The sequence below is a fragment of the Flintibacter muris genome, assembly GCF_943192995.1.
Classification (GTDB): Bacteria; Bacillota; Clostridia; order Oscillospirales; family Oscillospiraceae; genus Lawsonibacter; species Lawsonibacter muris.
This window is the reverse complement of record NZ_CALPCP010000024.1, coordinates 1-55,497: the sequence shown is the minus strand read 5'-3', so window position 1 is coordinate 55,497 and position 55,497 is coordinate 1. Positions and strand designations below refer to the sequence as shown.

At 56.9% G+C, this 55,497-nt stretch carries 61 protein-coding genes (1 of these 61 only partly in view); 21 read left to right on the top strand and 40 right to left on the bottom strand.

The window, feature by feature from the left end; all coding sequences use genetic code 11:
• Positions 1-709, bottom strand: the 5' portion of a protein-coding gene (locus NFS22_RS16120) for a vWA domain-containing protein (RefSeq protein ID WP_251318727.1). Its footprint begins 491 nt before the window's first position; the window shows 709 of its 1,200 coding nt (coding positions 1-709); it begins with the start codon at positions 707-709; the stop codon falls past the left edge of the window.
• 144 nt (positions 710-853) lie between these two features.
• Between NFS22_RS16120 and NFS22_RS16115 the strand changes: the two genes are divergently transcribed.
• Positions 854-1,027 (top strand): hypothetical protein, encoded by a 174-nt coding sequence (locus NFS22_RS16115; RefSeq protein WP_251318726.1) that lies wholly within the window; start codon positions 854-856, stop codon positions 1,025-1,027.
• 15 nt (positions 1,028-1,042) lie between these two features.
• Here NFS22_RS16115 and rnhA read toward each other — a convergent pair whose 3' ends face one another.
• The 16 genes from rnhA to dnaA all read right to left on the bottom strand — a co-directional run bounded on the left by rnhA (position 1,043) and on the right by dnaA (position 15,020).
• Positions 1,043-1,480 (bottom strand): ribonuclease HI, encoded by a 438-nt coding sequence (rnhA, locus tag NFS22_RS16110; RefSeq protein WP_251318725.1) that lies wholly within the window; start codon positions 1,478-1,480, stop codon positions 1,043-1,045.
• 85 nt (positions 1,481-1,565) lie between these two features.
• Positions 1,566-1,919, bottom strand: coding sequence for an endonuclease domain-containing protein (locus tag NFS22_RS16105; RefSeq protein ID WP_251318724.1), 354 nt, complete (start codon positions 1,917-1,919; stop codon positions 1,566-1,568).
• Positions 1,920-2,345: 426 nt separating this feature from the next.
• Entirely contained in the window at positions 2,346-2,801 is a 456-nt protein-coding gene (locus NFS22_RS16100) for a DIP1984 family protein (protein WP_251318723.1), read from the bottom strand.
• Positions 2,802-2,803: 2 nt separating this feature from the next.
• Positions 2,804-3,223 carry an SHOCT domain-containing protein gene (locus NFS22_RS16095; RefSeq protein WP_251318722.1) on the bottom strand — a complete coding sequence of 140 codons (420 nt, stop codon included), beginning with the start codon at positions 3,221-3,223 and terminating at the stop codon, positions 2,804-2,806.
• A gap of 45 nt (positions 3,224-3,268) precedes the next feature.
• The gene (gene gyrA, locus NFS22_RS16090) at positions 3,269-5,803 is read right to left on the bottom strand and encodes a DNA gyrase subunit A (RefSeq protein ID WP_277614834.1); all 2,535 of its coding nucleotides are present in this window, start codon (positions 5,801-5,803) and stop codon (positions 3,269-3,271) included.
• A gap of 24 nt (positions 5,804-5,827) precedes the next feature.
• Positions 5,828-6,283, bottom strand: a complete 456-nt coding sequence (locus tag NFS22_RS16085; protein WP_251318721.1) for a hypothetical protein — start codon at positions 6,281-6,283, stop codon at positions 5,828-5,830.
• Positions 6,284-6,295: 12 nt separating this feature from the next.
• Positions 6,296-7,183 (bottom strand): hypothetical protein, encoded by an 888-nt coding sequence (locus NFS22_RS16080; RefSeq protein WP_251318720.1) that lies wholly within the window; start codon positions 7,181-7,183, stop codon positions 6,296-6,298.
• 12 nt (positions 7,184-7,195) lie between these two features.
• Positions 7,196-9,145, bottom strand: a complete 1,950-nt coding sequence (gene gyrB, locus NFS22_RS16075; RefSeq protein ID WP_251318719.1) for a DNA topoisomerase (ATP-hydrolyzing) subunit B — start codon at positions 9,143-9,145, stop codon at positions 7,196-7,198.
• 42 nt (positions 9,146-9,187) lie between these two features.
• Positions 9,188-9,595 (bottom strand): PH domain-containing protein, encoded by a 408-nt coding sequence (locus NFS22_RS16070; RefSeq protein WP_251318718.1) that lies wholly within the window; start codon positions 9,593-9,595, stop codon positions 9,188-9,190.
• Positions 9,596-9,664: 69 nt separating this feature from the next.
• Positions 9,665-9,928, bottom strand: a complete 264-nt coding sequence (gene remB / locus NFS22_RS16065; protein ID WP_251318717.1) for an extracellular matrix regulator RemB — start codon at positions 9,926-9,928, stop codon at positions 9,665-9,667.
• An 8-nt stretch (positions 9,929-9,936) separates the two neighbouring features.
• Complete coding sequence (locus NFS22_RS16060) at positions 9,937-10,263, bottom strand: hypothetical protein (protein WP_251318716.1); 327 nt, start codon at positions 10,261-10,263, stop codon at positions 9,937-9,939.
• A gap of 1 nt (position 10,264) precedes the next feature.
• Entirely contained in the window at positions 10,265-11,368 is a 1,104-nt protein-coding gene (recF, locus tag NFS22_RS16055; RefSeq protein ID WP_251318715.1) for a DNA replication/repair protein RecF, read from the bottom strand.
• Complete coding sequence (locus NFS22_RS16050; RefSeq protein WP_251318714.1) at positions 11,365-11,580, bottom strand: RNA-binding S4 domain-containing protein; 216 nt, start codon at positions 11,578-11,580, stop codon at positions 11,365-11,367. The genes recF and NFS22_RS16050 overlap by 4 nt, the downstream gene beginning before the upstream one ends.
• Positions 11,581-11,599: 19 nt before the next feature.
• Entirely contained in the window at positions 11,600-12,349 is a 750-nt protein-coding gene (locus tag NFS22_RS16045) for an SUKH-4 family immunity protein (protein WP_251318713.1), read from the bottom strand.
• 12 nt (positions 12,350-12,361) lie between these two features.
• Entirely contained in the window at positions 12,362-13,468 is a 1,107-nt protein-coding gene (dnaN, locus tag NFS22_RS16040; protein WP_251318712.1) for a DNA polymerase III subunit beta, read from the bottom strand.
• Between the two features lie 232 nt (positions 13,469-13,700).
• Positions 13,701-15,020, bottom strand: coding sequence for a chromosomal replication initiator protein DnaA (gene dnaA, locus NFS22_RS16035; protein WP_251318711.1), 1,320 nt, complete (start codon positions 15,018-15,020; stop codon positions 13,701-13,703).
• A 441-nt stretch (positions 15,021-15,461) separates the two neighbouring features.
• On the opposite strand from dnaA, the gene rpmH reads away from it, so the two are divergent.
• The 9 genes from rpmH to NFS22_RS15990 all read left to right on the top strand — a co-directional run bounded on the left by rpmH (position 15,462) and on the right by NFS22_RS15990 (position 23,197).
• Positions 15,462-15,596 (top strand): 50S ribosomal protein L34, encoded by a 135-nt coding sequence (rpmH, locus tag NFS22_RS16030; RefSeq protein WP_251318710.1) that lies wholly within the window; start codon positions 15,462-15,464, stop codon positions 15,594-15,596.
• Between the two features lie 134 nt (positions 15,597-15,730).
• Positions 15,731-16,087, top strand: coding sequence for a ribonuclease P protein component (rnpA, locus tag NFS22_RS16025; protein ID WP_251318709.1), 357 nt, complete (start codon positions 15,731-15,733; stop codon positions 16,085-16,087).
• Complete coding sequence (gene yidD, locus NFS22_RS16020; RefSeq protein WP_251318708.1) at positions 16,084-16,302, top strand: membrane protein insertion efficiency factor YidD; 219 nt, start codon at positions 16,084-16,086, stop codon at positions 16,300-16,302. Before rnpA ends, yidD begins: the two co-directional genes overlap by 4 nt.
• A 36-nt stretch (positions 16,303-16,338) precedes the next feature.
• Positions 16,339-17,772: a YidC/Oxa1 family membrane protein insertase gene (locus NFS22_RS16015; protein ID WP_251318707.1), complete on the top strand. Its 1,434-nt coding sequence runs from the start codon at positions 16,339-16,341 to the stop codon at positions 17,770-17,772.
• Between the two features lie 3 nt (positions 17,773-17,775).
• On the top strand, positions 17,776-18,789 hold the full coding sequence (jag, locus tag NFS22_RS16010) for an RNA-binding cell elongation regulator Jag/EloR (RefSeq protein ID WP_251318706.1): 1,014 nt from the start codon (positions 17,776-17,778) through the stop codon (positions 18,787-18,789).
• A gap of 48 nt (positions 18,790-18,837) precedes the next feature.
• The gene (locus NFS22_RS16005; protein WP_251318705.1) at positions 18,838-20,166 is read left to right on the top strand and encodes an aminotransferase class I/II-fold pyridoxal phosphate-dependent enzyme; all 1,329 of its coding nucleotides are present in this window, start codon (positions 18,838-18,840) and stop codon (positions 20,164-20,166) included.
• The gene (locus NFS22_RS16000) at positions 20,163-20,987 is read left to right on the top strand and encodes a DNA polymerase III subunit (RefSeq protein WP_251318704.1); all 825 of its coding nucleotides are present in this window, start codon (positions 20,163-20,165) and stop codon (positions 20,985-20,987) included. The genes NFS22_RS16005 and NFS22_RS16000 overlap by 4 nt, the downstream gene beginning before the upstream one ends.
• 34 nt (positions 20,988-21,021) lie before the next feature.
• The gene (locus tag NFS22_RS23760) at positions 21,022-22,185 is read left to right on the top strand and encodes a PSP1 domain-containing protein (protein WP_277614828.1); all 1,164 of its coding nucleotides are present in this window, start codon (positions 21,022-21,024) and stop codon (positions 22,183-22,185) included.
• A gap of 67 nt (positions 22,186-22,252) precedes the next feature.
• Positions 22,253-23,197 (top strand): AEC family transporter, encoded by a 945-nt coding sequence (locus NFS22_RS15990; RefSeq protein WP_251318703.1) that lies wholly within the window; start codon positions 22,253-22,255, stop codon positions 23,195-23,197.
• Positions 23,198-23,469: 272 nt separating this feature from the next.
• Here NFS22_RS15990 and NFS22_RS15985 read toward each other — a convergent pair whose 3' ends face one another.
• The gene (locus NFS22_RS15985; protein ID WP_251318702.1) at positions 23,470-23,688 is read right to left on the bottom strand and encodes a helix-turn-helix domain-containing protein; all 219 of its coding nucleotides are present in this window, start codon (positions 23,686-23,688) and stop codon (positions 23,470-23,472) included.
• A 114-nt stretch (positions 23,689-23,802) separates the two neighbouring features.
• Here NFS22_RS15985 and NFS22_RS15980 point away from each other — a divergent pair, with 114 nt between their 5' ends.
• On the top strand, positions 23,803-24,054 hold the full coding sequence (locus NFS22_RS15980) for a hypothetical protein (RefSeq protein WP_251318701.1): 252 nt from the start codon (positions 23,803-23,805) through the stop codon (positions 24,052-24,054).
• Positions 24,055-24,074: 20 nt separating this feature from the next.
• On the opposite strand, the gene NFS22_RS15975 is transcribed toward NFS22_RS15980, so the two are convergent.
• The 15 genes from NFS22_RS15975 to NFS22_RS15905 all read right to left on the bottom strand — a co-directional run bounded on the left by NFS22_RS15975 (position 24,075) and on the right by NFS22_RS15905 (position 37,521).
• The gene (locus NFS22_RS15975) at positions 24,075-25,286 is read right to left on the bottom strand and encodes a glycoside hydrolase family 3 protein (RefSeq protein ID WP_251318700.1); all 1,212 of its coding nucleotides are present in this window, start codon (positions 25,284-25,286) and stop codon (positions 24,075-24,077) included.
• A gap of 48 nt (positions 25,287-25,334) precedes the next feature.
• Positions 25,335-27,125: an aspartate--tRNA ligase gene (gene aspS, locus NFS22_RS15970; protein WP_251318699.1), complete on the bottom strand. Its 1,791-nt coding sequence runs from the start codon at positions 27,123-27,125 to the stop codon at positions 25,335-25,337.
• Between the two features lie 39 nt (positions 27,126-27,164).
• Positions 27,165-27,488, bottom strand: coding sequence for a hypothetical protein (locus NFS22_RS15965; RefSeq protein ID WP_251318698.1), 324 nt, complete (start codon positions 27,486-27,488; stop codon positions 27,165-27,167).
• Between the two features lie 140 nt (positions 27,489-27,628).
• On the bottom strand, positions 27,629-28,990 hold the full coding sequence (hisS, locus tag NFS22_RS15960; protein WP_251318697.1) for a histidine--tRNA ligase: 1,362 nt from the start codon (positions 28,988-28,990) through the stop codon (positions 27,629-27,631).
• Between the two features lie 133 nt (positions 28,991-29,123).
• Positions 29,124-29,540 carry a methylglyoxal synthase gene (locus tag NFS22_RS15955; RefSeq protein WP_251318696.1) on the bottom strand — a complete coding sequence of 139 codons (417 nt, stop codon included), beginning with the start codon at positions 29,538-29,540 and terminating at the stop codon, positions 29,124-29,126.
• Positions 29,541-29,584: 44 nt separating this feature from the next.
• Complete coding sequence (locus NFS22_RS15950) at positions 29,585-30,316, bottom strand: nucleotide-binding protein (protein ID WP_251318695.1); 732 nt, start codon at positions 30,314-30,316, stop codon at positions 29,585-29,587.
• 121 nt (positions 30,317-30,437) lie between these two features.
• Positions 30,438-31,151, bottom strand: a complete 714-nt coding sequence (gene rsmG, locus NFS22_RS15945; RefSeq protein WP_251318694.1) for a 16S rRNA (guanine(527)-N(7))-methyltransferase RsmG — start codon at positions 31,149-31,151, stop codon at positions 30,438-30,440.
• A gap of 3 nt (positions 31,152-31,154) precedes the next feature.
• Positions 31,155-31,526: a hypothetical protein gene (locus tag NFS22_RS15940; RefSeq protein WP_251318693.1), complete on the bottom strand. Its 372-nt coding sequence runs from the start codon at positions 31,524-31,526 to the stop codon at positions 31,155-31,157.
• Positions 31,527-31,922 (bottom strand): large-conductance mechanosensitive channel protein MscL, encoded by a 396-nt coding sequence (gene mscL / locus NFS22_RS15935; protein WP_251318692.1) that lies wholly within the window; start codon positions 31,920-31,922, stop codon positions 31,527-31,529.
• A gap of 33 nt (positions 31,923-31,955) precedes the next feature.
• Positions 31,956-32,702: a PilZ domain-containing protein gene (locus tag NFS22_RS15930; protein WP_251318691.1), complete on the bottom strand. Its 747-nt coding sequence runs from the start codon at positions 32,700-32,702 to the stop codon at positions 31,956-31,958.
• A gap of 19 nt (positions 32,703-32,721) precedes the next feature.
• Entirely contained in the window at positions 32,722-34,023 is a 1,302-nt protein-coding gene (gene serS, locus NFS22_RS15925; RefSeq protein ID WP_251318690.1) for a serine--tRNA ligase, read from the bottom strand.
• A gap of 50 nt (positions 34,024-34,073) precedes the next feature.
• Positions 34,074-34,694 (bottom strand): hypothetical protein, encoded by a 621-nt coding sequence (locus NFS22_RS15920; RefSeq protein WP_251318689.1) that lies wholly within the window; start codon positions 34,692-34,694, stop codon positions 34,074-34,076.
• The gene (locus NFS22_RS15915) at positions 34,687-35,580 is read right to left on the bottom strand and encodes a ParB/RepB/Spo0J family partition protein (protein ID WP_251318688.1); all 894 of its coding nucleotides are present in this window, start codon (positions 35,578-35,580) and stop codon (positions 34,687-34,689) included. The genes NFS22_RS15920 and NFS22_RS15915 overlap by 8 nt, the downstream gene beginning before the upstream one ends.
• A 23-nt stretch (positions 35,581-35,603) precedes the next feature.
• Entirely contained in the window at positions 35,604-36,368 is a 765-nt protein-coding gene (locus NFS22_RS15910; RefSeq protein ID WP_251318687.1) for a ParA family protein, read from the bottom strand.
• 343 nt (positions 36,369-36,711) lie between these two features.
• A complete protein-coding gene (locus NFS22_RS15905; protein ID WP_251318686.1) occupies positions 36,712-37,521 on the bottom strand; it encodes a ParB/RepB/Spo0J family partition protein in 810 nt (269 codons plus the stop codon).
• A gap of 433 nt (positions 37,522-37,954) precedes the next feature.
• Between NFS22_RS15905 and NFS22_RS15900 the strand changes: the two genes are divergently transcribed.
• The 5 genes from NFS22_RS15900 to NFS22_RS15880 all read left to right on the top strand — a co-directional run bounded on the left by NFS22_RS15900 (position 37,955) and on the right by NFS22_RS15880 (position 44,033).
• Positions 37,955-38,530: a xanthine phosphoribosyltransferase gene (locus NFS22_RS15900; RefSeq protein ID WP_251318685.1), complete on the top strand. Its 576-nt coding sequence runs from the start codon at positions 37,955-37,957 to the stop codon at positions 38,528-38,530.
• A gap of 61 nt (positions 38,531-38,591) precedes the next feature.
• A complete protein-coding gene (locus tag NFS22_RS15895) occupies positions 38,592-39,866 on the top strand; it encodes a BMP family ABC transporter substrate-binding protein (RefSeq protein ID WP_251318684.1) in 1,275 nt (424 codons plus the stop codon).
• 476 nt (positions 39,867-40,342) lie between these two features.
• Complete coding sequence (locus NFS22_RS15890; RefSeq protein ID WP_251318683.1) at positions 40,343-41,926, top strand: ABC transporter ATP-binding protein; 1,584 nt, start codon at positions 40,343-40,345, stop codon at positions 41,924-41,926.
• Positions 41,923-43,041 carry an ABC transporter permease gene (locus NFS22_RS15885; protein WP_251318682.1) on the top strand — a complete coding sequence of 373 codons (1,119 nt, stop codon included), beginning with the start codon at positions 41,923-41,925 and terminating at the stop codon, positions 43,039-43,041. The genes NFS22_RS15890 and NFS22_RS15885 overlap by 4 nt, the downstream gene beginning before the upstream one ends.
• The gene (locus NFS22_RS15880) at positions 43,038-44,033 is read left to right on the top strand and encodes an ABC transporter permease (RefSeq protein ID WP_251318681.1); all 996 of its coding nucleotides are present in this window, start codon (positions 43,038-43,040) and stop codon (positions 44,031-44,033) included. Before NFS22_RS15885 ends, NFS22_RS15880 begins: the two co-directional genes overlap by 4 nt.
• A 106-nt stretch (positions 44,034-44,139) precedes the next feature.
• Here NFS22_RS15880 and NFS22_RS15875 read toward each other — a convergent pair whose 3' ends face one another.
• From NFS22_RS15875 to NFS22_RS15860, 4 genes are all read right to left on the bottom strand, one after another.
• On the bottom strand, positions 44,140-44,883 hold the full coding sequence (locus NFS22_RS15875) for a helix-turn-helix domain-containing protein (protein ID WP_251318680.1): 744 nt from the start codon (positions 44,881-44,883) through the stop codon (positions 44,140-44,142).
• 142 nt (positions 44,884-45,025) lie between these two features.
• Complete coding sequence (locus NFS22_RS15870) at positions 45,026-46,228, bottom strand: peptidylprolyl isomerase (RefSeq protein WP_251318679.1); 1,203 nt, start codon at positions 46,226-46,228, stop codon at positions 45,026-45,028.
• Between the two features lie 375 nt (positions 46,229-46,603).
• The gene (locus NFS22_RS15865; protein ID WP_251318678.1) at positions 46,604-46,945 is read right to left on the bottom strand and encodes a right-handed parallel beta-helix repeat-containing protein; all 342 of its coding nucleotides are present in this window, start codon (positions 46,943-46,945) and stop codon (positions 46,604-46,606) included.
• Position 46,946: 1 nt separating this feature from the next.
• Positions 46,947-47,249: a hypothetical protein gene (locus tag NFS22_RS15860; protein ID WP_251318677.1), complete on the bottom strand. Its 303-nt coding sequence runs from the start codon at positions 47,247-47,249 to the stop codon at positions 46,947-46,949.
• Between the two features lie 249 nt (positions 47,250-47,498).
• Here NFS22_RS15860 and NFS22_RS15855 point away from each other — a divergent pair, with 249 nt between their 5' ends.
• The 4 genes from NFS22_RS15855 to NFS22_RS15840 all read left to right on the top strand — a co-directional run bounded on the left by NFS22_RS15855 (position 47,499) and on the right by NFS22_RS15840 (position 52,527).
• A complete protein-coding gene (locus NFS22_RS15855) occupies positions 47,499-47,777 on the top strand; it encodes a hypothetical protein (protein ID WP_251318676.1) in 279 nt (92 codons plus the stop codon).
• A gap of 17 nt (positions 47,778-47,794) precedes the next feature.
• Positions 47,795-49,816, top strand: coding sequence for a protein kinase domain-containing protein (locus NFS22_RS15850; protein WP_251318675.1), 2,022 nt, complete (start codon positions 47,795-47,797; stop codon positions 49,814-49,816).
• A 330-nt stretch (positions 49,817-50,146) separates the two neighbouring features.
• Complete coding sequence (locus NFS22_RS15845) at positions 50,147-51,508, top strand: IS4 family transposase (RefSeq protein WP_251318674.1); 1,362 nt, start codon at positions 50,147-50,149, stop codon at positions 51,506-51,508.
• An 839-nt stretch (positions 51,509-52,347) separates the two neighbouring features.
• Positions 52,348-52,527: a hypothetical protein gene (locus NFS22_RS15840; RefSeq protein WP_251318673.1), complete on the top strand. Its 180-nt coding sequence runs from the start codon at positions 52,348-52,350 to the stop codon at positions 52,525-52,527.
• Between the two features lie 152 nt (positions 52,528-52,679).
• On the opposite strand, the gene NFS22_RS15835 is transcribed toward NFS22_RS15840, so the two are convergent.
• The 3 genes from NFS22_RS15835 to NFS22_RS15825 form a co-directional block, all read right to left on the bottom strand.
• Entirely contained in the window at positions 52,680-53,720 is a 1,041-nt protein-coding gene (locus tag NFS22_RS15835; protein ID WP_251318672.1) for an IS30 family transposase, read from the bottom strand.
• Positions 53,721-53,779: 59 nt separating this feature from the next.
• Entirely contained in the window at positions 53,780-54,025 is a 246-nt protein-coding gene (locus NFS22_RS15830) for a helix-turn-helix transcriptional regulator (RefSeq protein ID WP_160233049.1), read from the bottom strand.
• Positions 54,026-54,125: 100 nt separating this feature from the next.
• Entirely contained in the window at positions 54,126-54,410 is a 285-nt protein-coding gene (locus tag NFS22_RS15825) for a helix-turn-helix domain-containing protein (RefSeq protein WP_251318318.1), read from the bottom strand.
• 98 nt (positions 54,411-54,508) lie between these two features.
• On the opposite strand from NFS22_RS15825, the gene NFS22_RS15820 reads away from it, so the two are divergent.
• Positions 54,509-55,228 carry a hypothetical protein gene (locus tag NFS22_RS15820; protein WP_251318671.1) on the top strand — a complete coding sequence of 240 codons (720 nt, stop codon included), beginning with the start codon at positions 54,509-54,511 and terminating at the stop codon, positions 55,226-55,228.
• The last annotated feature ends 269 nt before the right edge of the window (positions 55,229-55,497 follow it).

Below are 55,497 nucleotides of genomic sequence, written 5' to 3'. Positions count from 1 at the left end.
GTACCTTTACTGTATTCTCCCGGGGGCGCTTGTAGCGTACCTTGAGCACGCCGCCGTTATCAGCGGTATCTTTAATGGTATTGTCCACATCAAATTCGGTAGGGGGGAGGTCCACCAGCCCGGAGTACTGCCGCAGGTGGCGCAGGGCCACCTGGAACTGGCGGGTGTCCAGGGTGTTGTCCCGGCGAAAGTCCCGAAACTTCCGCTCTCCCGCCACCCGAAAGGCCCGGCGGTACATGGACTGTCCCCCCACCCGGATGCCCTTGGGGGACAGTCCGGAGTTGCCGAACATGGACATACCGTGGGTGCCTACCCAGTAGTTGCCGCCGTTGTGCTCCTCGTTCTGCTCCTCCATCCGCTCCTTGAGCATCCGCTCAATCTCCTCCTCAGAGAAGCCCATGTTTTTCAGGGCCTGGATTTCGTCCCAGTTGGCGTAGTCGGACAATACATCTGATTTATTCAGCCAGTCTAATAACTCTTTGGATACTTCCTGCTGGAAGGGAACATCCTTGAAATACTCCAAAAAGGTGCGGTCGAAGGCGTCAAAGTCCGCCTCGCTCTTTACCAGCAGGCAGCGGGCCAGATGGTAAAAACCGGTAAAGCTGGCATTGTGTAGATTTTTGTGCAGCCCATCCATCAGAGTCATCCACTCGGTGAGCGACACCTTCAGGCCGTTTCGCCGGAGCAGATATAACAGGTCCTCAAACACGGCTTCACCTTCCTTCTGCATCTTTGAACATTGTAGCGGTTTCCTGGAGAAAATGCAAGTCTATTCCCCCTTGCTTTTTGGGGCAGGGTTTAGTAGAATATCCATAACAGGTTATGGGTACTTGTACTTGAAAAGGAGTCGGCTATGGAGTATTTTGCTATTGGACTGTTTGCTGCGGCGGTGATTGGTATTCCTATTGCCATTTTGCTGCTCAACGACTACGGCAAGAAGCGGGGCTGCGGCCGGGGATGCGCCACCTGCGGAAACCGGGATATCTGCTACCGAAGCAAAACAAATAAGGCACAGGGGAAGAAATGACCCCTGTGCCTTCGCCTATTTATATTTCTGGCTCTCAGCCACCGCCAGCTGGTCGCAGCGGTTGTTGTACTCGTTTTCCCCATGGCCCTTCACCCAATGGAGGTTAACGGTATGCTTTTCGCACAGGTCCAGCAGACGGCCCCACAAGTCCGGGTTGAGGGCAGGCTTTTTGTCCGATTTTACCCAGCCCCTGGCCCGCCAGCCCTTGGCCCAGCCTTTGCCCAGACCGTCAATAACATACTTGCTGTCGGAGTACAACTCTACAAAGCAGGGCTCCTTCAGCGCCTCCAGGGCGGCAATCACTCCGGTGAGCTCCATGCGGTTGTTGGTGGTCTGGGCCTCCCCGCCGGACAGTTCCTTTTTGTGTTCCCCATACATCAGAATAGCCCCCCAGCCCCCGGGACCGGGGTTCCCGGAACAGGCGCCGTCGGTGTAAATTGTAACAGTTTTCATAGTTAATTCCTTACCTTTTCATCTGAAAAAGCAAATTTCTGTAGTCCCCCTCATCAGTCACGGCTTCGCCGTGCCAGCTTCCCCTTTAGGGGGAAGCTTTTTCTGCCTCTTCATGAATTGCAGAACAGACATGTTCAAACTCATTGTTCACCTCTAAATTGCGAAAGCGTATGACATGTATTCCATAGCCCTGCTGTAAATACTCCGTCCTGAAGCAGTCATATTCCAGCTCTTCCCCTGTATAGTGCTGTGAGCCGTCCAGCTCAACAGCCAGTTTGGCTTTAGCACAATAGAAACCTAAAATATACCTGTCAAATAGGACCTGACGGCGAAACTGAACCGGATATTTCCTCAAAAAATCATACCACAAGTGTTTTTCTTCCTTTGCAGCCTCTTTTCTTAATTGTTGAGACAGCTTCTTGATATAGTACGGTTTCATATCCCCGCTCCCCACAAGATAAGCCCTCTCCCTTACAGGGGGAAGGTGGCATTTGCGAAGCAAATGACGGATGAGGGTGGCTATATGGAGTAAACTTTCTCAAAGGTCCTTTCATATCCGCCTCAGTGCTCATGCTGGAATTCCTCTCTACAGAATAAAATCTTTTTATTCTTAATATATTTTCCCCAAACCCGCCCGCGCGAAATCGACGTCCGGTAATGATAAAAAGTGTCCCGAAGACATAAACGTACAGGTGTAATGGTAACGAACCTGATAAAAAGCCAGGATTCGAACCCGGCTAGGCAGAGTTCCGCCTGCCTCCATACAAGTGTGCCTGTTGGCCCCGGCACGCTGGGGCTTGACGTCCGCTCTTCGCGCAACCAAAATTATTTTGTTGTCTTCCTCCCCTGGAGGGTGAAACCACTATTATAACAGCTCAGTGGTCCAGTTTTTTTCCTGGATGGTCTCCTCCAGCTCCCGCAGCTCCTTGGCCAGGCTGTCCACCTGCTTTTGCAGCTGGCGGACATTGACGGTGCTCTTAATCCTGATCTCGCTGGCGCTGTGCCGGTGGACCATGGCGCTGGCGTTGTTCAGAAAATTGCGCAGCCCGCCCAGCCTGCCTTTCAGGCAGTCCCGCCGGGCCAGAAGATCGGACAGGGCGGCCCCGTTCTCCGTCCTGGTGGAGTTGTTGGTCCGGTTAATGCGGGCAACCAGATCCTCCAGCCGGGCATAGTCCTCTTCCAGCTCCCGAAACAGCTCCATAGGGTCCTCGGCGGGCTGTTCTCCCTCCTGGACCAGGGCGTTGTTGTTCAGCCGGACCTCCAGCTGGCGGATTCTTGTTTGCAGCTCAGACCGCTGGGACAGGGCGTTGGCTAACTTCATAATCACAGCTCCTTTAAAATCTCCTGCCTCTTCTGCTGGTACTCCTGTTCAGTAATCAATCCGGCGGTTTTCAGGCTCTCCAGCTGTTCCATCCGCCGCTTGGCGTCCAGGGCGGTGGAGGGGATGTGGTCGTGGGTTTCCACAGCAGGCATTTCGGATATCTCCTCCTCCGTTTCGATCTGATAGGCACGGCCCATCAGGCCGTTTTTCCCAAGGGCAATCAGCGCTCCGTTGACGGCGAAGAATACCCCTGCCGCCAAAAAGAGAATCCCAATCAGCCCGGCTGACGGAATGATTACTGTCAGGGCAATGAGGGCAAATACTGTTCCAAAGACAGCATGAAATACCCCCATGCCCCGCATCATGGCTTTTCCCGCTCCGGTGGGCTTATATTGTACGGTATAGCGCTTTCGGTTCTTCATGGAATTTACCTCCCATCAGCGGGCGGCCAAAGACCGCCCCTACGGTCATTCCTCTGCCGGGGTCTCGCCCTCAGCCGGGGTTTCCTCCTCGGGCTGGACAGTTTCAGTGTCCTCCTCCCGGTCGGCCAGGGCCAGGGAGATTACCTTGTCCCCCTCCTCCTTGAAGCGCATGACAATTACGCCCTGGGTGGAGCGGCCGCACTGCTTGATGGTGTCCACATGGGTACGGATCAGAATGCCTGCCTGGGTAACCAGCAGCAGGTCTTCCGAGCCGTCCACTACCTTGATGCCCACAATAGGTCCCGTCTTCTCGGTAATCATATAGTTCTTGATGCCTACGCCGCCCCGGTTGGTGATACGGTACTCCTCCACGGGGGTGCGCTTGCCAAAGCCCTTTTCGGTGATGGACAGCACAGTTCTGCCCTCCAGGGCCCGAGCGGCGCCCACCACGTAGTCGCCATCCCGCAGGCGGATACCCCGGACACCCACAGCGTCCCGGCCCATGGGCCGTACGTCGTTCTCGTCAAAGCAGACAGCCATGCCGTCGTGGGTGGCGATGAGGATTTTCATTTCGCCGTCGGTCTCCCGGACGGATACCAGCTCATCCCCCTCGTCCAGGCGCAGGGCCCGGATGCCGTTGTTGCGCAGGTTTTTCAGGGTCTGCACCGGCAGGCGCTTTACCGTGCCCTGACGGGTGACCATAAACAGATACAGCTCCTTGTCGCCGGTCTCCCGGAAGTGGAGCATGGTCTGGATACGCTCCCCCTGTTCCACCTGGAGGATGTTGACAATGTTGGTACCCTTTGCGGTTTTGCCGCTTTCGGGAATCTGATAGCCCTTCTTGCGGTAGACCTTGCCGGTATCGGTAAAGAAGAGGATATAGTCATGGGTAGAGGCGGTGAACACATCCACCACATAGTCCTCCTCCCGGGTGGTGATACCCTTCTTGCCCATGCCCCCCTTGGACTGGGCGGTGTACTCGCTGGCGGGGGTGCGCTTGATGTAGCCCGCCTGGGTGAGGGTGAAGACGCATTGCTCCTCCTCAATCAGGTCCTCAATGTCGATCTCGTCCTCTACATCCTGAATCTCGGTGATCCGGTCGTCGCCATACTTGTCCCGGATGGCGATCAGCTCATCCTTCAGCACTCCCCGCAGCATCTCCTCAGAGGCCAGCAGCTGGTTAAAGTAGGCAATGCGCTCCTCCAGCTCCTTGTACTCCGCCTCCAGCTTCTCCCGGTTCAAACCCTGGAGGGAGATCAGCCGCATGTCACAGATGGCCTGGGCCTGGACGTCGTCCAGCTCAAAGCGCTCCATCAGCCGCTGCTTGCCGTTGTCGTAGCTGGTGCGCAGGATGTGGATAACCTCGTCAATATTATCCTGGGCAATGAGCAGGCCCTCCAACAGATGGGCTCGCTCCTGGGCCTTTTTCAGGTCGTATTTGGTGCGGCGGATGATGACCTGCTCCTGAAAGGCGATATACTCATCCAGAATATTCCGCAGCGACATCACTCGGGGCTGGAGCTTGCCGTTGATCTCCACCAAAGCCAGCATGATAACGGAGAAATTGGTCTGCATGGCGGTCTGCTTAAACAGCTTGTTCAGCACTACCTGGGCGTTGGCGTCCTTTTTCAGCTCAATGACAATGCGCATGCCGTTGCGGTCGGTCTCGTCCCGCAAATCGGAGATACCCTCCAGCCGCTTTTCTTTCACCTGTTCGGCAATATTTTTGATGAGCTGCCGTTTGTTTACCTGATAGGGAAGTTCGTTTACAACGATCCGGGTCCGGTCTTTGCCAAACTCCTCAAATTCCGTCCGGGCCCGCAGGACCATCTTGCCTCTGCCGGTGGCGTAGGCGGACCGGATGCCGCTGCGGCCCATGATAATGCCTCGGGTGGGGAAGTCGGGGCCCTTGATGTGCTCCATCAGGTCAGCCAGGTCGGCCTCCGGGTTTTCCAGCACGCAGACCACCGCGTTGATGACCTCCCGCAGGTTGTGGGGGGGAATGTTGGTAGCCATGCCCACGGCGATACCGCTGGAGCCGTTGACCAGCAGATTGGGGAAGCGGGAGGGGAGTACCTTGGGCTCCTTCCGGGTCTCATCAAAGTTGGGGTCCCAGTCCACGGTGTCCTTGTCAATGTCACGGAGCATCTCGTTAGACAACTTGGACATGCGGGCTTCGGTGTAACGGTAGGCCGCCGGGGGGTCGCCATCCACGCTGCCGAAGTTGCCGTGGCCGTCCACCAGCATGTACCGCATGGAGAAGTTCTGGGCCAGGCGGACCATAGCGTCGTAGACACTGGAGTCGCCGTGGGGGTGGTATTTACCCAAAACGTCACCCACGCAGGTGGCGGACTTTTTAAAGGGCTTGTCGGATGTCAACCCGCTTTCATACATGGTATACAAAATGCGGCGGTGAACCGGCTTCAGCCCGTCCCGCACGTCAGGCAGGGCCCGGCCCACGATCACGCTCATGGCGTAGTCCCGGTAGCTGTCCTGCATCTCCTTGACCAGCTCCGACTCGGTGATCACCTGATCCGGAAAGGCGATATCCTCCGGTTTATAATCTCGGTTGTGTGCCATAATTACCTCATTTCTTTCGGACCCTTAGAAGCTTTCTTTCAGCCAGTCCATGCCGGGGTAGGGCTCACAGGTGTGAGCGTACCACTCCACACATTTGGCCGCCAGCTCCCGGTCCTTCATGGTACATTTCAGGGGAAAAACGGACTGCCCGTCGCTGGGCTCAATGGGGGCCTCCTCATCGGAATCTAAAAGGTCCGGGTTGAAGCAGGCCCAGGCAATCTCTGCCTCCGCGTCCCAAACCTGCAAAAAGATCAGGTCAGGGGAGGACTCCAGCATGAGGTAACCCTCTTCGCCGTACTCGTCCGGCGTCAGCATCAGGCTGCGGCTTGCTCCGGTACGGATTTTTTCCACCATATCCCGGATACTGGCCGGAGAAATGTCATGAATCTCCTGACTGGGAAGCGCCCCCCAGCTGGCGCCCTGGATTTTGATTTCCTCCGGCATAGCCGGAACCGGACCCTTTTTGACGATTTCTTCCATAAAATCTTCCTTTCATCCGGGCCGCCGGGGCGGCCACTCGCGGGTCAAAGCGTCGTTAATTGGCTGCTCCGGGTAGAGGAGTGCCAAGGCCAGCGCTCCCCTGTGGACATTGTGCCACCTGGCATAGCCTTTGGAAAAGGTTTTATAGTCCGGTATGGCCAACCGGCCAAACTCCTCCTCACTGAGGACACGGGCCGCAAGCTGGTACAGCCCGTGGGCGGGGAGGAAGGGCTCCTTTTCCCAGTAAACATCCACCCGAGTGACCGCCTGACACACGGTTTGGAGCTGTTTCCCAGCTTCTTTCACGTCCCGACGGTACAGGGCCAGCAGGTAAGCGACCACCGCCCGGTCCCACTGAGACTTTTTGCTGGCCGCGAATTTTTCCCCTGCGGGAACAGCAAACTCCAGCAGAGCCTGGTCCTGATACCATAGTCCCGCCAGCAGAGGGGCTCCCACCCGATAGAGAGGATATACCTTTTTTGGGACCTTCTTCTCCATTCCAGCAGGGAAAATCCACTCCATCAGCCCATCATCTCCCACCGCAATGGCGGTCAGAGCCTGGAAAAAGTACCAGAACTCCTCATCTGGGTTGAGGCGCAGCCCCAACGTCCGCAGCCGGACACTTTGAAATCCTACGCGGTTCAAGCCCTGCCAATCCTCTGCGTCCAAGCTGCGTTTTATCATCTGTTCCGCTGGAAAACAGGTTACTGCCGTTTCCAGCACCGTCCAGACACACAGCGGATTCTCCGGGTTCCAGCCGGGCTGCTCACACAGACAGCGTGCTGTCACTTCCTCCAGGTAAGCGCCGCAGAGGTCAGTCTCCATCCTCTGGTGCAGGTGCTGAATGAACGCTTCGGAATACAGCTCCTTCCTCTTGGCGGCGCTGTCAATTTTGTCCATATGTCTTTCCCCTTAAAAGTCCAGATTGGACACGTACTGGGCGTTCTTTACAATCCAGTCCTTCCGGGGCTCCACCTCCTCGCCCATGAGGACGGTGAAGATTTGGTCGGCGGCCACTGCGTCATCCAGGGTGATGCGGCGCAGGGTGCGCTTCTCCGGGTCCATAGTGGTCTCCCAAAGCTCATGGGGGTCCATCTCGCCCAGGCCTTTGAAGCGGTTGATTTCCACCTTTACGTTGGGGTTGTCCCCCCGCATTTCGGCGGAGATAGCGTCCCGTTCCTCGTCGGAGTAGGCCACCCGCTGCTGCTTGCCCCGGGTCAGCTTGTACAGGGGGGGCACGGCGGAGTAGACATAGCCCCTTTCAATCAGCGGACGCATATAGCGGAAGAAGAAGGTCAACAATAGGGTACGGATGTGAGCGCCGTCCACGTCGGCATCCGCCATGATGATAATCTTGTGATAGCGCAGCTTATCGATATTGAATTCCTCACCAATACCCGCCCCCAGGCCCAGCACCAGGGGGTACAGCTTGTCGTTGCCGTAAATTTTGTCCGCCCGTGCCTTTTCCACATTGAGCATCTTGCCCCACATGGACAAAATGGCCTGAAACCGGCTGTCCCGGCCCTGGATGGCGGAGCCGGCAGCGGAGTCACCCTCCACAATATAAATTTCGCACAGGGCGGGGTCCCGCTCGTTGCAGTCCTGGAGCTTGTCGGGCATCTGCCCCGACTCCAGCACCGACTTGCGGCGCACCGACTCCCTTGCCTTTCGGGCAGCCTCCCGGGCCCGGCTGGCCATAAGGGCCTTTTCCAGAATGGCCTTGCCCACTCCGGGGTTCTCCTCCAGGTAGATCTCCAACTTCTCCGACACCACGGCGTTGACCAAGGTGCGCATCTCACTGTTGCCCAGCTTGGTCTTGGTTTGGCCCTCAAACTGGGCCTCAGTGAGCTTGACCGAGATAACCACCGAAAGGCCCTCCCGGCAGTCCTCGCCGGACACCTTCTCGTCCTCTTTGAGCAGCTTGATCTTCTTGCCATAGGCGTTGAGCACGTTGGTCAGCGCCCGGCGAAAGCCCTCCTCATGCATACCGCCTTCGGCGGTGTGGACGTTGTTGGCGAAGGAGGCCATAATTTCCTGATAGCCGTCGTTATACTGCATGGCTATCTCGGCCATGGAGTCCTCCCTGGCCCCGGCCATGTAGATGATGTCTGGGTGGACCGGCGCCTTATTCTGGTTGATGAAAGCAATAAACTCCCGAATGCCCCCCTCATAGCACATGTCGTCCTCCTGCTCCTGTCCAGGGCGGAGGTCCACCGTCTGGATACGCAGACCGGCGTTGAGGAAGGCCTCCTCCCGCATACGGGTGTGGAGGGTGTCGTAGTTATACTCCAGGGTCTCGAACATCTCCGGGTCGGGCTTGAAGGTGACGGTGGTGCCGGTGTGGTCGGTTTTGCCCACCACCTTCATCTCCTGGGTGATCTTGCCCCGGGAAAATTTCATCTCGTAAATTTCCCCGTTTTTGTGGACCTGGACCTCCAGCCACTCGGACATGGCGTTGACCACCGACGCGCCCACGCCGTGGAGTCCGCCGGACACCTTGTACCCGCCTCCGCCAAACTTGCCGCCGGCGTGAAGAATGGTGAAGACCACCTCCAGGGCGGGCTTGCCTGTCTGGGGCTGGATGTCCACAGGGATGCCCCGGCCGTTGTCGGTGACGGTGATGGTGTTGCCCGGGTTGATGGTAACGGTGATATCGGTGCAGTGGCCGGCCAGGGCCTCGTCAATGGAGTTGTCCACAATTTCATACACCAGGTGGTGCAGGCCGGACTCCGACGTGGAGCCGATATACATGCCCGGGCGCTTGCGTACCGCCTCCAGGCCCTCCAGGACCTGGATTTCTGACCCGCCGTACTCGTGGTTGGTTTGGGTGGTGTTCAGTTCGTTCTGCTTTTCTTCAGACATAGCTTACCTCCGCGATGTGTTTTCCTTATCTCTCAGTTCGGATCAGTCCAACTCTTCGTCCTCCAGATCCTCAGTCTCGTGGAGCTCGTCTCCGCCGTCACCGCCCACCAGCTCGGTGGCCCGCATGCGGCGCTTGTCCTTGGCCGCCTCCACGTTTTTATGGATCAGCTCCTTGACCTGCCTGGGATGCTTTACATTTTTCAGATCCAGGTGGGGGATACTCTTGTCCGAAGAGACAACGCACACCGTCCCCACACCGAAAATGCGCTGGCCTAAGGTCATGGTCAGCTGCAAATCCCGCACCCGGTACAGCAGGACCTCGTCGGATTTCAGGTTGAGCAGACCGGTCTCACAAAACAGCCGGTCCTTACTCAGGCTGTATCTTGTAAAGGAAAGGGGCAGCCCCAAATGGCGCTTGCGGTCTTTCCACAGATATTCAATGGATTCCATATTGCAACCTCCTTGTTCCTGAAGCCTCCCTTTGCGAAGGGGGCCTTTGGTATGCTCTCTGTCAACTTTTTATTCCAAGCCACCCCGTTCTGCCCGTCCGGACAGGGTGGAGGAGGAGAGGGGGGAGATGTAGACCACCGGCTCTCCCCACCGGCTGTCCGCCAGGATGAAGGACCGGGGCAGGTCGTCGGTGAGCCAGATGGCCCGGCCCTCCGCCTCCGCCCGCTCCAGGAACTCCCGGGTTTTATACGCCCAGCTGGCGTTGTCTAAATCAAATATACCCAAAATATCCCGGTCGGGGATGACTACTGCTTGACCCAGGTGCAGATACATAACGGCCCTTACGCTTTCTTTCGGGCAAAGGCCATTCCAGCCAGATATCCGATCAGGATACAAACAAAAGCAATTACAGTAATGTAAACCTTGGGCCCATGTTCATAGATAACCCAGTGAAATGACGCTCCCATTTTGATCCAATGGCTTACATTCAACGCCAAATACGTCACGATTAGCAGTTCCAAACAGAGCATGGGAAGAAGACATTTTATCTTATTCTTTTTATTTTCCACAGCAACAAATCCAGAGGCAAATGCGACAGAGCCAAAAAAGAATACAGCCAAAATCCAAAAATACCAATAATTTATTAAATCCTCTCTCAGTAAATTCATTTTATACCAACTTCCCATTTTGAATATGAAACGCCTTGCCGCCCTCCAGGCCCTCCAGTTTTTCCTCCTCGCAGCAGGTGATGAACACCTGTCCGCCCCGGATGCGGTTGAGCACAAAGGACTGCCGCCTGGGGTCCAGTTCAGAGAGGACGTCGTCCAGCAGGAGGACGGGCCACTCGCCGGTGTCCTCCTGAAAAATCTCCCGCTGGGCCAGCTTGAGGGACAGGGCCGCCGTCCGGGTCTGGCCCTGGGAGGCGTAGGTTTTGGCAGACTGTCCGCCGATAGAAACGGCCAAATCATCCTTGTGGGGCCCGGACAGGCATTGCCTGGAATCGATCTCCGCCTGGCGGTGGCTCTCCTGGTGTTCCAGCAGCTGTGGGAGCAGCTCCTTGGGCGGACGCTGAGGGTCGGTCACAGTGGACACCGTCTCATAGCTCAGCTCCAACCCCTCCCGGCCTCCGGAAAACTCACCGTGAATGGCGGGGGCGCACTCCCGCAGCCGCTTGATGAAGTGGGCCCGGTAATGGATGATGATGGCCCCGGTTTGGGCCATACGCAGGTTAAAGTCGTCCAGCGTCTGGAGCAGGGAGGGGTTTTCCGGCCAATCCCGGAGGATGCGGGTCTTGTGGTCGTAGAGCCGGTTGTATTCCCCCAGAGCCTGGGCGTACCGGGGCCGCAGCTGGCAGATGGCCCCGTCCAGGAATTTTCGCCGCTCCGCCGCTCCCGCCCTGATCAGGGACAGGTCCTCCGGACAGAACAGCACCGTATTCAATATCCCTGCCAGCTCCCCGGTGGTTTTCAGCTTTACCCCATTGGAGAACAGCTGCCGGCCCCGGCCCCGAAACAGTTTGGCCTCCAGGGTAAAGTTACGGTCCCGGCTGAACACTCCGCCCTTGATAAACGCGGAATTTACATCCAGCATAATCATCTCCCGGTCATACCGGGCTCGGTGGGATCGGGCGGCGGACAGATAGGCGATTGCCTCCAGCAGATTGGTCTTTCCCTGGGCGTTGTCGCCATAGATCAGGTTGACCCTGGAATCAAATTCAGCCTCCAGATGGGTGTAATTGCGGAAAAAGTCCAGCTCCAGCCCTGTGACAATCATGTGACCACAAGCTCCGTCTCGCCGTCGATCACGGCCTTATCTCCGGGGCGCAGCTTCTTCCCCCGCATGGCGCAGGGCTCTCCGTTAACGTCCACCCGGCCCTCCTGGATAATCAGCTTGGCGTCTCCGCCAGTCTCCACAGCCCCGGCAAACTTCAACAGGTCCTGGAGCTTGATAAATTCGGTGTATATCTCGATCTCGTGTGATTCCATATAGTAATATTTACCTTTCTTAATACAAGGACAAATCGCACATAAACTTCCAATAGGTCATTCGCTTTCTCAGCGCGTCCGGGTCCAACGCTTTGAGACAGCTACGGAACGAACCATAAAGCCGTTTGTCATTCCGAAAAATATAGTCCAATTCATTTTTCTTTGGATTTATTTCCAGATAATCCAACACATTTTTTGCGAATTCCGGATAAAAAGCTTGCCAATAAGCCATAGAAAGCAGAAATTGCTCCAAGCTGCTGTTGATGAATGTAAACTCATCTTCACTGTAGTAGTGAATCCATTTCCACACAGTCCCGGTTTTCAACTCCACCACAACCGGAACAGAATCTTCAATTTTGTCCCATTGGTCGGTTTGGTCCGGTTTATTAAGGTTTGTTGTAATGCAAGTGCGTCCTAAAGAGCGGTACTCCCCAATGACAAGATACTTCTTTCGTTTTACCGTTTCAATCCTCAGACAGCTGACCCAAAATATGATACCTGGATAGGTACTCTTCTCGTTCTCCCTCTCCTCACTGGGACTACGGTGGTCCAAAAATCGGTCCGGCAGACCCACTTGCATCAAAAAATCCTTGATATTCTGGGGAATCTCCAAATGTTTCAGCTGATATTCTTCATAGCGCCCCAGTTTTGGGTCGGCCAGAAACTTCAGGTCGGGTTCCAAGCCGGTCTCCGCCGCCTGGGCCTGCTGGTAAAGCTGGAGCAGCGGGGGATATTTCATCCAGTTTGGTATTTTTTCCTGTTGTTCCACGTGAAACCTCCGTCAGTTGGCCTTCAGCCGCACGGGCAGGACCATGTAGACAAAGTTCTCCTCCCCCTCGGCGGGCAGGATGACGCAGGGGGCCACCCCGGAGGTAAACTCCATGCGCAGCTTGCCAGCGGGGGCGGCTTTGAGGGCGTCCATCAGGTATTTATTGTTAAAGCCGATCTCCAGCCCGCCGCCGTCGCCGGCGATGGGGCACTGGTCGGCGGCGTCGCCAATGGCGGTTTTGGTGGTGATATCCACCATGCCGTCCCCAAAAACGCAGCGTAGGGGGGACTTGAGCTTCTCGCTGATAATCAGGGACACACGTTCAATGGAGGACAGCAGGGCCCGGGCCTCCACCTCCACCTTAATGGAATTGTTCCGGGGAATGGCGTTGCGGTAGGCCAGGAAATCCCCCTCCAGCCGGCGGCACACCAAAACGGTCTCCCCAGTCTGGAACATGATGTGCCGGGCGCCCTGGGTGACGGTGACCGTCTCCTCCCCGGAGCAGATCTTTTCCACCTCACCCAGCGCCGAGCCGGGGACTACAAAGGAAAAGCTGTTTGCGCCCTGTTTCTCCTCCACCGCCTCATGGCGCAGGGCCAGACGGTAGCCGTCTACCGAGACAATGGTCAGACCCTTTTCGTCTACCTCAAACAGGGAACCGGTGTGAATAGGCCGGCTCTCGTTATCGCTTACGGCAAAGAGGGTCTGGGCAATCATAGACCGCAGCACAGGCTGTCCCAGAGTAAGGGAGTTCTGCTGGTCCACGTTGGGCAGCTCGGGGAATTCCTCCGGGTCGGTGCCCAGAATGTTGAATTCGCTGAGGCCGCATTTGATATTTACCGTGTAGTCCTGGGAGGTGAAGACCACCACGTCGTCGGGCATTTTCCGGACAATCTCCCCAAACAGCCGGGCGGACAGCACCAGAGAGCCCCCCTCCACAATCTCGGCGGGAACGGTAGCCTGGATGCCGGTTTCCAGGTTGTAGCCGGTAAGGCGCAGGGTGTTTCCCGCTTCAATGAGGATGCCCTCCATAGCGGGAATGGAGCTCTTGGCCGCCACCGCTCTGGAGGTAATGGATACAGCTGCGGACAGCAGGGCTTTTTCACAGGAGAATTTCATAGACGGTTCCTCCAATCTCTTTTTCTCTCCGGAATAGGGAGGAGAGGATTTATTTTAGTAACAGTAGTCAGTAGGCGAAAAAAATGTGGAAAGCCGGCTCAAAGCCATGGCGCTCTAAGGGAGGAGCTTCCACAGGGGATGTGGGGAAAATCGCCGGCTTTCCACATGCCCTTCTTTTTTCCACAGTTATCCACTCACATTCCACATTTTAGTGTGGAAAATTGGGGGTGGGTTACTCGTACCGGCTGTTGATGTTGGTGGTGATATCCTTGATGATTTCCGCCTTTTCCGGGTCGGTCTTGGCCAGGTCCTCGATCCGGTTCAGGGCGTTGAGGACGGTGCTGTGGTCCCGGCCGCCGAATTCCGTGCCGATCTCCTTTAGAGACAGATTGGTCATGCGGCGGATCTGATACATGGCGATCTGGCGGGCCAGAGAGATGTCCTTGGAACGGCCCTGTCCCCGGAGGAGGGAGGGCTCCAGGTTGTAGAACTTGCAGACCTCCTCAATGATGACGTCGGCGGTGGGCAGAATGTCGGATTTCTCCTTAAAGATGTCCTTTACCGCCCGGATGACAGTGTTTTTATCCACCTTGTCCCCGTTCAGGTCCTGGTAGGCCATGATCTTGTTGACGGTGCCTTCAATCTGCCGCACGTTGGCGGTGATAGTCTCGGCAATAAGCTGGATAATGTAGTCGGGCAGTTCCATCCCCATGCGGATGGCTTTGTTTTTTATGATGGCCGTTCTGGTCTCATAGTCGGGGGGGATGATGTCGGCCAGCAGGCCCCACTCGAATCGGGTTTTCAGCCGGTCCTCCAGCCGCAGCATCTCCTTGGGGGGCCGGTCAGAGGTAAAGACGATCTGTTTTTTCAGCTCGTACAGGGTGTTGAAGGTGTGGAACATCTCCTCCTGGGTGGAGTCCCGGCCGGCAATAAACTGCACATCATCCATGAGAAAGACGTCCGCTCCCCGGTATTTCTCCCGAAATTCCTGGTTCCGGCCCTCCCGGATGGCGGAGATCAGCTCGTTGGTAAAGGCGTCCCCTTTGATGTAGATGACCTTGTAGTCGGGGTGATTTTCGTGGATGGTGTGGGCAATGGCGTAGAGCAGGTGGGTCTTGCCCAGGCCGGACTCGCCGTAGATGAACAGGGGATTGTAGCTCAGGCCGGGGTTTTCCGCCACCTTCCGGGCGGCGGCGTGGGCAAATTTGTTGGAGGAGCCCACCACAAACCGGTCAAAGATGTACTCCTCGGTGCCCGGGAGGAAGGAGGAGGGCTTTGCTTTTTTCTCCTGGAGGCTGTCCAGCTCACCCTCGGTGAGGACTGTCACCTGAAAGTCGGCGGAAAACAGTTCGTGAAGGGCGCTCTGGATTGGGACAAGGTAGCGAGCGGCGATAATGTCCCGCTTGAACCGGGTTGGACTGTACAAAACAAAGCGGGTTTCCTCCAGGGCGACGGCCTGCGTATCGTCAAACCAGGTGTTCAGAGTGGTGGCGGTCATTTCCGCCGACATAAGAGTTTTCACCTTTTCCCAGATTTCAGCGGCGGGATTCATGGCGCTCCTCCTTTTTATTCATTCAAAGCGCCCTCCCCGCAGGGGGCGGGGAAGGCGGCAGTCAAAACACGAGATTACGTGATTTTCCACTCTTTATATTATACCAAAAAACGGGGCAGACAGCAAGGTTTTTCCACATTTTTTATTTAAAATGTGTTCTCCAGGTCCCGCAGAGCTTGTATGTGGAGAAAAATAGGACTACAAGATGTGGACCTGCGAAGAAAAAAGTGAAAAAAATATCCCCGGGGAGAGAAAAAAGATGGTTGACAGAGCCGGCGTTTATCCGCTATAATGATGGACGTATCTTTTGGAACAAGGGCCTTTTTGCCCGTTTCCGCGCCGTCCGGTCAGGGCGGCCAAGACAGCAGACCGCAGCCTGTAACAGGGCTGTTGTTGGGCCGGGAGAGCCGGCTTGAAATCTAAACTGAGGAGGTGTCCCCCATGCTTCGTACCTATCAGCCCAAAAAGCGTCAGCGCTCCAAAGAGCACGGCTTCCGCAAGCGTATGGCCACCCGCAATGGCCGCAAGGTGCTCTCACGCCGCCGCGCCAAGGGCCGCGCCCGTTTGACCCACTGAGGCAGGTGGGGCGGTCGGGCCGCCCGTTTCTGACCAGTGAGAGAGGATCGGACCTGGAACAACAGTTTAGATAGCGCACAAACCAGGGGCGTGGGAGCAATTCCTCCGCCCTATCTGTGCATATGGAGGAAACCATGAAGTATACCATCCCGCTAAAACAAAATCATGAGTTCCGCCGGCTGTACAGCAAGGGGAAAAGCGCTGTCTCGCCCTATTTTGTCATCTACTGCCGCAGAACCGGCCGGGCGGTAAACCGGCTGGGCATTACCACCGGCGTAAAGCTGGGCAACGCGGTAAAGCGCAACCGGGCCCGCCGCCGCATCCGGGAGCTGTACCGCACCCATGAGCAAAAGGTGAGCGCCGGCTATGACATTGTCATTGTGGCCCGCACCCGGGTGATTTTTGGCCGGTACAGCGAGCTGGAGCGCAGCTTTTATCAGCAGATGAAAAAATTGGGCCTTATCAGTTCAAAGGGGGACAAGCCCCAATGAAAGCCCTGTTCCTGGCCCTGATCCGATTCTACCGGCGCGCCATCTCACCCCTGCGCCCCCCTTGCTGCCGCTTTATCCCCACCTGTTCGGAGTACGCTCTGGAGGCGGTGGAAAAATACGGCGCGGTAAAGGGGGGCTGGCTGGCCCTGCGCAGAATCGCGAAGTGCCACCCCTTCCACAGGCAGAAGTCCGTTGAGTATGACCCCGTTCCCTAGGGCTCTGCCGCAATTTGATATGCGGAGGTAAATTTAGTGGGTATTATTTTACAACCCTTTGCCTGGCTGCTGCTGTTTTTTTATAATTTGTTCAACAGCTATGGCATCGCCCTAATTTTGTTTGGCATTGTAATTAAGCTGGTGCTTTTCCCAGTTACGTTGAAGAGCAAAAAGAGCATGATTCAAACCACCATGCTCTCCGGAAAGATGCAGCAGCTGCAAAAGCAGTATGGCAAGGACAAGGAGCGCTACAATATAGAGCTTCAAAAGCTCTATGAGAAGGAAAAGGTCAACCCCATGGGGGGCTGTGTCTGGTCCCTGATCCCTATGGTGGTGCTGATTGCTCTGTTTGGTATTATTCGTCAGCCTTTGACCTACTTCATGGGTCTGACTGCCGATCAGATTCAGATGCTGGCCACTCAGGTCAACTGGTCTGAGATAGCGGTAACCAACGGCTGGGTAACCGCCGCCGCCATGGAGAAGGCGGAAAACCTGTTTCAGGAGGTGGGCTATAACCAGCTGTACCTGGTGTCTCTGATCAGGCCGGAGAATCTGGAGGCACTGAAGGCCGCCGTGGGTGCAGACAGCCTCTTTGTAATGAACTTCCAGTTTCTGGGGATTGATCTGTCGCTGATTCCCACCTGGCGGTTCTGGACCGGCGGTATGAAATGGAGCTCCATTGGCCTGTTTATTCTGCCTATCATCTCGGTAGCGGTGTCCTTCCTGTCTATGAAGGTGTCTATGGCCACCAACCAGATGAACAAGCAGACGGAAAACAAGCAGATGGATTCCACCAACAGGATGATGATGTGGATGATGCCGCTGATGTCTTTGTGGATTGGCTTCACCGTCCCGGCCGGCCTGTCTATTTACTGGATCACCCAGTATTTTATCACCATGATTCAAGAGGTTATCTGCGGCAGGATGCTGAAAAAGGACTATGAGGCTGCCCGGGAGGCCGCCGCCAAGCGGGAGGCCGAGGAGAAGGAAGAGGAGAAGCGCCGCAAGGAGGAGGCCCGTCTGGAGCGTCAGCGCCGGATTGAGGAGGAGAAAAAGAACCGGGGCAAGAAAAAGCCCCAGAAGAAGGATACAGAGCCCGATCAGGAGGGCGTCAACCGGGAGGACAGCCGGGAGGGCATCCGGGCCTATGCCCGGGGCCGCGCCTATATTCCCAACCGGTACGGAGGTGTGACCCCCTATACCGATCCCAACCAGCTCTTCCGGGCCGTTGAAGCTGCCGGAGCCGGCAAGAAGGACAAAAAGAAGGGTAAATCGGAAAAAACCGAAGAGGGGAGAGACCCCTTCCAGGCCGGCGCCATCCAGATTCCGGAGAGTAAGCCCGCTGAGCCGCCAGCTCCGCAGGAGACCAAACCCGCCCCCATTGAGGCCCCCGCTGAGACTGAGGAGGTTGAAGTGGAGGTTGAGGAGATTGAGGTTGAGATTGACGAGGATGAAAATAAGGAGGGCTAAGTGATGTTGAAATGGATTGAAACCACCGGGCGCTCCGAGGAGGACGCCATTACCGCCGCTTTGTTCCAGCTGGGTCTGGAGCGGGACGACGTGTCTGTTGAAGTGATTGAGCGTGCCAAATCCGGTTTTTTGGGTTTTGGCAGCAATCCGGCCAAGGTCCGGGTGAGTTATAACGAGATGGACGGCAAGCCCTGTTCCATCAGTGACATGCCTCTGCTGGAGGAGGAACCCCCCAAGGCTGTGCCGGTGTCCCAGGTGAAAAAGGCGGCTGCTGTTGTTGAGGAGACCATCCTCCCGGCGGCCAGCCTATCTGCAAAGAAGGAGGCCCCCAAGCCCGCTGCCAAGGCGGAAGCCCCTGCCGCCCCTGCGGCTGAGGAGACTATTTTATCCGCCAAGCCGGGTATGACCCCGCCCAAGCCCCGCCAGCCCAAGGCGGAGCGGCGGGAGCGTCCCCGCCGGGACAGCAGGCTTCAGGTGGGGGATGAGGTGCTGATTGGCAGTACCCCCGCCCCTGCGCCCCGTGAGCCTGTCACTCTGGAACCCGTCAGCCCTGACGACGAGAAGGCCAACCAGATTCGAACCTTTCTCACCGGTCTGCTGGGCCACCTCCAGGTGGAGGCAGCTCCTGATATCTTCATTACCAGCGAGGGCAACTATAAAGTTGTGCTCCAGGGCAAGGATCTGGGCGCCATTATTGGCCGCCGGGGCGAAACTCTGGACGCCATCCAGCAGCTGACCAGCTATACCGTCAACCGGGGTCAGGCCAAGCGGGTGCGTATCCATGTGGACGCCGAGGGCTACCGGGCCAAGCGGGAGGAGTCCCTCCAGCGGCTGGCCGTCAAGGTGGCGGGCAAGGTGGTCAAGTACCGCCGGAATATGACTTTGGAGCCCATGAATGCCTATGAGCGCCATGTAATTCATACCGCGCTCCAGGATTATAAAGGTGTTACCACCTATTCCACCGGCGTGGAGCCCAACCGCCGTACCGTGGTGGCTTACGCCCCCCATCAGAGATAAGTTTTAGGCGGAAGGGTATCCCTTCCGCCTTTTTTGGAGGAAAACAGTATGCCTACCCCCCTTTACAACGCGCTGAAAGATTACGCTGCAAAGAATCCCGTACGCTATCATATGCCGGGGCACAAGGGAAAATTCCTTCCCCTTCCGGAGCTGATGGGTCTGGCCCCGCTGGACGTCACTGAGCTGCCCTCTACTGGAAACCTGTACACCGCTGGAGCGCCCTTTGACGAGGCTCAGCGGCTGTGGGCAGACCTGTTTGGCTTTGAGAACTGCCAATTTTTAACCGGCGGCTCCACCATGGGTATTCACACCGGGCTGGCTCTGTGCGCGCGGCCTGGGAGTCGGGTGCTGATGGACCGGAACTGTCACCGGGCCGCTTTTAACGCTCTGGCTCTGCTGGACCTGGAGCCGGTCTATCTGGAGCGGCCCTGGCTGGCCGAAGAAAATTTGATTGGCCCGGTTTCTCCGGAAGATGTGGGAAAAATGCTGGACCAGAATCCAGATATCAAGATGGTCTGTATTACTTCTCCTACTTATGCCGGAGTGTTGTCAGATATTGGAGCGATTTCCCGTATTGTTCATGCCCATGGTGGAAAACTTTTTGTGGACGGTGCTCATGGGGCGCACCTGACTTTCCTGGGGGAGATGACCTGCTATTGTGAGGCGGACGCGGTGGTGGTCAGCGCTCACAAGACCCTCCCTGCTATGGGGCAATCAGCTCTGCTGTTTGTCAACTGGATGGAGTTGGACAAAGTGAGGCAGATGGCCTCAGTGTATGGCAGTTCCAGCCCGTCCTACCCCATGATGGCCAGCCTGGACGCGGCCCGTCAGTGGCTGGTGGACGGGGGAGCGTTGGACTATCTGCGCACAGCCGCCCGTGTGGCCCGGCTCCGGGAGCGGTTTCCCGCCCTGAAAGGTGGGACTTTGAAATTGGACCCCTGCCGCTTTACCCTCAAGGTGAAGGACGGCCCAGCCTTTACAAAGCAGCTGGAGGAGCGGGGGGTCTATCCAGAGATGGAGGACGGCGGCCATGTGGTGTTTATCTGCACCGCCCAGGACAGCGACGGGGACTTTGACAATTTGGAGCAGGTGCTGGAGGAGCTTTGCAGTCAAATGGGGGACTGCCTGCCCATCCCGGCGCCGCCTGTGCCAAAACAGGTCATTTCTCCCAGGCAGGCCCTTTTTGCGCCCAGCCGAATGCGGTCTTTGAAGGATTGTGAGGGGGAAATTGCCGCCTCACAAATTGCGCCTTATCCTCCTGGCGTGCCGGTTTTGGCCCCTGGAGAGCAAATCACAAAAAAAGAGCTGGCCTATTTGCGGGAAATAGGGTATAATATGCTGTCAGAAGTGAGAACAGTGAGCGGAGGATTCGTATGAAGCTTTCAGCCCTCCGGGGAAATGAGAGAGTAAAGGAACAGCTTTCCCAGCAGGAGAGGAGCAGGGGATTGTCTCATGCCTATATTATCTCGGGGCACGAAGGGGCGGGGAAGCATGTTCTGGCTCAACTGCTGGCGGCTGGGATGCTGTGTGTTTCCCAAGGGGAAAGGCCCTGCGGACAGTGCCCTCACTGCTTGAAGGTGATGAAGGGCATCCATCCCGACGTGTCCACTGTTACCGGTCCGATGGAGGGGAAGCCTATCTCGGTGGATCAGGTGCGGGCTCTGCGCTCCGACGCCTATGTCCGCCCCAACGAGGGGGAGCGGAAGGTCTATCTTCTGGAGGAGGCGGATCTGATGAACGCCTCCGCTCAAAACGCCATGCTCAAGCTGCTGGAGGAGGGACCGCCCTATGCCGCCTTTCTGCTTATGGCGGACAACGCCGGGGGACTGCTCCAAACGGTGCGCTCCCGATGTGAGGAGCTGGCTCTGATTCCGGCGGGCGGGGCGGATGAAGCGGAAGGCAGTGCTGAGCGGTTGTCTCTGATAAAGGGGCTGGCCGGCGCCCTGGAACGAGGCGGAGAGCTGGAGCTGTTGGAGGCGGCTATGTCCTTGGACAGCAAAGGCAGCCGTGAGGAGCTGTTTGCGCTGCTGGATGATCTGGAGGTTGAGCTGGGCGCCCGGGCGGCCCGGGGCGGCAACCGCCGCCGGCTGCTGAAGGCCGCAGAGCTGCTGCGGGAGCTGAGGGGCGCGGCACGGCTGAATGTCAACGTGGGACAGCTGTCCGGCTGGCTGTGCGCAGGGATGTTTGAAAATTTGTGAATACAGGACTTAATATATTGAGGAGAAAATACCTATGGTAGAGATCATCAGCATCCGCTTTAAGAACGGCGGAAAGGAATACTACTTCAACCCCAACGGACTCCAGTTCCAGGTGGGGGACGGTGTGATTGTGGAAACCACCCGGGGGACGGAATTTGCCCAGTGCGTCCGGAGCAACAATATGATCGACGAGATTGAACTTACCGCTCCCCTGCGCCCTGTGGTGCGCAAGGCCACCCCAGAGGACGCCCGTCTGCTGGAGAAGAACAAGGAGCGGGAGAAGAGCGCCTTTTCCGTCTGTCAGCAGAAGATTGCGGAGCACGGTCTGGATATGAAGCTGGTTAGCGCTGAGTACAGCTTTGACGGCAGTAAGATTTTGTTCTTTTTCACCTCTGAGGGCCGGGTGGACTTCCGTGCCCTGGTGAAGGACCTGGCCGGGGCGCTGCACACCCGTATTGAACTGCGGCAGATCGGTGTCCGGGATGAGGCCAAGATGCTGGGTGGCCTGGGTATCTGCGGAAAACCCTTCTGCTGCTCTCAGTTTTTGGATGAGTTCCAGCCGGTATCCATTAAGATGGCTAAGACGCAGAATTTGTCCCTTAACCCCACTAAAATTTCCGGTACCTGCGGCAGGCTGATGTGCTGTCTGAAATATGAGCAGGAGGCCTATGAGGACCTGGTAAAAAGGGCCCCCAAACAGGATTCCTTTGTGGAGACGCCCGACGGGGCGGGGACGGTGTCCAGCATCAATCTGCTGCGCCAGACCGCCCAGGTCAGGCTGGAGTCTGACCCGGAGAGCCCCAAGACCTATCACAACTGTGAGTTGTGCGTGATCCGAAGCGGCAAGGGCAAGCGGCCTGAGGGCTATGTGGAGCCTCCTCTGGAGGAGTTGGCCAAGCTGCGCCGCCAGGATGAGGACGCCCCCGCCCCTGTGACGGAGGAGGCCTCCTTGGCCGCCGCTATTGAGGCGGCTTTCCCCAGCCGGGAGCGGGAGGAGCCTGTGTCCCATGGGGACAGGCCCAACCGTCGGGGCCGGGGCCGCCGCCCCAAGGGGGAGGGGGGCGAACAGCACCGGGAAGAGCAGCGTCAGCCCCCTGAGGGAGCGGCGGAGCAGCGCCCGGACAGTCCGCCCAGCAACCGCCGCCGCCGCCGCCGTCCCAAAGGGGGCGGGGGAAAGCCCTCCTCTCCCCAGCAATAAAGAACAGAAGAGGCCCGGTCGTGTGAATACGTCCGGGCTTCTGTACCTGTGAAAAGGAAGTGAGCAGATGGCTGGTTTTTGGAATGCGGTTTCGGCCTGTGTGGTGCTGCTGATGCTGATGTCGGTGGGCTATTTTATGGGTGTTTGGGGTTGGATGACCTCAGCGGAAAAGAAGTTCATCAGTAAGTTTATTGTCAATATCGCCGTGCCCTGCAACTGTCTGGTGGGACTGCTAAATAATCTGGACCGGAGCAGTCTGTTTCAGGCAGGAGGAATGGTGCTGGCCGGAGTGTTGGCGGTGGTGGCAAATCTGCTGATCTCAGCGCTTGTGGCTGTTTTGCTCCGCCTGCCCCGGGCGCGCTGGGGCGTGTTTGTGGCAATGGCTGGACTGTCCAATACCATCTTTATTGGGATACCTGTGTGTACACAGCTGTTTGGTGAGGCCAGCATGCCTTACATTATGCTCTATTATTTGGGACATACCACGTTTCTCCAGTCGGTGGGCATTATGCTGGTGGAACGGGCCGGAACCAAGCCGGGAGGAAAGAATGGCCCTGTTAAGTTTTTGAAGGATATGTTTACAAAGCCCCCTATTTTGGCGGTGATTGGTTCTATTCTGCTGCTGGTGCTGGGCCTGCGGCCCCCTGAGCCGGTGATGCGGTTTGCCAACTATATCAGCGGGTCGGTGTCACCCCTGGCCTTGATTTACTGTGGATTTATCGTCTATGAGGTGGGGCTGAAAAACCTGAAATTCCTGCGGGGACTGCCCACTATGCTGGTAATGCGCCTGCTGCTGTCTCCAGTGATCTGTCTGGCCTGCTGTTCCCTGCTGGGGATGGAAGGACTTCCCCTTCAGGTCTTTGTGGTGGAGAGTGCCCTGCCTGTGGTCAGCCAGGTGACAGTGATGGCCGGAGCCTACGGCGCTGACGAGGAGTACGCCGCAACTGGCTCCTGCCTCTCAATTTTAGGAAGCTTCATCTCTATCCCCGTTTTAATGTTGATTTTAGGCTGAAAACCCCTGAAAAAGCCTCCCTCTTTGAGGGAGGTGGCACGGCGAAGCCGTGACGGAGGGAGTTTTGAGCAAAGAGAGAATTATGTCAAACTTCAAAAATGCTGACATTGGCTATGCAGGGGCGGCCAAAGGCCGCCCCTGCATATGGCAGAAAATCTGATGATTGCAATAAGTGTTAACTCCCTCAGTCACCGTCTGCGGCGGCGGCAGCTCCCTCAGAGAGGGACCCTGAAGGGCGAATAGAATAAGCCCGCCGCATTCTTGCGGCGGGTTCATTTTTTGGGATATGGCGTTAATACATTGGTTCGCCCCAGCAGATAATCTACACTGGTGTGGTAGTAGTCGGCTAAAATTTCCAGAGAAGCGTGGGGAATTCCAAGTGTTCCTGATTCGTAACGGGAGTAGGTGGCTTGGGAGACATTGAGCAGTGCCGCAATTTCAGCTTGGGTAAAGTCATGGTCTTCCCGCAGATCACGGATTCTCAATGCCATAAACTCACCCCCCTTGGTGAGCATAGTATATGCAGATTTTGCATATTAATTTTTATGCGAAATCCGTATATACTGAGTGGGAGGTGATAGTATGAGCATCAGAAAACAGGTGCGATGCGCAGCAGTGAACTGATGAAGCTGCCCCATGATCCTTCTGACCCTAATGAGGACATTTGGCAGTTAAGCCTGGAGATACGCACTCTGCGGGAGCAGATGGAAGAAATTGAAGAGGGTTTTCACAGAGCGATCAGTGAGCAGATATGTATATTGGAGGGACTGCTGAGCTGGTACGACAGCTTGCTGTATCAGTCCTGTGATCTGTACTGCAAGCGGGAGAGAAGGGAAAATAATTCCCCGGAAGGCTGACAGTCCTTCCGGGGAATTATTTATGAAATCAATCCCAGGTCGTATTTCCAGCCTAAAACCCGGGCGGCGGCCTGGTCCACCCGACTTTGGGAGAGAGTTCCATCCTTCAGGGCAGCCAGCACCTGGGGGATCTGGATCTGAAAGTCGGTGGTGATCACCATGTCGCATCCCGCCGCCAGGGCCAGCACGGCGGGGGACTGTTTCTCCTTTTTGGCGTACTGGGTGATAGCCTTCATGGCCAGGTCGTCGGTGAGGGCGGGCCCCTCAAAGCCCAGTTCCTCCCGGAGAATCTGGTATACTGCGGGGGACAGGGAGGCGGGTCGGTGCGGGTCCATGCAGATCACGGTGTTGTGGGAGACCAGCACAGCGGTGGTGCCGTCGCTGACCTCAATTCCGGCCTGGAAGGGGAGAAAGTCACTGGTGCGGAAGGTCTCAATGGGGCGTTCGTCCACAGCGGACCCGGTGTGGGTGTCGGCATTGTCCCCATAGCCTGGAAAGTGCTTCATTACGGTGCCGATACTGATTTGAGCGCCATTGCTGCCCTGGATTACAGACCGGACGTACTCCGCAGTGGCGGCGGCGTCCTTACCCAAGGTTCGATTATAGATGAAGCTTTTAGGATCGGTGGATACATCGCACACAGGCGCAAAGTTGACGTTGATGCCATATAGGCGCAGATTGTTGTTTTTATCCCAGATATCCCGGGCGAAAACGTCATACTCGGTCTGCTGGTGGCTGTCCAGCCACTGGGGGGACTTGCAGGGCTCCTCAAACAGGTTGGGATTCCGGCTGGCCCGGACCACCGTGCCTCCCTCCTCGTCCACGCCGATAAGCATGGGGATAGAGGCCGCCTCCTGATAGCTTTGGATGGTTTCTGTGAGCTGTTCTGCCGTCAGCCAGTTTTCCTCGGAGTCCTTAAAGTCCCTTCCAAAGAGAAGATACCCGCCCAAGTGGTATTCCGCCGCCAGGGGAGCGCCGTTTCTTTCAGGACAGCGGGCAAAGAAGAGCTGGCCTACCTTTTCCTCCTCCGTCATGGAGGACAACAGAGTTTCAATGGCCTCCTGCCGGGGATCGGGCTCAGGCTCAGGCTGGGGAAGCTCCACAGGGGCAAAGACCGTCTGGTCCTCCTCAGGAGGGGAGGGGGGAGGTTCGCTGGTATCCACCGGGGCGGACACAGAGGAGCAGCCCGCCAGCAGAAAAATTGTTAAGGCAAGAAAAATAAATTGTTTCATAGCGGTCTCCATTAAAAGCCGCCCCGCCTTGGGCGGGGCGGTCCTATTTTACTCCTCTTCCGTTTTGGTGACAGCAATGTTCAGCTCGTCCAGCTGACTTTGCTCCACAGTGGAGGGCGCGCCCATCATCAGGTCCTGGGCGTTTTTGTTCATGGGGAAGGGGATTACTTCCCGAATGGACTCCTCACCGGACAGCAGCATGACCATCCGGTCCACGCCGGGGGCGATTCCGGCGTGAGGGGGAGCGCCGTAGGTAAAGGCGTTGTACATGGCGGGGAATTTTTTCCGGACGTCATCCTCTTCCAGACCTACCATCCAGAAGGCCTTAATCATAATTTCCGGGTTGTGGTTGCGCACCGCTCCGGAGGACAACTCCACACCGTTACACACCAGGTCGTACTGGTCGGCGGTGATGGACAGGGGATCAATTTCGCCCTTGATGGCCCTTTGAATGGTTTCCAGTCCGCCGGAGGGCATGGAGAAGGGGTTGTGGCAGAATTCCAGTTCGCCGGATTCCTCGCCAATCTCGTACATAGGGAAGTCCACAATCCAGCAGAACTCGTACCGCTCCTTGTTGAAGTGGTTGGGGCAGAAAGCGCCCAGCATCTTCAGCAGTACACCGGCGGTTTTCTGGGCGGCCAGCTTGCCCCCGGCGGTGAGGCCTACAAAACAGCCCTTTTTCAAGCCCATAGTCTCCACCACCTGGTCCTTGATGGGCTGGACAAACTTGGCGATACCGCCTACAATCTCGCCCTTCTCGTCATAACGGAACCAATAGGCCTTGTTTCCGGACTGTACCTCCACGTCGGCGCACAGTTTGTCAATCTGCTTCCGGGTGCCCTCAAAATCGGAGACCACAACCGCCTTTACCGTCTGGTTCTCAAAGGGACCAAAGCCGCAGCTGGCCAGCAGCTGGGTGGCGTCGTCTACTACCAGGTCGATACGCAGGTCGGGCTTGTCGGAGCCGTATTTCTCCATGGCCTCCAAATAGGGAATGCGGGTAAAGGGGGCGGCGGAGGCGGTGTTGTATTTGCCGTACTTGGCGAAGATGGGGGGGAGGACATCCTCCAGCACGGCGAACACGTCCTCCTGGCTGGCGAAGGCCATCTCCATGTCCAGCTGGTAGAACTCACCGGGGGAGCGATCACCCCGGGCGTCCTCGTCCCGGAAGCAGGGGGCGATCTGGAAGTACTTGTCAAAGCCGGAGGCCATCAGCAGCTGCTTGAACTGCTGGGGAGCCTGAGGCAGGGCGTAGAACTTGCCAGGGTGCTTGCGGGAGGGGACCAGATAGTCCCGGGCCCCCTCGGGGGAGGAGGCGGTTAAAATCGGGGTGGTAATCTCCAAAAAGCCATGGTCTGTCATGGCGGCCCGCAGGGCGGACACCACCTGGCACCGCAGGACAATATTCTGCTTGACCTCGGGGTTGCGCAGGTCCAGATAGCGGTACTTGAGCCGGGCGGACTCGTCCGCCTCCCGGCTGCGGGTGATGGGGAAGGGGAGCTCGTTGTGTTGGCAGCGGCCCAAAACTTCGATCCTGGCGGGGACCACCTCAATGTCGCCGGTGGGCTGTTTGGGGTTTTTGCTGTCCCGCTCCCGGACCGCGCCGGTGACCTGAATCACGGTCTCCTTGTTCAGTTCCTTGACGGTCTGGATGGCGTCCTCTATCTCCAGCACAACCTGGGTGGTGCCATAAAAGTCCCGCAGGACCAGGAAAGCCAAGTTCTGACTGACCTCCCGCAGATTTTCCATCCAGCCCGCCAGGGTCACTTCCTGGCCAACCTGCTCCATGCGCAGCTCGCCGCAGGTGTGGGTGCGGTAAAAGGTGGTTGTTTCACCCATAAAATCAACTCCTATTTGTATTATTGATTTGATATATTACTAATCGCATAAAGATTTCAGCGTTTCTTGAAGCTTGTCCGGGTTGGAGGGGGTGTAGCCCTGCCACTGATTCTCTTCCTTCCCGGAGGCCCACAGATGCTTGCCGTCCCAATAGGCGATATAAAAGGAAGAACAGCCGCTGACCTCACGGACTGCGATTCCGTTTTTGCCGGGCTTCAGGAAAGGAAGAGCCCGGGTGTACCTCTGAGCGCGCAGGGCGTTTAACACGGCCCGCCCCGGTGCGGCCTGCTCCGCTGTAACGGGGAAGTCGCTCATGCCGGGATAATCGCCCTCGTGGAGAATGCCGATGGTGTGGGCTGCCATGTCTGGTATCCTGCAGCCAGAGTTCTTGATTTGGTCGTAGGAAAACTCCTCCGTCAAATAGGCCGCAGTAAGGCCAAGGCCAAAAGCGGACAAAAGGACAAGAAAGACGCAAAGGGGCCAGAGCAGCTTTTTCATTACTTCTACTTGTCCAGGATTGGCTTTGTGCCATTGCCTACGTCGGTGTGGCAGAAGATTTCTCCCCCAACCTCATTGGCGGTCAGCAGTTTCTGTTCTCCGGTGCGCATATCTTTTAAGGTGTATTTGCCCTGCTTGATTTCATCCTCGCCAAGCAGGATCACGTAGGGAACCCCCAGCTTGTCGGCGTAGGACATTTTCTGCTTGAACTTTTTCTGCTCACCATGGATCTGAACCTGAAGCCCCCGGTCCCGCAGATAGGTAGCCAGCTGGATAGCAGGGCCCATGTCCTCGGTCATGGGGAGAATGAGCGCGTCGGCAGGGGAGGTGTTCATGTTGTCGTTGAGATAACCCTGGTCCTCCAGAACAAAGAACAGGCGGGTCAGGCCGATGGAAATTCCAACGCCAGGAAGTTGTTTATCGGTATAATATTCCGCTAAGTTATCATACCGCCCGCCAGAGCAGATAGAGCCGATCTCCGGGTGGTCCAGCATGGTGGTCTCGTAGACGGTGCCGGTGTAGTAGTCCAGCCCACGGGCGATGGTCAGGTCCAGGACGAAGTGGGTCTCGGGCACGCCAAAGGCGGCCAGGTTTTTCGCTACAGCGGCCAGCTCATCCAAACCCTCATCAAATTTGGGTTCCTGGCCCCGGTACTCCTCCAAAGCGTTGATTACTTCTTCGTTGCTGCCCTTGATGGCAATGAACTTGAGAATTTTTGCCGCCTGTTCGTCATTCAGGCCGATATCAGGTGCGGTGAGCAGCTCCCGGACAGATTTTTCTCCGATTTTTTCCAGCTTGTCCACCGTGCGCATAATAGACCCGGCCTGAGGGGTCAGGCCCAGCATGGCATAGAAGCCGTTTAAAATTTTCCGGTTGTTGACCCGGATCTGGAACCGCTTCAGCCCCAGGGAGGTGAAGGTTTGGTAGATGACGGCGGGAATCTCGGCATCGTTGAAGATGTCCAGCTTGCCGTCGCCAATGATGTCAATGTCCGCCTGATAGAACTCCCGGAACCGGCCCCGCTGGGCCCGCTCGCCCCGATAGACCTTGCCGATCTGGAAACGGCGGAAGGGGAAGGCCAGCTTGGCGTAATTCAGGGCCACGTACTTGGCCAGAGGGACTGTCAGGTCAAAGCGGAGGGACAGGTCGCTGTCCCCCTTGGTGAAGCGGTAGATTTGTTTTTCCGTCTCGCCGCCCCCCTTGGCCAGCAGAACCTCGCTGGCTTCAATCAAGGGGGTGTCCAGGGGGGTGAAGGCATACCGGGAGAAGGACTCCCGGATGATGGCCGCCATGCGGTCAAAATGGATCTGCCGGGCAGGAAGGAGCTCCATAAAGCCGGACAGGGTGCGGGGTTGTACCTTAGCCATAAGTCGATTTCCTCTCTTTCTCAATGACACACAGTTTATTTGGTTTCGCCTGACTGGCGGGATATTATGAAAAACGGAACGCTCCCATCCCCAAGATTGGACGGGAGCGCGCACATGCGGTGGGGACCGCCGCTTACAGAGCGAAGGGAACCCGGTTGGGGTTCATACCCTCGCGCCAATCCAGATCGCCCCGGGCCAGACTGTGGATGAGCAGCTCAGCGGTGGCCACGTTGGTGGCCACGGGGACAGAGTGCTGGTCGCACAGGCGGGTGATATACAGCACGTCCTTGTCCATCTCCTCATCCTGAGGGGAGTTGAAGAACAGCACCATATCGATTTCGTTGTATATAATGCGCTGGCCGATTTGCTCAATTCCGCCGTGCTCGTGGGAGAGGAAAAGCTGGACAGGCAGGCCGGTGGCGTCGGCTACCATACGGCCGGTGGCGTTTGTGCCGCAGACGGAGTGTTTGGACAGGATGCCGCAGTAGGCGGTGCAGAACTGTACCATCAGCTCCTGCTTTTTGGTGTGGCTCATTATGGCGATGTTCATGGCTGCAAGACCTCCTCATTTCGTATTTTTTGGGGTAGATGGAATTATCGGATGCGCATGATGGGTACCCGGTTCCCCTCCAGCCGCTGGGCAATGTTCCAGCAGGCCAGGGCGGCACCCCGTTTGCCCCGGGTGGTAAGGGGCAGGCCCAGGTTGGCGCACAGGATGACCTGGGGGTCCTCCGGCACCACTCCAATCAGGGGCAGCCCGGCGGCGTTCATAGCGTCGTCAATGGTTGCGCGCAGCTTGCGCAAAAGCTTGGTTTGAATCCGGTTCATAACCAGATGGATTTGCTTGAGGTGCTCCAGCTCCGCCACCGTGCGCTGGGCGTCCCGCAGGGAGGAGGCGTCGTTGGTGGAGATGACGATAGCCCGGTCCACCGCGCAGGTGGCCAGCCGGAAGCCGGCGCCCAGGCCGGCGGGGGAATCGATAAGGATGTAGTCATATTCGGCGGCGGAGTTCAGTAAGGAAGTTACTTTTTCGGCGGTGAGGCTGGCCGGCAGGGTCATGGGAGCGGTGAGCAGAGAGAGCCCCTTCAGGTCGGGGTGCTCAACCGCGGCCCGGGCCAGGGGACAGCGCCCCAGCGCCACGTCGGAAAAGTCCATCAGCGCCCGGTCGTTCAGTCCCAGAGAGATGTCCAGATTCCGCAGGCCGATATCCATGTCAACGCACAGCACTCTGCGCCCCATAAGGGCCAGAGAGCAGGCCACGCCGCCAGTGATGGAGGTCTTTCCTGTGCCGCCTTTTCCTGATGTGATCGCAATGACCGTTCCCATGGAAGAGACCTCCTAACCTTACAGCTTTAGTGTACCATAAATCTGCCATCCGTCAACCTTTTCCCATAAAACTTTTAGAAAAAATTTACAATTTCTTTGCAGTTTTGGGAAAAGTGCCCCGTCACAGGGGCTCTTTTTGTATTTTTGCCCACCGGCGGGGGTAGCCCTTCAACGTGGGGGCCAGCTTTTCAATGATAATCAGACGGTGGGTAACCTCTGTGCCCGGAACTGTGTAGTCCTTGATATCCGCAACCCGTCCGCCCAGCAGTTTGACGGCGTGGGCGGCCTGCTCCAATTCCTGCGTGCTGTTGGCGGATTTCATGGCCAGAAACTGTCCGCCCACCTTTACGTAGGGCAGGCACAGCTCACACAGGACCCGCAGGTCAGCCACTGCCCGGGCCGCTGCAAAGTCGAAGCTGTCCCGATAGCCCTTTACCAGGGCCTGCTCTTCCGCTCGGGCGTGGAGAGTGCGGACGCCCTCCAGTTCCAGAGCTGTGCTCACTTCATCGAGCCAGTCCAGCCGCTTGTTCAGGGAGTCCAGCAGGGTGACATCCAAAGTGGGGACCATTATTTTCAGTGCCAGGCCTGGAAAACCCGCCCCGGTGCCCACGTCAATGAGGGTTTTCCCCTGAAAATCGCAGTAGTTCAGCAGGGCGGCGCAGTCCAGAAAGTGCAGCCGGGCCGCTCCCTCCGGCTCCCGGATGGCGGTGAGGTTCATCACTTGGTTCTTTTCCAGGAGCAGCTGGCCGTATTTTGCCAGCCGGGCGGGGGCGGTTTCTGGAATTTTGCCGGACAGATTCAGCTCCTCCAGCCCGGCGGAGATGATTTGTTCCATCACTTACCCTCCCAGAACGGAGACTCCAATAACAGCAGCGCTGTCAGAGAAGTTGGACAGCAGTCCGGCAATGCCGATAGGCAGGGTGGCCAGGGCCAGCAGCCAGCAGATGACTGCCAGGATGATGGCGGGCCATTTGCCCGGCCGGCCCGCTGTCCGCCAGGACACCAGGGACAAGATTCCCAGTCCGATCAGTCCCGGGACGGTGAGCAGCGGACCCAGGTTGCCCAGTGTGGTGGCGGTGAAGAAGAAATAGGTGGTCAGAGCCAGCAGGATCAGGGCGTAGACAACTCCAATCCAGGCCAGGGTCCGCTTGACGGGGGAGGAGGGGGTGAAGCCCGGCTCCTCCTTCTCCTGTGGGTTGCGTTTGTCCATTTACTTCTTCTCCTTTAGCAGGTCTCGGATCTCAGCAAGCAGTTTTTCCTCAGGGGAGGGCTGGGCAGGGGCGGGCGCTTCGGCGGGAGCTTCCTCCTTTTTGCGGTGGAACTTGTTCATGGTTTTGATGATGCAGAACACCACAAAGGCCATAATCAGGAAGTTGAGAACCGCTTGAATAAAGTTTCCGTAGGCTATGACCGCTCCGTTGATGGTGAAGGACAGGTCGGCAAAGCTGATGCTGCCGGTAAAGATACCCAGAAAGGGCATGATGATGTCGTTAATAAGGGAGGTGGTGATGGCGCTGAATGCCCCGCCGATAATGACGCCAACGGCCATATCCATCACGTTGCCCCGGGCGATAAATTGCTTGAATTCTTCCATGAATTGTTTCATTGGTGTACCTCCACGGTTGTTTTGGGCCGCAGATTACCAGGCCTTGTCCTCACTGCTGCGGATGCGGGTCTCTTTGATCCCCATCTGGAGATTATAAAGGGTTTTGTTCAGGGAGGTAATCTCCTGTTCCGTCAGCTGTGCAAAGAGGATGCCGTAGCGGAACTGGCCGGGGGCGTGTTCCACGCACCGGACGATCTGGCCGATAAAGTTCAGCGGGGCGTATTCCTCCAGCTTTACCCGGACACGAACAACCTCGTCCTCCATATGGATGTACTCCGACTGGATGCAGCAGCCGCCGGTGCTGATGTTGACAAGCTGGCACTCCTCTGGATTTCTGAACCGGTCGTCCTCCTTGCGGTAGATGGACACAGGGGCGGAGAAGGGGAGACGGAAGGTATCCCGATTCTCGATGTGGCTTTCCACCTTCAGGTCCTTGAGCTTGAGGGTGGTGCGGGTGGACTCCTCCACAGTGGCGCTGAGGCTGATGGGAATCAGCTTTTTGTCGTAGCCGCTGAGATTTACCGCGGAGTTGAGCGGGGTGATTTTAAAGGACAGCTCCCCAGGCAGGCGGCTCAGGGTGAGGGTGTCATCTGTGCGCTCGGTGATCCGTCCGGAGAGCAGGGGGCTGCCCTCCTTGGTCATTACTTCAACGCGCATGCCCTCAAACAACTCCCCGGTGGGGGCGCTGTCTGTCTGCTGGCCGGGAAGGGAGGGCTGTTCCAGCTCCAGCTCGTCATCATCTTCCTCTGTATCTCTGGAAAAGAATGAAAAGATACCCATAATAATTCTCCTCCCTCTTTTACTTGTTAGGGACCATGACCTCCAGGCCGCCCATGTAGGGCTGGAGGACCTTGGGGATTACAACGCTGCCGTCGGCCTGGAGGTTGTTCTCCAGGAAAGCAATGAGCATGCGGGGGGGCGCCACCACGGTGTTGTTCAGGGTGTGGGGCAGATAGGTGCCCTTCTCTCCCTTCACCCGCATTTTCAGGCGGCGGGCCTGAGCGTCTCCCAGGTTGGAGCAGGAGCAGACCTCAAAATACTTCTGCTGCCGGGGAGACCAGGCCTCAATATCGCAGGACTTCACCTTCAGGTCAGCCAGGTCGCCGGAGCAGCACTCCAGCTGGCGGACGGGAATGTCCAGGGAGCGGAACAGTTCCACGGAGTACCGCCACATCTTCTCATACCAGTCCATGGAGTCCTCGGGTCTGCACACCACAATCATCTCCTGCTTTTCGAACTGGTGGATGCGGTAAACGCCCCGCTCCTCAATGCCGTGGGAGCCCTTCTCCTTGCGGAAGCAGGGGGAGTAGGAGGTGAGGGTCTGGGGCAGGGAGTCCTCGGGGATCATCTGGTCAATGAATTTGCCGATCATGGAGTGTTCGCTGGTGCCGATCAGGTAGAGGTCCTCACCCTCGATTTTATACATCATGGCCTCCATGTCGGTCTGGCTCATGACCCCCTCCACCACGTTGCCGTGAATCATAAAGGGGGGAATGCAGAAGGTAAAGCCCTTGCCGATCATAAAGTCCCGGGCGTAGGCCAGCACCGCCTCGTGGAGCCGGGCCACGTCGCCCATCAGGTAGTAAAAGCCGTTACCGGACACCCGGCCGGCGGCATCCATGTCCACCCCGTTGAAGGACTCCATGATCTCGGTGTGGTAGGGAATGTCAAAGCTGGGGGTGACGGCCTCACCAAAGCGCTCCACCTCCACATTAGCGGAGTCGTCGGGGCCAATAGGGACGGAGGGATCGATAATGTTGGGGATGACCAACATGATTTTCCGGATTTTTTCCGCCAGCTCGCCCTCCAGCTGCTCCAGCTGGGCCAGGCGGTCGGCGTTGGCCTTTACTTGGGCCTTGGCCTCCTCCGCCTCGGCCAGCTTGGAGGGGTCCTTCTTGGCCTGGCCCATGAGCATGCCCACTTTCTTGGACAGGCTGTTGCGGCTGGCCCGCAGCTCGTTGGCCTCGGACATGGCGGCGCGGTTCTGGGCGTCCAGCTCCAACACCTCATCCACCAGGGGGAGTTTTTCCTCCTGGAATTTCTTTTTGATGTTTTCCTTTACCGCATCGGGATTTTCCCGGATAAATCGGATATCGAGCATGTTGTTTCTCTCCTTATATTAGCTTAGTGTTTCACGTGAAACATTGCGGATTATTTAATGACTCTCCCCCGAATTTCCATATACCGGTCGTAGGGGGAGAAGCGGTCGGTGCCGGTAATGTTCTCTGTGGGGAGATCGTTTTGGAAGTTGTCCTCCTCCAGAGCGGTGATGAGCTGCTTGCACAGGGCGGTGCGCCCCCGGACATAGGCCTCGTTGATCTGCCAAAAGTATTGCATAGCCACATCTGACCGCTGTTCACCCTGGAGCTGGGCTTGAAGCACTTCTTGTTCTTCCTTTGCGGCGGCAAGCTGATCCTGCAGCTCATTGATCTGATCTTCCAGTGTGTCGGTCTGGGTCTTCAGTTGGGTATTTTCGTCAATCAGTCCCTGGAGGGTCTGGGCGGCGGAGTTGGACTGCTTTAAATCGTCAATCTGCTGCTGGCTTTGCCGGCGCTCCATCATAAAGGTAAACAGCAGCAGGACAAAAGCCGCCATGAACATGATCGCGATATACTGGAAGACGGAGTTGCGCCGTTTGCGCTGCTGGGCGCGCCGCCGCCGGCTGTCCGAATCGGGGGAGGAAGGATGCCGTTTTTTGGAATTGTCCTCAGGAAAGCGGTGGGCGTCCTCTATAAAGGGTTCGCTGGGGCCATTTTTACGTCCCTCAGCCATCTTGTCCACCTCCCTGCGCCTTTAAACTTTGCAGCAGGGCCAGCAGGGTCTCCAGGTCCTGCTCATTATAGTATTCCAGCTCTATCCGGCCCTTTTTGCCCTTATGGGCGATTTTTACCTTGCGGCCCAGGCGGCCGGCCAGATCTTTCTCCAGCTCGCCCAGGTAGAGAGAGAGGTCGGGGCCTGTTTCCTTGGGTTGGACTGGCTTCTCCTTTTGCAGCGTCTTAATCAGGGCCTCCGTCTGACGGACGGAGAGCTGCTCCGCTACCACCCGCTTGGCGGCCTCCTTTTGAAGGGCGGCGGTGGGTGCGCCCAGAATAGCCCGGGCGTGTCCGGCGGAGAGAACGCCCTCCTCCATCAGGGTCATTACCTCGTCCGGCAGAGCCAGCAGGCGCAGGGTGTTGGCAATGGCGGGGCGGGATTTTCCCATTTGCTGGGCCACCTGTTCCTGGGTCAGGCCGTACTCCTCCATCAGGGTTTGGTAGCCCCGGGCCTCCTCAGCCGGGTTCAGGTCCTCCCGCTGGAGGTTTTCGATCAGTCCCAACTCCATTACCTTGCGGTCGTCCGCCTCAATAATAACGGCGGGCACCTCCTGGAGCCCGGCGGCTTTGGCCGCTCGCCACCGCCGCTCCCCGGCAATGATCTGGTAATATCCCGAGGCCAGCCGGCGCACGGTGAGGGGCTGGATAATGCCATGGACCCGAATGGATTCGGCCAGATCGTCCAGCGCGCCCTGTTCAAACCGCTTTCGTGGCTGATTCAGTCCCGGTTCCACCTGGGAGATAGGCAGGGCTACCGATCCTTCCCCCTGGGCTGGCAGCTCCGGATCGCCCAGCAGGGCGTTCAGCCCCCGGCCCAGGCCCAGTTCTGTCTTTCGTTTTGCCATATTTTTACCTCTTTATTGATTTGTCACTGCTGGGTCAAAGCGGCGCACATCTCTTCCGCCAGAAGCTTGTAGGCCTCGGCGCCCCGCGAGTAAGGGTCGTAGTCAGAGATGGGCTTGCCGTGGCTGGGCGCCTCAGAGAGGCGGACATTCCGGGGAATGACGGTGGCATACACCTGGCCGGGGAAGTGGCGCTTGACCTCCTCCGCCACCTGCAGGGACAGGTTGGTGCGGCTGTCAAACATGGTGAGCAGTACCCCCTCCATAGTCAGATTGGGGTTCAGCTTCCGCTTTACCAGGCGGACGGTGGACAGCAGGTCGCTCAGCCCCTCCAGCGCGTAGTATTCGCACTGGACCGGGACCAGCAGGGAGTTGGCGGCGCACAGGGCGTTGACTGTGAGCAGCTCCAGGGAGGGCGGACAGTCGATAAAGATGAAGTCATAGCTGTCCGCCAGGGTGTCCAGAGCGTTTTTCAGCAGCATCTCCCGGTTGTCAATGCCTATCATCTCAATGCCCGCACCGGCCAGCGCCTTGTTGGAAGGCAGCACATCACCATACCGGGTGGACACAATGGCCTTGCCTGGATCGGCGTCACTAACCAGCAGGTCATAGACGTTGGGGGAGGCGGTGTTTTTGTCCACCCCCATACCGGATGTGGCGTTGGCCTGGGGGTCAAAGTCGCACAGCAGCACCCGCTTGCCCAAGGCGTGGAGCGCGGCGGTGATGTTGACGGTGGTGGTAGTTTTACCCACACCGCCCTTTTGGTTGACAACGGCAATAATCTTTGCCATGAATAATGGCCTCCTTGAGGAAAATAAGTAGTTGTATCATGCTTACAGCGGCCTTCGCAATTTCTGCCAGCCGGGCCAGTCAGGGATGCGGCCCGCAGTCAGTAATTTTTGCGCTTGCTATGATTATATCAACCGCTGTCAGATATTTCAACTGTTTTTCAAGATTTCTCAAAAAGAAAGGGGGAGCCGCACAGCGGCTCCCATGTTTCACACTGAAAGTCAATTTTGGCGCTGTAGGGAGCGCCGTTCACAAAAACTGCAACCAGCGGCGGGCCGAATGGTCCAGCTCTACAAGCCGGAAAGAATTTTCTGAAATTAATTTCTGTGTGTTTCACGTGAAACATTACCCCGCCCGGCGGGGAATATGTATGGTCAGGGTAATCTCTTCATCAGAGTCCTGGCGGCGGCACTGGGCGTCCACCCCGGCGGAGCGCATAATGTCCAGACTGCGGGTGATGGTGTTCAGGAACAGCCGCACGTCCTTGATGACAAAGGTGGGCCGCCTCCGCCCGGCGGGGGCTTGAGCCATAAGCATACCGTCTACCAGAGCCTCGGTTTGGGCCACAGTGAGGTTGTCCTCCGCAATTTGCCGGGCGGCGTCAATCTGCTGGCTCTCCGAGTTCAGGCGAAGCAAAGCACGGGCATGGCGTTCGGTGGCGCTGTGGTCCCGGAGGGTGGACAGTACCTCATGGGGCAGCTTGAGCAGCCGCAGCTTGTTGGCCACGGCGGACTGGCTTTTGCCAATGCGCCGGGCCACATCCTCCTGGGAGACGTGGTAGGTGTCAATCAAACGGCGGAGTGCCAGGGCCTCTTCCCAAAAGTCCAGGTCCCGGCGCTGAAGGTTTTCCACCAGAGCCAGCAGGGAAGAGGACTGGCTGTCCGTCTGGATAGACAGGCAGGGAACGGTTTCCAGCCCTGCCAGCTTTGCCGCCCGCAGGCGGCGCTCCCCGGCCACAAGCTCCCACTGTCCGTCCCGACGGCGGACGGTCAGGGGTTGAAGCACCCCCAGCTCCTGAATGGAATCGGCCAGCTCCTCCAGCTCCGGCTGGGTAAACGTGCGGCGGGGTTGATAGGGATTGGGGTGAATGGCGTCAACAGGGAGAAAGAGCACCCGTCCAGTCTCAAAAATCCCCTTTTTTTGCAGCGGCCACATGAAAAAACCACCTTTCATTTGTGTAATATACGGAATGGTACTTATTACAATAGCAATATCAGATTTGCCGCCCCTATGGGGGTGTGCCAACAAATTTGAGTATTGCAGCAATGTGGGAAGGACGGCTTACAGGAATAGTTTACCATAAATTGGAAATCAAAGCGTCGAAAGCCGTCGCCCAGGAAAAATTTCCTGGGAAACCGGTACAGCCCAGGGGTTTTGGGCTGTCCGCGTCTTGCGGAAGTTGGAAGGATTTGGCGAAAAAGACAAGAACTGGCCCAAAAAATTGGTTAAGATTGAAGGAAAAACGGGAAAAAAAGGATTGAAAAAAGAAAGAATTTCTTGTACAATGTATCCGTGATAATTTTTGAAATAGGACGTGGCCCGGCCAGTTCGGGCCACCGTCGTTTTTTCAGAAAGGCGGTAAAACCCCATGGAGCTGTTAAAGCAGCGTATCCGCAAAGACGGCATCGTGAAGGGGAATGATGTGCTGAAGGTGGACAGTTTTCTGAACCACCAGATGGATGTTGCCCTTTTTGAGGAGATCGGCAAGGAGTTTCTGCGCCGGTTTGACGGCTGCGGCGTGAACAAGATTCTGACCATCGAGGCCTCCGGCATCGGGATCGCTTGTGTCACGGCGCAGTTTTTTCATTGCCCGGTGATTTTCGCCAAGAAAACTCAGACCAAAAACATTGCCGGAGAGGTGTACACCACCAAGGTGGAGTCCTTCACCCATGGCCGGGTGTATGACGTGATTGTCTCCACCAAGTTTCTGGGCCCTCAGGACAGAGTGCTGATTATTGACGACTTTTTGGCCAACGGCGCGGCCCTGGAGGGGCTCATTGACCTGGTGAATCAGGCCGGGGCCCAGTTGGCCGGGGCGGGCGTTGTCATTGAAAAGGCCTTTCAGCCCGGCGGTGACCGTCTGCGGGCCAAGGGCATCCGGGTAGAATCCCTAGCCCGGGTGGCCTCTATGAGCGAGGAGTCCGGCGTGGAGTTTGTGGATTAAAACCGAAGCAATTCGGTTTTAATATATAAAGAGGAAGAACAAATTTTAAGGAGGAAACAGAATGAAAAAGTTTCTTGCGCTGGCTCTGGCCGCTGCCATGAGCCTGTCCCTGGTTGCCTGCGGCGGCGGAAACACCAGTACCCCCGCGGCTTCCGGCAATTCGCCTGCGGCAGGCAGTGGCAGTGATGTATCCACCCCCGCTCCCGCCGGTAACGGCGATTTCAAGGTGGGCGCCATCTATATCACCAGCCAGAACGATGTGGCCGGCTACACCTTCCAGCACCACAACGGCATCACCACCGCCATGAAGGACCTGGGCATGGACCCCGCCACCCAGCTGCTCATTGTGGACAAGGTGGATGAGGACTATGACGCTGTGTGCAGCGCCATCGACATCCTGGCTAACCAGGGAGCCAACGTGATCTTCGGCATCTCCTTCGGCTATATCGACGCCATGAACGACAAGGCCGGGGATTACCCCGAGATCTGCTTCTCCCACGGCACCGGCTATCTGGGCAATGAGACCAACTTCAACAACTACTTCGGCCGCATCTATCAGGCCCGCTATCTGGCCGGCATCGCCGCCGGTATGAAGTCCTGGGAGATCGGCAACCCCGCCGTGGGCTATGTGGCCGCCTACAACACCGAGTATGCTGAGACCTGCTCCGGCATCAACGCCTTTGCGCTGGGTGTACAGTCCGCCAACCCTGAGGCCACCGTGTATGTGAAGAAGATCAACATCTGGGGTGACGAGAACCTGGAGCGCCAGGCCGCCCAGGCTCTGATCGACACCTACAACTGCGGTGTCATCTCTCAGCACTGCGACTCCGCCCAGCCCCAGCTGGTGGCCCAGGAGAACGGCGTCTTCGGCTGCGGCTACAACTCCGACATGACCGAGCAGGCCCCCAACGCCCACATCACCGCCGCCATCTGGCACTGGAACGTGTACTATCAGACCGCTATCGAGGCCGCCATGGCCTGTGACGGCGACGCCTCCCAGTTTGTGGACAAGATGGGCGGCAACGCCTACTACGCCGGTCTGGCCGAGGGCTTTGTGGACGCCTCCCCCTTGAATGAAGCGGTTGCCGCGCCCGGCACCAAGGACGCAATGGAGCAGGTCCGCCAGATGATGGTAGACGGCGAGTGGGACGTGTTCACCGGCGTGAAGCTGAGCTATATCATCAGCGACGACGGCGAGCTGGAGGTTGTCAAGACCGAGGCTGATCTGGTGGATACCAACGGCACGGTGATCGTGCCCGCCGGCGGCCCCTCTGTGGACGACGGCGTGATCAAGGGCAGCATGGATTACAATGTAGCTGGCGTGATGGAGGGCTGATCCTCCCGCCAAATCAACGCAGACCCGAACCGGGCCGGCCGGATACCACCGGCCGGCCCGCATATTTATTGGCAGCAGAATACCAAAATCAGGCACAGGGCGCATTGCCGTCCAAATGCCGGCATGCTGTGATATAATCCGTCCGGCAAATCGGGATTTGGAGGATAATAGAATGATAATGTTGATACTCAAAATTTAATTATGAATCATGACTTATATGAATTTGAGACTGTTGTATATCGTATTAAAACACTAATCAAAGAGGCGCGCAATAATATAATTTGAGCGATTGGAAAATTCTATGAGAATTGATCAGCATGAGAGGTAAGGGGGATTAAAAAAGGCCAAAAAACTTTATCGATTCAAACGAGAAGGTTCTTTTTGCTTCCTTTTTCTTTCAAGGAAAAGGAACGCCTGCCCGGCGGGGGCCGGGGACCGGGGCAGCGCCCCGGCGGATGCAGAGAAGGGAGAGGAGTATGGGGGAACAATACGCCATTGAGATGCGGGGCATCTGCAAGAGCTTTGGCAGCGTAGCGGCCAACAAAAATGTCAATCTGAACGTGAAGCCTGGAGAAATCCTGGCCCTGCTGGGAGAAAACGGCTCAGGCAAGACCACATTGATGAACATGCTGTCGGGCATTTACAAGCCGGACAGCGGCTCCATTTTTGTGGACGGCCAGGAGGTGGCCATCAACTCCCCGGAGGACGCCAAAAAGCTGGGAATCGGCATGGTTCACCAGCACTTCAAGCTGGTGGACGTCTTCTCCGCCGCAGACAACATCTGGCTGGGGGACGACAGGTCAGGAGCGGTGCTGAAAAAGAGCCGGTACGACACCATTGGGGAGATGGCCCGGAAATTTGGCTTTGACATTGACCCAAGGAAAAAGGTCTATAACATGGCGGTGTCTGAAAAGCAGACCCTGGAGATTGTCAAAGTGCTGTACTACGGGGCCAAAATCATCATTTTGGACGAGCCCACCGCCGTGCTCACCGTCCAGGAGACGGCCAAGCTCTTTGACGTGCTACGCCGGATGAAGGCGGAGGGCCACGCCATCATCATCATCACTCACAAGCTCAATGAGGTGCTTGAGATTTCTGACCGGGTGGCCATCCTCCGCAAGGGGGAGTACATCTGCACTGTGGATACCGCCTCCACCGACGAGCAGCAGCTCACCGAGTTCATGGTAGGCCGCAAGGTGGAGCTGAACATCAGCCGCCCCGTAGTGGAAAAGACCCGCCCTCTGCTGGAGATTCGGGACCTGACCATCCGCAATGACGAGGGCGCCAATGCGATCGACCATGTGAATTTCTACATCCGGGGGGGCGAAATTCTGGGCGTAGCCGGTATCGCCGGCTGCGGACAGAAGGAGCTGTGCGAAGCTATTGCTGGCCTGCGGCCCATTGACAGCGGCATGATGATCCACAAGGGGGACAACATTGTGGGTCTCACTCCCAAGGCCATTCTGGAAAAAGGCATCTCCATGTCCTTTATCCCCGAGGACCGGCTGGGCATGGGCCTGGCCCCCTCCATGTCGGTGACAGACAACATGCTTTTGAAGAAGTATGACCAGGCCAAGGGGCCCTTTGTGGACCGGAAGACGGGCCGGGCGGAGGCTCAGCAGGTGATCGACGAGCTGGAAATTGTCACCCCCTCCACCGAGACGCCGGTGCGCCGGCTGTCCGGCGGCAACGTGCAGAAGGTGCTGCTGGGCCGGGAGATCAAGGCTGGGCCCAACGTAATTGTCACCGCCTACCCCGTCCGGGGGCTGGATATCAACTCCTCCTACGCCATCTATGACATTTTAAACCGGCAGAAGAAGGACGGTGTGGGCATCCTCTTTGTGGGGGAGGACCTGGACGTGATGATCGACCTGTGCGACAAAATTATGGTGCTGTGCCACGGCAGGGTGATGGGAGTGGTCCACGCCCACAAGACCAGCAAGGAGGAGCTGGGCCTGATGATGACAGGCGCGCTGGACCTGAGCAACAAATATGAGGACAAGCCCGCCGGGTACGCCCGTGACAGCCTGATTGAAAAAGCTGAGGAGGTGGAGGAATGAAGAACCGTCAGCCCCTTTTCCACGTGGTCAAGCGGGACCACACCGGCCCGGGCCGTCAGATTGCTGCCTATGTGGCGGCGGTGGTGCTGGCCCTGGTCGTAGGCGCGGTGCTGCTGCTGATTCAGGGGGTGGAGCCTCTCACCTTCTACCGCCAGCTGCTCACCATGGGCATCCCGGGCAGCCGGTATCCCTGGCGGTCGGTGGAGAACTTTATCAAACTGTTTGTTCCTCTGCTTATTACCTCCATGGCTCTGGCGCTGGCCTTTAAAATGCGCTTTTGGAACATCGGAGGTGAGGGGCAGTTTATTATGGGCGCCTTTTGGGCGGGCTTTGCGGCCATGAAACTGGGGGAGACCCTGCCCCAGCCTCTGATGGTGCTGGTCATGGCCCTGTGCGGAGCTCTGGGCGGCGGCCTCTACGGAGTGTTTGTGGCGGCGCTGAAGGTGAAATGGGGTACAAATGAGACCCTCCTTACCCTGATGCTGAACTATGTGGCCCTATACTTTCTGCAATATTTTGCCGAGACAAAAACAGATTGGAATTTCTTTTTGGACCCGGGGTCTGCCCGGCCCAAGTTTGCAAAGTTCCCGGGCAATGCCCAGATGATCACCATCCCTATCGGTCCCTTCAATCTGAACCTGTCCCTAGTGATCGCCGCCGCCCTGTGCGTTTTGCTGTACATCTACCTCAACTATACCAAGCGGGGATATGAGATCGCCGTGGTGGGGGACAGCCCCAACACCGCCCGGTATGCCGGGATGAAGGTAGGGAAAATAGTCATCCGCACCATTTTCCTGTCCGCCGCCCTGATTGGTCTTGCGGGGGCCTTTCAGGTGTCCTCCGCCGGCATTCTGTCCACCTCGGTCACCAACGACGTGGGCTGGACAGGGATCGTGGTGGCATGGCTGGCCAAACTGAACACGGTGGGTATTGTGGTGGCCTCACTGCTCATCACCGTCCTCCAGTTCGGCTGTCAGACGGCCAGCACCACCTACCCCTCTATCGACGCCAACTTTGCCAATCTGCTCCAGGGCGTCATCCTCTTTATCGTGCTGGCGGCGGATTTCTTTATCCGCTTTAAGCTGGTTCGGACCAGAAAGGAGGCGGCCAAATGAATGACCCTATCAATGTATTAACGCTGTTCCTGTTCAATATTGTGCTGGTTAACATCCCTCTGCTCTACGGCACCGTGGGGGAGATTGTGGTGGAGAAGGCGGGCAGTCTGGACCTGGGCGTGGAGGGCACCATGGCTGTGGGGGCCATGTTTGGCTACCTGGCCGGATGCGCGGCCAACAGCGTCATGGTGGGACTGCTGGTGTCCTTTATCGCGGCGGGTCTGTGCGGACTTCTCTTCGCGGCGCTCACCGTCTCACTCCAGGCCAACCAGAATGTCACCGGCTTGACCATCACCACCTTTGGTCTGGGGCTGTACTTTTTCATTGGCAAGGGCCTTGGGGAGAGGTGGCCCGCCATGACCGGCTCCCAAAGTCTGGTAAAAGGATTCGCCGCACTGGAAATTCCGGGTCTCTCTAAACTCCCTGTTATCGGAAAAGCGCTGTTTTCCCACAATGTCCTGGTCTATCTGGGGGTTGCTGTCGCCATTCTGGTGTGGTGGTACCTCAACTTTACAAAGACCGGCCTGCGCCTGCGGGCGGTGGGAGAAAACCCCGGCGCCGCCGACTCGGTGGGGGTGAACACCCTGCTGTATAAGTACATCCATCTCATTGGGGGCTCGGGAATTATGGGCCTGGGCGGATTCTACATGGCCCTGTACATGGGCGGCTCCTTTGAGGGCTCCAACTGCTGGATCAACGGCTACGGCTGGATAGCCATTGCCCTGGTTATCTTTGCCAACTGGAACCCGGTTCTGTCCATTCTGGGCACTCTGGTTTTCGGCTTTTTCAATACTCTCCAGATTTACGCCGGCTCTCTGGCGGGGGCGTTTCCCGGTCCGCTGGGCTGGCTCAGCGCGATTCCGCCCCACCTGTACAAGGCGCTGCCCTTTTTGATTACCGCTATTGTGCTGGTGGCCTCCTCCATCCATAAGCGGGAGGGCTCCGGACAGCCCGCCGCTCTGGGCCTGAACTACTTCCGGGAGGAGCGGTAATTGGCACCGTATGGGGCGGACAGTGTCCGTTCCCGGCAAATTTCAATCCGTATAGTAATAGCAAAAATATAACAGGAGCGTCCCGGTTTGGGGCGCTCCTGCTGTTTCAGACAGGCTGTACTGACTGCGGTGGTGTGGTGGATTTACGGGAGAGCCGGAGCCGACCCAGATGGAACAGGGAAATCAAAAGCATGTGGGAGGAGAAGGCGTATTGGTCAGCCAGGGTCCAGCCCAGGAAAAAGAAGAGAGGATTGGAGGGCAGCGCCGCGTCAAAGGCAGGGGTGCCAATCCAGGCGACCAAATCATACAGCCGCCACAGCAGGGGGATTGGTATCAGGAACGCATACAGCCCCACCCCCAGGAAGGCCAGGCCAATGAAAAGGGAGCGCTTCCGATCTGTCCTGTACCCCTGGTCCCGCCAGGCGAAGGCCAGGCCAATCAGGGCACAGCCCAAAATCCGAAGGACCGGGCAGAGTACACCGCCCCCGCCGGTGAGGGTGCCCAGATAGAAATCCATCAGGAATATCACCAGATCGAAGAGAATTGTCACCCCCAGCACCTCCAGGACAAGCCGCCGGCGTGAGGGCGCAAAGCCCTCCGGTTCAGGCAGGGGGGCAGCGGGGAGCTCCGTCACAACAGGGGCAGGCTCCGCCCCGCCCCCATTGAGCAGAGCGTCTGCGGGTATGCCGTACAGCTTGCTCAGAGCCAGCAAATTTTCCGCCGAGGGCAGGGCGGCCCCCGTCTCCCATTTGGAGACAGTCTGCCGGGATACCTCCAGCGCCTCCGCCAGCTCAATCTGAGACAGGCCCTGCTGTTTTCTGTAAAAGGACAACGTTTCTTTCAGGTTCATTGGGGATGCCCCCTAATATAAATCTATAACCTATATCATATCCCCCACACACCCGATTTGGCAACCAACTTTAGTTTACATTGCCGGCTTTTTTGAAAAAAGCTGAGAGCGCCCCTGTCAGAGCGCTCCCATTTATTATCTGTCAGCCGGCCAGCTCCGCCTGGACGGCGGCCCGGAGGGACAGCATCTTGTTCCAGAAGGAGCCTACATCCAAAGCGGTGAGGGCATCGGTCTTCTCCAGGCCCAGCCGCTCCTGCTCCAGGGACATCAGCTCGTCCATCTGAGCGGAGATGCACTCGGCACGGAAGTCGTCCGGGTTCATAGGCAGGCGGAGGATGATGTGGTAGCCGAAGTCACTTTCCACCACCTCGCTGATTTCACCGTTTTGCAGAGCTAAAGCGGCATTTTCAAAGGGCTCAACCATTGCACCCTTTTGGGTGGTGTAGCCGTCGGGATTAGTAGCCAGGCCGGAGTCCTCGCTGTACTCGTTCATCAGGGTGTCAAAGAGGGCCACAGGGTCCTCAGCCGCCCGGAGCTGGGAGAGAAGATCGTCTGCGGTGGCCTTCTTTTGGGCGATGGTGGCGTCGTCCAGGGGCTCACGGGTGTCCAGATCTATGGTGGCCAGCAGGATGTGCTTGGCCCGATACTGGCCGCTCTCCTCCAGATAGGCGTTAACCTCGGCGTCGGTGGGATAGCTGCCGCTGTTTTCGCCAAAGTACAGCTCCTGGAGCTGGTCATACAGACCGCTGTTCTCGTTCAGGCGGATGAGCAGGTCCTTGGTGAGCATGCTGGCCCAGAGGGTGTGGATGACCTGCTCCTCATTGCTGCCCGCCTGGACCACCATATCGGCGTACTGCTTATCCATATCAAGAGCAATGGAGGGATCGGGGGAGACACCCTCCTGCCGGGCCAGCTCCCGGAGCATGCAGTGGAAGGTGGCGGCGTCCATAGCCTGGTCTTGCATATACTGCCCAAAGGTGATGCCCTCTGCCATCTCTGCGTCCCAGGGCAGGGTGGTCATCTGACCGCCAAACTGGGACAGATAGTTGTCAATGACCCGGTTGAGCCAGTAGAGGTAATCGGCGGCGGAAATCTCTGTCTCACCCAGCTTAGCTACGACCTCTTTGCCAGCCAGACCGGAGACGGCAAAAAAGGGGTCAGTCACTTGGGACAGGTCCATAGGCGTCACCTGGGCAGTGGCCTCGGAGGAGGCGTCAGGCATGGAACCGGACCCGGCGGTGGGGTTAACTGTGGTACCGGGATTTTTGCTCCCGCAGCCAGCAAGAGCAGTCAGCGCCATCGTGAGGGCCAGCGCCAGGGCCCCGAATTGCTTTGCATGTTTCATAAATGTTTCCTTTCCAGCGTGAGAAAATAATGAACGGCCCTTATCATATCACAAATTGCGGCGAGAGGCAAGTCCGATTCTGCTTTGGGGAGCGTCCTGCTGTCAATGTTACAATGCCACCCTCCCATAAAGAATGACATCACCGCAGGACATAGCATCCCTGTTCCCCCCGGCAAAGCTGTTTTGTATCATTGATAGAAACGATTTCATGCTGAATCCCATACTAACGGAAGCGGCTGCCAGCAGGGAACGGGGTGTACCTTACGCAGCATCTCCTTATCTAAAAAAGAGACAGCGCCGCCTGCTCCGCGGCGCTGTCTCTTTTTTAGATGCAGGAACGGCTCAACGCTGTCTCGAATTTGGTTTTTGATTCCGCTATTCAAAAGTCGCCTGAGAGATGTCTATGCTCTGGCCGCTGCGGTTGTCGATGTCGGTGCCATTGTGGGAGAAGACGCTCTCATGGAAGCTGATGGCCATATCCACCGGCGTTCCCGCCCAAAGGATGGCGGTATCGTTTTCCGTGAAGTGGTTGCCGGTAAATTGAGAGTGGCTCACAGTGCTCTGGCTGGCGTTAAAGTGGAAGCCCACAGTGTTGTCCGCAAACTCACAGTAGCGGAAATTCAGCCAGGAATTCCCGTGGGTCAGCACGGCGGTTTTCCAGCCGGTGAAGGTGCAGCCCGTCAGGTGGACCCGGGCGGCGGCGGTGACGCGCTCCACCTTATATAAAGGCGTTGGCTGTGTTGGCGTCGCTGGCTGTGTGGTGGACGAACAGGTATATGGGAAAGCGGCACTCCCCGTCCCGCTCCGCCGTTTCATAGATGATGGGCAGATAGCGGCAGGAGCAGTCCAGCAGCTTCCGGTAGACCTCCCCGTTGCCGGTGAACCTGCGGAGAATGAACTGCCGGCCGCTCTCCCAGTGCCAGATGAGCTCCACGCTGACCCGGGGACTCTCCTTCAGCAGGCGGAGCTTTTCAAATTCCAGATCCAGTTGTTCTGACAGCCATGCGTACGGAGCGGCCACCCCCACAAAATTTCAAACCCTATGCAGCCAGCATATTGCATCCGGCGGCGGTTTTTTGTACAATGATAAGCATATTATTCAGATTCTTTTTGAGGAAGTAAAGGTATGAATACATCATGTGGGAAAATCGACCGGCGATCTGAAACAGGAGCTGATGGAACAGGCCAGCCCGGACCAGTACATCACAGAAAATGAGGCCTATTTTGTGGAGACCGACCTGACCGAGGTTTTGACCAAGCTCTATGAGAAATGCGGGTTCTCCAAGGCGGAGCTGGCCCGGCGGGCGGTAATGAGCACCAGGTCTTTTCTGGGCGGCGCAGGCCCTCCCGGGACCGTCTGCTGTGCCTGTGCTTCGGGCTGGGCACCGGGCTGGAGGAGGCCAACCTGCTGCTGAAGGGGATGGGCCACGCCCCCATCTGCCCCCGGCTAAAGCGGGACGCCATCATCAGCCACGGCCTGCTCCACCGCACGCCCCTGGCGGAGATCAACCACAAGCTGTTCATCGAAAACGAAAAAACGCTGTTTTAAGAAAGGAGGAGCATGCTGTGACAACCACACAAACCCTCTGCTACAACTGCTTCCGGCAGATAGCAGACCCGACCCAGCCCTGTCCCCACTGCGGCTTTGACCTGGGGGAGAACCAGCAGAAATTCCCGGTGGCCCTGCGGGCGGGGACGGTGCTGAATGACCGATACGTCGTCGGCCGCGTTCTGGGCCAGGGCGGCTTCGGCATCACCTACGTAGCCTTCGACACCCAGCTCCAGGCCAAGGTGGCGGTGAAGGAGTATATGCCCAGCGACATGGCCACCCGTGTGGAGGGGACCACCGTGTCCGTCATGATGGACACCCGGGCGGAGGACTTTACCTACGGTGCGGAGCGCTTCCAGGAGGAGGCCCGGACCCTGGCCAAGTTTATCGGCCACCCCAACATCGCCGGCGTGTCCAGCTACTTTGACCAGAACGACACCTCCTACTTCGTCATGGACTACATCGAGGGGGTCAGCTTCAAGTCCTACATCGCCAACAACGGCGGGAAGGTGTCCGTGGATGAGACCCTGAACGTGATGATCCCCGTCCTTCGGGCGCTGACGGCGGTCCACGCCGAGGGCTTCATCCACCGGGACGTGACCCCGGACAACATCTACATCTCCAAGGACGGCAACGTGAAGCTGCTGGACTTCGGCTCCGCCCGGTACTCCATCGGGGACAAGTCCAAAAGCCTGGACGTGATCCTGAAGGTGGGCTACGCCCCCAAGGAGCAGTACATAAGAAGAGGCCGTCAGGGGCCCTACACCGACGTGTACTCCTGCGCCGCCTGCTTCTACGCCGCCCTGACGGGCTACCTGCCCCCGGAATCCCTGGAGCGGCTGGACCACGACGAGCTGGTGCCCGTCTCCCAGGCGGGGGTGGCGGTCCCCGAGTGGCTGGACAAGGCCATTCTCAAGGGCCTGGCCGTCCAGCCGGAGGACCGGTTCCAGTCCGCCGCCGAGTTTTTGGACGCCATCGAGAACCAGCTGGTGGTGGACGTGCCAGCGGCGGGTGCGTCTGTGCAGCCTGTCCAGCAGAAAAAGCCCAAGACCGCGCTGATTGCAGGGGTCGCCGCCGTGCTGGTGATGGCCATCGGCCTGGGCGTCTTTGCAGGCACACGGGGAGGAGGAACCGCCCCGGCGGCCAGCAGCGAAAGCCAGAACAGCGCGCCATTGAAAAGGGCGGAGGTGCCCTATATCACCATCCGCGGCGAGCAGTACAGCACCGATTTGCGGGATCTGCGGCTGGAAAATATGGGGTTGACCGACGAGGATATCGTTGATTTGAAGTATATGATCAACCTGACCCAGCTGCGTATGCCGGGCAATGACATCACCGACCTGACGCCGGCGGCAGGTTTGACGGAACTGCGCTACATCGACGTGCGGCAAAACCCCAATCTGGCCGATTTTTCCCCACTGGCGGGACTGACAAATCTGGAGGAGATCAGCTACTATCAGACCGCTATTGAGGACTACTCTTTCATGGCGAATATGACCAACCTGGTCGCCCTGGAGTTATACAATGTTCCGCCGGACGCCGATCTGAGCTGCCTGTCCGGCCTGACCAATGTAATCGAGGTATACACAAATGGCGGCAATAATTCCATCAACGACCTGAGCTTCCTCCATGGAATGACCCAGCTGCAAACGCTCAGCATCCAAATCGGCTCGGACCTGGATGAGATCGACCTCTCGTTTGTGGCCAACATGCCAGATTTGGCGGAGTTGAACATCTATACCAACGGCCGAAGCACAGCCAAGGTCACAGACATTACCCCGCTGACGGGTCTGGACCTGAGAATACTCCAGATTCCCGCCAATGTGGAGAGTCTGGCCCCGCTGGCGGGCATGACAAACCTGCAGCAGCTCTATCTTCCAATAAACGGCAGCAACGACCATTACACCCTGACGGATATCGGCGCGTTGGCCGATATGACCAAGCTGACCATGATCAACTTGCCCCTGGGAAAGGGCGTGGACCTGACGCCGCTGTCCGGGCTGACAGAAATGACAGAGCTGCAACTCCAATGTCATTAAATTAAGCGATTTAGGGGCCAGATACGGTGTATCTGGCCCTTAACGCAATCCGTCAAATTTGGTTTCGCCGTTTAGTTGATTGTAAACAAATTGAGAATTATGCTGTAACCCACTTGACAGCCTCGGTATCACATTATTAAAATGAAAATGTAATTATCGCCCAGACAAATTCGTAGTGCTGTATGCACACGCCAGGGACAAGAAGAAAACCATTTTTTAATTAACAAATAAGTGACGAATAGGAAAGGCGACGTCCTCACAGATGAGAGGGCGCGTCTTTCTTACTTTTCTGGCGATAGTTTCAAAAACTATCGAAAAGAGGAAAGAACAATGGAAATGTTTGAAAATCGTCACATTTCAGACAGTCAAGCAGCGACATCTGAGGGAATGGTTGCGGACAATCCGCTGTCCCTCGCCGACCTGTACAAGCGTAATTTAGAGCGCGCTATGGCCTGCAATGTGGACATAGCCCACATTGCCCGCAGCCAGAAGCTGCCGCCTGAGAAACTCATCAAGTTCCTGATCGCCGCCGAGGGCGGGCCACTGGCAAAGGAGCTGCACCGCGCCGGGATTGACGCTACCCCTGCCGCCGTATCCCAGCGCCGCCGTCAAATCCCGCCCGCTGTATTCCGCAAGGTATTTTTGGACTTTACATCCTCCAGTGCATACGGTCAGCCCGATCGCGGCTACAAAGGCTACCGTGTTCTGGCCTGTGACGGCACCGCGGTCAATACGGCCCGCGACCCTGGCGCGCCCAGCTTCGTTTGCAATAACAGCGCGCCGAGGGGGTACAATCAATTACATTTAAGCCCCCTGTTTGACATCTACGACCGCACCTACTTTGACGCAGTTATACAGCCCGCACCCAGGAAGGACGAACCGGGCACACTGGTGGAAATGCTCAAGCGCAACGACTTTAACCGCAAGACCATTATTGTCCTCGACCGGGGCTATGAGAGCTACAACGTTATGGCCCACCTGATGAACACCTCAAATGTCTATTTCGTCCTTCGGGTGAAGCACAATCACTCCGCTATGCGGGAAATCGCCCGCCTGCCTATGTTGGAACTGGACTGCGATATTGCATTTACAATATCCACCACCCAGACCAAAGAGGACAAAGACAATCACCACATCTACCTCCCCCAGCCGAAAAAGAGCAAAACCGGCTCCACCACCCGGCGCGCCCGGTGGGACTTTCCCAGCCCCTACACCATGCGGCTCCGCGTTGTCCGGTTTCAACTGGACAATGGAAACTTTGAAACGCTGGCGACCTCACTTCCCCGGACATTCACCATCGACGACCTGAAAGAGATTTACCATCGCCGTTGGGGAATCGAGACCAGTTTCCGGGACTTGAAGTACAGCGCGGGGCTAATAAACCTCCACGGGAAACGGGATGACTTTGTGGAACAGGAAATCTATGCGGCGCTGACCGCCTTCAACTTCACCAGCCGAATCGTGCAGGAAGTCGTCGTTCAGCAACCGACCGACGGGCTGTATGCCTACGCCGTAAATTTCAAAATGGCGGTCACCCTCTGCAAAGAATTTCTCAATGACCCAGACATGACCGGGAAAGAAGTCATGCAGAAAATCAGCCGCCACACCGTCCCAATTCGGCCGGGACGGCAGGACGGGCGCAACCTTCGCGCCAAGGGTTTTGGCTGGTTCACGTACCGTATTGCGGCCTGAGAAATCACAGCCCGAAAAAACGGGGGGCGGGGGGTTGCTTCTCCCTGCCCCCATTCCCGTGGTTTTTGAAAAAGCCCGGTTTTGGGGCTGAAATCACGGGATTTTTCAAAAAAATGCGCCGCGATAACTTAACGGCGGCAAAATTAGCGCCGAATAGCGGATGTTATCGTAAAATTTCAACAAGCCTTGAAAATCTGATAGAAAATGGGGCATTTTATCGCTTTAAGTCATAAAATCAGATTTTCTAAACCTTCAACTTGTCCAGTCAATGTATCAAAAATGGGTATGGGATACTTTGTCCAGCGGGGCGATTTTTCCCAATATTTGTAAGAAATCACCCGTTAAATTAAGGAGAATCTAAAATCTCAACTTCTCATGGGTACGCCCTCAAAAAATGGGCAAACCCCACCCGAAAGGTAAAAATAGCGGGAATCACAACAAGTCTGAGTGATGTCAATAAAAAAGCGGGAAAGTCTGTTTTTGCAGACTTTCCCCGAAAACGCCCTTGCAATTTCTCCCGTGATAGGTTAAAATAACCTTGGAGACACAAAAGCGGCAGGCTACGGGGTGTACCACCACCCCGTAGCCCTGTACGAGTGATGATGGCACTCAGCACAGTAGTCTTGAACTACACCACGGGACTATTATATCCAAACCGGCGCGGATTTTCAAGGCTGGATTTGGGAGATAGTGTGCGTTGCGTGATTTATCAGGGCGGGGCTGAGGTTAAAAACTCGGTCCCGCTCTTTGTGTTTCCGACGAAAGCCCCGGGCGGGGGCATGTCCCCTGCCCGCCCTTCGGGGCTTCGTTGGAAACTTAATTTGAGAGGAAGAAGGTAAATGAAAAAGAAATTATTTTCCCTTGTGTTAGTCCTTGCGTTATGTATGGGGTTGACTGTTAATGCATCAGCCGAAAGCGCGCCGTCCTTTGGCGCGGATACTTGGGCCGCAGGTACTCAGTATTTCTTAGATGGAATCGATTCAAGAAAAAATCCAGATGCCTTTTGCCAAGCGACCTAAAAGTCAAGAGAAATTTGCAAAAGACAAGAAAGAATAGCACCTTGCATAAGTGAGGCGGGCATATTTTATGCGTTTTCACAACAAAATGACATGACAAGCCAGCCGGATGGGTCAATCCCATTCGGCTGGTACGCTTATATAGGACCGGGGCGTTACGCCGCCTGGAGCTCCTGGTCAAAGAGCATGGCGGCGGACTTCCAGCCCAGTATCTTGCGGGGGTAGTTGTTGACCCACCGCTCCGCTGCCATCACCTCCTCCTTTGTGACCTCATCAAAGTTGGTGCCTTTGGGGAAAAACCGTCTAATCAGCCGGTTCATGTTCTCATTGGAGCCCCTTTCAAAAGCGCTGTATGGGTGGCAGAAAAACACGATGGTCCGCTTGCCCTTGCGCCGGTGGGACATCTCTATGCCCTCGAAGTCTTGAAACTCACAGCCATTGTCAACGGTGATGCTCTTGAAAAGTTTATAGAACAGCTTGCCAAAGCGCCGCTCCAGGCCGTTGATGGCCTTGACCACGCTGGCCGCCGTGTGGTCCTCCACCAGCAAGACAATCCCCATGCGGGTCCGCCGCTCTGTAAGCACCAGGAGGGCTTGCTTGGAGCCCTTGCACCCCATGACGCTGTCCATCTCCCAGTGGCCAAAGCTGCCCCGGCTCTTGACCTCCTCCGGGCGCTTTTCGATGCTCTGGCCACGGGGAGCCCTGGCGGCCTCCTTTTTACTCTTGGCGGCGTAGTGGCGGCGGCCCTTGTCATGCAGGTGCTCCGGGGTCAGGAAAAGGAACACGTCCCCACGGTAGATGTAATTATAGACCGTATTCTCACAGATTTCCGTGTCAAATTTCTCCCCGTTGTTTCGGATTTCCGCAAGGGCGGCACCAGGGGCAAAGCCTTGGACCATGATGAGCTCCTCCAGCCGCTTGACCAGGGCGTGGTCATGGCCGATTTTGAGCTCCTTGCCCTTTTCCTTGAGGAAAGCCTTGTATTTGCGGTGTGCCACGTCCGCACAATAGACCTCAACGTCAATGAGGTCCGTGGTGCGCTGGACGCACAGGCCCCGGCCTATTTCATAGTAGATAGACCGTTCACACTTGCCCAGGGCCTCCGCAATAGCAGGCTTTGAAAAGCCTTTTCTCAGCATCCGCTCCAGGGTCTGCCGGTCATTGAGCGTGAAATGGGTGGCTCCTTTATGGTTCATATTGCACCTCCAGAAAATAGTAAAAGCGGGGTGTTGCCACCCCGCTTGCCCGTGTGTTGTTATCTGGCCATGTATCGCTCCAGCAGCTCCGCCGTCTCTCCATCTGGCAAGATGTCCTCCAGCTTGCAGTTGAGGGCAAGGCAGATTTTGAGGAGCGTGGCCAGCTTTGCACCGCACAGGTCACGGCCTCCCTGCTCATAGGTCTGGAGCACCCGGCCATTGATACCGGCGGCGGTGGCCAGTTCAGATTGTGAAAAATCGTGTGCCAGTCGTGCGCTTTGCAGTTTGTTTCTTGTTTGGCCCATAGGGCTGCACCTCCTCCGTTTTCTCTATTATACAACAAAAGTTGTATAATGTCAAGATAGAAAAAAGCCCGTGCAAAAGGAAATTTTGCCGGGCAATTTTTTAATCCTTTGTGGCCCTCAGCCGGTCCGCAAGCATGGCCAGCGTTGCCACGTCCCGCTCATCCAGGCCGGACACGTTGATGCTGGCCAGAGGCTCCAGGCCCAGGAGGTAGTCCGTGGACACGGAAAAGGTCTTTGCCAGCTCCACGATGCTGGCCGGGGACGGGATGGAAAGCCCTTGCTCCCAGGAGTTCACGCCGTTGCGGGTGATACCCATACGGCGGGCAAGCTCCGCTTGTGTCCAGCCCCGTGCCTCTCTTAACGCCTTTATTTTCTCCGCAATCATCCGCAGCGCCTCCTTTCAAAGTAATTATACTTTGCATGGCCGTCAAGTCATTATCAAATAGGCTCTGTTGCTTGACAGCACGGCGGAGGCCAGATATAATGGGGTTTGTAAAGGTCAAGAAAGAACAAGAAAGAGAGGGCGAAAAGGTGAAAAAGCTGGGGCGGTTTCTAAAGGCGTTCTTTGGCGTTGTTTGCGTCATTTATGTGGCTGTTTTTATATGGCTGGCGGTAGATACGCACAAGGCGGAGATGGTGCTGGGGGCGGTGTTGTTCGCTGTTCCTACCTATTTCCTGCTGAGGAAAAAGAAAGTAAAGCCGGAGCCGCAAAGCCCAACAGCGGGGGCCGTGCGCCGGGAGGCCAGTCAATACACGCCGGATGCGCCGGAGGAAACATTGCGGGATATGCGGATGTACTACACAAAAGAGCAGATAGAGAATGACGTGCGCATCCTCTCCGAAAGTTTCAAGCTGGCCCAGCAGACGGCCAACATTGACACATTCACCAGCCGGTTGGCATTGGCACAGCGGACAGCGTTGACCCTCCTGCAAGCCGAAAAAGCGGGGTGCAAAGGGATTTTGCCGGGGACAAGCAAAACGTGTGACCAGGTGCTCTCCAGCGTGAAAGACCTAAAAATTGCTTTCCTTGAAAACAGCTACATAAAAGAAACAACGGAGGCCATGCTGTTAAAAACGCCGTCTGGACAGCGTAAAAGGATGGAGGCATTTCTGGCAAAGCTGGAGGCCCACAAGACTGATTTTTTAGACGTGGCGGACACCTATGACAAAGTGGTGAGGGACACAAAGGTCCTCATGCCGTAGACGCAAAAAGCCGGAGAGGCCAGCAGGCCCCTCCGGCTTTTTTCCATCGGAAAAAACAGCCCAACCCAGGGCGGCGGGGGTATCTTTACCCCTCCCGACCTTGACGGCCCTTGTGGGGGGCTTTACTCCTTTTTCTTTTCAAGCTGCAAGATGACCTCCCGTAGCTTGTCAAAGCCAAACATTGCCGCATAAGCCACCATAAAGCCCACCACAACGGCGGCCACCACCATGTACCATACCACGGCCAGGCCCTTGACCTGGGACCAGGC

Coding starts and splice junctions, on each gene's coding strand:
- NFS22_RS16060 (WP_251318716.1), bottom strand. CDS start 10,263: ATGAATTTACTGAGAGAGGATTTAATAAATTATTGGTATTTTTGGATT.
- NFS22_RS15825 (WP_251318318.1), bottom strand. CDS start 54,410: ATGATTGCGGAGAAAATAAAGGCGTTAAGAGAGGCACGGGGCTGGACA.
- NFS22_RS15990 (WP_251318703.1), top strand. CDS start 22,253: ATGGCTGGTTTTTGGAATGCGGTTTCGGCCTGTGTGGTGCTGCTGATG.
- mscL (WP_251318692.1), bottom strand. CDS start 31,922: ATGAAACAATTCATGGAAGAATTCAAGCAATTTATCGCCCGGGGCAAC.
- NFS22_RS15920 (WP_251318689.1), bottom strand. CDS start 34,694: ATGGCTGAGGGACGTAAAAATGGCCCCAGCGAACCCTTTATAGAGGAC.
- serS (WP_251318690.1), bottom strand. CDS start 34,023: ATGCTCGATATCCGATTTATCCGGGAAAATCCCGATGCGGTAAAGGAA.
- NFS22_RS15930 (WP_251318691.1), bottom strand. CDS start 32,702: ATGGGTATCTTTTCATTCTTTTCCAGAGATACAGAGGAAGATGATGAC.
- gyrA (WP_277614834.1), bottom strand. CDS start 5,803: ATGGCACACAACCGAGATTATAAACCGGAGGATATCGCCTTTCCGGAT.
- NFS22_RS15890 (WP_251318683.1), top strand. CDS start 40,343: ATGGGGGAACAATACGCCATTGAGATGCGGGGCATCTGCAAGAGCTTT.
- remB (WP_251318717.1), bottom strand. CDS start 9,928: ATGTATCTGCACCTGGGTCAAGCAGTAGTCATCCCCGACCGGGATATT.
- dnaN (WP_251318712.1), bottom strand. CDS start 13,468: ATGAAATTCTCCTGTGAAAAAGCCCTGCTGTCCGCAGCTGTATCCATT.
- NFS22_RS15950 (WP_251318695.1), bottom strand. CDS start 30,316: ATGGGAACGGTCATTGCGATCACATCAGGAAAAGGCGGCACAGGAAAG.
- NFS22_RS15905 (WP_251318686.1), bottom strand. CDS start 37,521: ATGTGGCCGCTGCAAAAAAAGGGGATTTTTGAGACTGGACGGGTGCTC.
- NFS22_RS15845 (WP_251318674.1), top strand. CDS start 50,147: ATGGAAATGTTTGAAAATCGTCACATTTCAGACAGTCAAGCAGCGACA.
- rsmG (WP_251318694.1), bottom strand. CDS start 31,151: ATGGAACAAATCATCTCCGCCGGGCTGGAGGAGCTGAATCTGTCCGGC.
- NFS22_RS15840 (WP_251318673.1), top strand. CDS start 52,348: ATGAAAAAGAAATTATTTTCCCTTGTGTTAGTCCTTGCGTTATGTATG.
- recF (WP_251318715.1), bottom strand. CDS start 11,368: ATGATTGTCACAGGGCTGGAGCTGGACTTTTTCCGCAATTACACCCAT.
- NFS22_RS15885 (WP_251318682.1), top strand. CDS start 41,923: ATGAAGAACCGTCAGCCCCTTTTCCACGTGGTCAAGCGGGACCACACC.
- hisS (WP_251318697.1), bottom strand. CDS start 28,990: ATGGCTAAGGTACAACCCCGCACCCTGTCCGGCTTTATGGAGCTCCTT.
- rnpA (WP_251318709.1), top strand. CDS start 15,731: ATGAAGTATACCATCCCGCTAAAACAAAATCATGAGTTCCGCCGGCTG.
- dnaA (WP_251318711.1), bottom strand. CDS start 15,020: ATGAATCCCGCCGCTGAAATCTGGGAAAAGGTGAAAACTCTTATGTCG.
- NFS22_RS15980 (WP_251318701.1), top strand. CDS start 23,803: ATGCGCAGCAGTGAACTGATGAAGCTGCCCCATGATCCTTCTGACCCT.
- NFS22_RS16080 (WP_251318720.1), bottom strand. CDS start 7,183: ATGGACAAAATTGACAGCGCCGCCAAGAGGAAGGAGCTGTATTCCGAA.
- NFS22_RS16095 (WP_251318722.1), bottom strand. CDS start 3,223: ATGAAGAACCGAAAGCGCTATACCGTACAATATAAGCCCACCGGAGCG.
- NFS22_RS15955 (WP_251318696.1), bottom strand. CDS start 29,540: ATGAACATCGCCATAATGAGCCACACCAAAAAGCAGGAGCTGATGGTA.
- NFS22_RS15830 (WP_160233049.1), bottom strand. CDS start 54,025: ATGGGCCAAACAAGAAACAAACTGCAAAGCGCACGACTGGCACACGAT.
- NFS22_RS15975 (WP_251318700.1), bottom strand. CDS start 25,286: ATGAAACAATTTATTTTTCTTGCCTTAACAATTTTTCTGCTGGCGGGC.
- NFS22_RS15875 (WP_251318680.1), bottom strand. CDS start 44,883: ATGAACCTGAAAGAAACGTTGTCCTTTTACAGAAAACAGCAGGGCCTG.
- NFS22_RS15910 (WP_251318687.1), bottom strand. CDS start 36,368: ATGGCAAAGATTATTGCCGTTGTCAACCAAAAGGGCGGTGTGGGTAAA.
- NFS22_RS15835 (WP_251318672.1), bottom strand. CDS start 53,720: ATGAACCATAAAGGAGCCACCCATTTCACGCTCAATGACCGGCAGACC.
- gyrB (WP_251318719.1), bottom strand. CDS start 9,145: ATGTCTGAAGAAAAGCAGAACGAACTGAACACCACCCAAACCAACCAC.
- NFS22_RS16050 (WP_251318714.1), bottom strand. CDS start 11,580: ATGGAATCACACGAGATCGAGATATACACCGAATTTATCAAGCTCCAG.
- NFS22_RS16085 (WP_251318721.1), bottom strand. CDS start 6,283: ATGGAAGAAATCGTCAAAAAGGGTCCGGTTCCGGCTATGCCGGAGGAA.
- NFS22_RS15965 (WP_251318698.1), bottom strand. CDS start 27,488: ATGGCAGCCCACACCATCGGCATTCTCCACGAGGGCGATTATCCCGGC.
- NFS22_RS15940 (WP_251318693.1), bottom strand. CDS start 31,526: ATGGACAAACGCAACCCACAGGAGAAGGAGGAGCCGGGCTTCACCCCC.
- NFS22_RS16100 (WP_251318723.1), bottom strand. CDS start 2,801: ATGAAGTTAGCCAACGCCCTGTCCCAGCGGTCTGAGCTGCAAACAAGA.
- NFS22_RS15985 (WP_251318702.1), bottom strand. CDS start 23,688: ATGGCATTGAGAATCCGTGATCTGCGGGAAGACCATGACTTTACCCAA.
- NFS22_RS23760 (WP_277614828.1), top strand. CDS start 21,022: ATGGTAGAGATCATCAGCATCCGCTTTAAGAACGGCGGAAAGGAATAC.
- NFS22_RS15880 (WP_251318681.1), top strand. CDS start 43,038: ATGAATGACCCTATCAATGTATTAACGCTGTTCCTGTTCAATATTGTG.
- NFS22_RS16105 (WP_251318724.1), bottom strand. CDS start 1,919: ATGAAACCGTACTATATCAAGAAGCTGTCTCAACAATTAAGAAAAGAG.
- aspS (WP_251318699.1), bottom strand. CDS start 27,125: ATGGGTGAAACAACCACCTTTTACCGCACCCACACCTGCGGCGAGCTG.
- jag (WP_251318706.1), top strand. CDS start 17,776: ATGTTGAAATGGATTGAAACCACCGGGCGCTCCGAGGAGGACGCCATT.
- NFS22_RS15855 (WP_251318676.1), top strand. CDS start 47,499: ATGCGGGTTCTCCAAGGCGGAGCTGGCCCGGCGGGCGGTAATGAGCAC.
- rpmH (WP_251318710.1), top strand. CDS start 15,462: ATGCTTCGTACCTATCAGCCCAAAAAGCGTCAGCGCTCCAAAGAGCAC.
- NFS22_RS16070 (WP_251318718.1), bottom strand. CDS start 9,595: ATGGAATCCATTGAATATCTGTGGAAAGACCGCAAGCGCCATTTGGGG.
- NFS22_RS15895 (WP_251318684.1), top strand. CDS start 38,592: ATGAAAAAGTTTCTTGCGCTGGCTCTGGCCGCTGCCATGAGCCTGTCC.
- yidD (WP_251318708.1), top strand. CDS start 16,084: ATGAAAGCCCTGTTCCTGGCCCTGATCCGATTCTACCGGCGCGCCATC.
- NFS22_RS15915 (WP_251318688.1), bottom strand. CDS start 35,580: ATGGCAAAACGAAAGACAGAACTGGGCCTGGGCCGGGGGCTGAACGCC.
- NFS22_RS15900 (WP_251318685.1), top strand. CDS start 37,955: ATGGAGCTGTTAAAGCAGCGTATCCGCAAAGACGGCATCGTGAAGGGG.
- rnhA (WP_251318725.1), bottom strand. CDS start 1,480: ATGAAAACTGTTACAATTTACACCGACGGCGCCTGTTCCGGGAACCCC.
- NFS22_RS16115 (WP_251318726.1), top strand. CDS start 854: ATGGAGTATTTTGCTATTGGACTGTTTGCTGCGGCGGTGATTGGTATT.
- NFS22_RS15870 (WP_251318679.1), bottom strand. CDS start 46,228: ATGAAACATGCAAAGCAATTCGGGGCCCTGGCGCTGGCCCTCACGATG.
- NFS22_RS16005 (WP_251318705.1), top strand. CDS start 18,838: ATGCCTACCCCCCTTTACAACGCGCTGAAAGATTACGCTGCAAAGAAT.
- NFS22_RS15820 (WP_251318671.1), top strand. CDS start 54,509: ATGGGGTTTGTAAAGGTCAAGAAAGAACAAGAAAGAGAGGGCGAAAAG.
- NFS22_RS16000 (WP_251318704.1), top strand. CDS start 20,163: ATGAAGCTTTCAGCCCTCCGGGGAAATGAGAGAGTAAAGGAACAGCTT.